The organism is Pseudoalteromonas arctica, assembly GCF_012927645.1.
GTDB classification, from domain to species: domain Bacteria; phylum Pseudomonadota; class Gammaproteobacteria; order Enterobacterales; family Alteromonadaceae; genus Pseudoalteromonas; species Pseudoalteromonas arctica_A.
This window is the reverse complement of the sequence record NZ_JABBMT010000007.1, coordinates 1-55,188: the sequence shown is the minus strand read 5'-3', so window position 1 is coordinate 55,188 and position 55,188 is coordinate 1. Positions and strand designations below refer to the sequence as shown.

The 55,188-nt window shown below is 42.5% G+C and carries 68 protein-coding genes and 1 pseudogene (1 of these 69 only partly in view); 51 read left to right on the top strand and 18 right to left on the bottom strand.

Annotated elements, in window-relative coordinates; genetic code table 11:
• A protein-coding gene (gene fadE, locus HHO47_RS06475; protein WP_169019560.1) for an acyl-CoA dehydrogenase FadE crosses the window boundary here: on the bottom strand, positions 1-1,880 show its 5' portion. It extends 577 nt beyond the left edge of the window; 1,880 of the gene's 2,457 nt are visible here — the first part of the coding sequence; it begins with the start codon at positions 1,878-1,880; its stop codon lies off the left edge, out of view.
• 493 nt (positions 1,881-2,373) lie between these two features.
• Here fadE and HHO47_RS06470 point away from each other — a divergent pair, with 493 nt between their 5' ends.
• The 4 genes from HHO47_RS06470 to HHO47_RS06460 all read left to right on the top strand — a co-directional run bounded on the left by HHO47_RS06470 (position 2,374) and on the right by HHO47_RS06460 (position 5,616).
• On the top strand, positions 2,374-3,612 hold the full coding sequence (locus HHO47_RS06470) for a tyrosine-type recombinase/integrase (RefSeq protein ID WP_169019559.1): 1,239 nt from the start codon (positions 2,374-2,376) through the stop codon (positions 3,610-3,612).
• A gap of 241 nt (positions 3,613-3,853) precedes the next feature.
• Complete coding sequence (locus tag HHO47_RS06465; protein ID WP_169019558.1) at positions 3,854-4,174, top strand: hypothetical protein; 321 nt, start codon at positions 3,854-3,856, stop codon at positions 4,172-4,174.
• A 56-nt stretch (positions 4,175-4,230) separates the two neighbouring features.
• Positions 4,231-4,356, top strand: coding sequence for a hypothetical protein (locus HHO47_RS19545; protein WP_272452446.1), 126 nt, complete (start codon positions 4,231-4,233; stop codon positions 4,354-4,356).
• 135 nt (positions 4,357-4,491) lie between these two features.
• Complete coding sequence (locus HHO47_RS06460) at positions 4,492-5,616, top strand: hypothetical protein (RefSeq protein ID WP_169019557.1); 1,125 nt, start codon at positions 4,492-4,494, stop codon at positions 5,614-5,616.
• Positions 5,617-5,654: 38 nt separating this feature from the next.
• Here HHO47_RS06460 and HHO47_RS06455 read toward each other — a convergent pair whose 3' ends face one another.
• A complete protein-coding gene (locus HHO47_RS06455; protein ID WP_169019556.1) occupies positions 5,655-6,422 on the bottom strand; it encodes a toll/interleukin-1 receptor domain-containing protein in 768 nt (255 codons plus the stop codon).
• Positions 6,423-6,501: 79 nt separating this feature from the next.
• Complete coding sequence (locus HHO47_RS06450; RefSeq protein WP_169019555.1) at positions 6,502-7,122, bottom strand: LexA family protein; 621 nt, start codon at positions 7,120-7,122, stop codon at positions 6,502-6,504.
• Between the two features lie 180 nt (positions 7,123-7,302).
• On the opposite strand from HHO47_RS06450, the gene HHO47_RS06445 reads away from it, so the two are divergent.
• The 13 genes from HHO47_RS06445 (at position 7,303) to HHO47_RS06385 (ending at position 14,318) form a co-directional block, all read left to right on the top strand.
• Entirely contained in the window at positions 7,303-7,521 is a 219-nt protein-coding gene (locus tag HHO47_RS06445) for a YdaS family helix-turn-helix protein (RefSeq protein ID WP_169019554.1), read from the top strand.
• Positions 7,518-7,790 carry a helix-turn-helix transcriptional regulator gene (locus tag HHO47_RS06440; RefSeq protein WP_169019553.1) on the top strand — a complete coding sequence of 91 codons (273 nt, stop codon included), beginning with the start codon at positions 7,518-7,520 and terminating at the stop codon, positions 7,788-7,790. Before HHO47_RS06445 ends, HHO47_RS06440 begins: the two co-directional genes overlap by 4 nt.
• A gap of 10 nt (positions 7,791-7,800) precedes the next feature.
• A complete protein-coding gene (locus HHO47_RS06435) occupies positions 7,801-8,091 on the top strand; it encodes a hypothetical protein (RefSeq protein ID WP_169019552.1) in 291 nt (96 codons plus the stop codon).
• Positions 8,092-8,105: 14 nt separating this feature from the next.
• On the top strand, positions 8,106-8,351 hold the full coding sequence (locus HHO47_RS06430) for a hypothetical protein (RefSeq protein ID WP_169019551.1): 246 nt from the start codon (positions 8,106-8,108) through the stop codon (positions 8,349-8,351).
• 2 nt (positions 8,352-8,353) lie between these two features.
• Entirely contained in the window at positions 8,354-8,758 is a 405-nt protein-coding gene (locus HHO47_RS06425) for a hypothetical protein (protein WP_169019550.1), read from the top strand.
• A gap of 9 nt (positions 8,759-8,767) precedes the next feature.
• Positions 8,768-9,355 (top strand): SAM-dependent methyltransferase, encoded by a 588-nt coding sequence (locus HHO47_RS06420; protein WP_169019549.1) that lies wholly within the window; start codon positions 8,768-8,770, stop codon positions 9,353-9,355.
• A gap of 19 nt (positions 9,356-9,374) precedes the next feature.
• Positions 9,375-9,656: a hypothetical protein gene (locus HHO47_RS06415; RefSeq protein ID WP_169019548.1), complete on the top strand. Its 282-nt coding sequence runs from the start codon at positions 9,375-9,377 to the stop codon at positions 9,654-9,656.
• A gap of 3 nt (positions 9,657-9,659) precedes the next feature.
• Positions 9,660-12,251: a replication endonuclease gene (locus tag HHO47_RS06410; protein ID WP_169019547.1), complete on the top strand. Its 2,592-nt coding sequence runs from the start codon at positions 9,660-9,662 to the stop codon at positions 12,249-12,251.
• A 10-nt stretch (positions 12,252-12,261) separates the two neighbouring features.
• Positions 12,262-12,549, top strand: a complete 288-nt coding sequence (locus tag HHO47_RS06405) for a hypothetical protein (RefSeq protein ID WP_169019546.1) — start codon at positions 12,262-12,264, stop codon at positions 12,547-12,549.
• Complete coding sequence (locus HHO47_RS06400) at positions 12,546-12,806, top strand: hypothetical protein (protein WP_169019545.1); 261 nt, start codon at positions 12,546-12,548, stop codon at positions 12,804-12,806. The genes HHO47_RS06405 and HHO47_RS06400 overlap by 4 nt, the downstream gene beginning before the upstream one ends.
• Positions 12,807-12,808: 2 nt before the next feature.
• Positions 12,809-13,138 carry a hypothetical protein gene (locus HHO47_RS06395; RefSeq protein WP_169019544.1) on the top strand — a complete coding sequence of 110 codons (330 nt, stop codon included), beginning with the start codon at positions 12,809-12,811 and terminating at the stop codon, positions 13,136-13,138.
• A gap of 10 nt (positions 13,139-13,148) precedes the next feature.
• Positions 13,149-13,424 carry a hypothetical protein gene (locus HHO47_RS06390; protein ID WP_169019543.1) on the top strand — a complete coding sequence of 92 codons (276 nt, stop codon included), beginning with the start codon at positions 13,149-13,151 and terminating at the stop codon, positions 13,422-13,424.
• Positions 13,425-13,634: 210 nt separating this feature from the next.
• Positions 13,635-14,318 carry a DNA adenine methylase gene (locus HHO47_RS06385; protein WP_169019542.1) on the top strand — a complete coding sequence of 228 codons (684 nt, stop codon included), beginning with the start codon at positions 13,635-13,637 and terminating at the stop codon, positions 14,316-14,318.
• A gap of 125 nt (positions 14,319-14,443) precedes the next feature.
• Here HHO47_RS06385 and HHO47_RS06380 read toward each other — a convergent pair whose 3' ends face one another.
• The gene (locus HHO47_RS06380; protein ID WP_169019541.1) at positions 14,444-14,689 is read right to left on the bottom strand and encodes an ogr/Delta-like zinc finger family protein; all 246 of its coding nucleotides are present in this window, start codon (positions 14,687-14,689) and stop codon (positions 14,444-14,446) included.
• A 343-nt stretch (positions 14,690-15,032) separates the two neighbouring features.
• Here HHO47_RS06380 and HHO47_RS06375 point away from each other — a divergent pair, with 343 nt between their 5' ends.
• A complete protein-coding gene (locus HHO47_RS06375; protein ID WP_169019540.1) occupies positions 15,033-15,284 on the top strand; it encodes a hypothetical protein in 252 nt (83 codons plus the stop codon).
• Positions 15,285-15,338: 54 nt separating this feature from the next.
• Complete coding sequence (locus HHO47_RS06370) at positions 15,339-15,683, top strand: hypothetical protein (protein ID WP_169019539.1); 345 nt, start codon at positions 15,339-15,341, stop codon at positions 15,681-15,683.
• Positions 15,684-15,701: 18 nt separating this feature from the next.
• Here the strand turns inward: HHO47_RS06370 and HHO47_RS06365 are convergent, their stop codons facing one another.
• From HHO47_RS06365 to HHO47_RS06350, 4 genes are read right to left on the bottom strand one after another with little or no spacing between them, the layout of a single operon-like run.
• On the bottom strand, positions 15,702-16,157 hold the full coding sequence (locus tag HHO47_RS06365; RefSeq protein WP_169019538.1) for a hypothetical protein: 456 nt from the start codon (positions 16,155-16,157) through the stop codon (positions 15,702-15,704).
• Entirely contained in the window at positions 16,157-16,483 is a 327-nt protein-coding gene (locus HHO47_RS06360) for a phage holin family protein (RefSeq protein WP_169019537.1), read from the bottom strand. Before HHO47_RS06360 ends, HHO47_RS06365 begins: the two co-directional genes overlap by 1 nt.
• A complete protein-coding gene (locus HHO47_RS06355) occupies positions 16,480-17,547 on the bottom strand; it encodes a phage portal protein (RefSeq protein WP_169019536.1) in 1,068 nt (355 codons plus the stop codon). The genes HHO47_RS06360 and HHO47_RS06355 overlap by 4 nt, the downstream gene beginning before the upstream one ends.
• Positions 17,547-19,316, bottom strand: a complete 1,770-nt coding sequence (locus HHO47_RS06350) for a terminase large subunit domain-containing protein (RefSeq protein ID WP_169019535.1) — start codon at positions 19,314-19,316, stop codon at positions 17,547-17,549. The genes HHO47_RS06355 and HHO47_RS06350 overlap by 1 nt, the downstream gene beginning before the upstream one ends.
• A gap of 204 nt (positions 19,317-19,520) precedes the next feature.
• Between HHO47_RS06350 and HHO47_RS06345 the strand changes: the two genes are divergently transcribed.
• The 23 genes from HHO47_RS06345 to HHO47_RS06240 all read left to right on the top strand — a co-directional run bounded on the left by HHO47_RS06345 (position 19,521) and on the right by HHO47_RS06240 (position 38,180).
• Positions 19,521-20,402 carry a GPO family capsid scaffolding protein gene (locus tag HHO47_RS06345; protein ID WP_169019534.1) on the top strand — a complete coding sequence of 294 codons (882 nt, stop codon included), beginning with the start codon at positions 19,521-19,523 and terminating at the stop codon, positions 20,400-20,402.
• Between the two features lie 42 nt (positions 20,403-20,444).
• Positions 20,445-21,482, top strand: a complete 1,038-nt coding sequence (locus tag HHO47_RS06340; RefSeq protein ID WP_169019533.1) for a phage major capsid protein, P2 family — start codon at positions 20,445-20,447, stop codon at positions 21,480-21,482.
• A 75-nt stretch (positions 21,483-21,557) separates the two neighbouring features.
• Entirely contained in the window at positions 21,558-22,301 is a 744-nt protein-coding gene (gene gpM, locus HHO47_RS06335; RefSeq protein ID WP_169019532.1) for a phage terminase small subunit, read from the top strand.
• Between the two features lie 108 nt (positions 22,302-22,409).
• The gene (locus HHO47_RS06330) at positions 22,410-22,847 is read left to right on the top strand and encodes a head completion/stabilization protein (protein ID WP_169019531.1); all 438 of its coding nucleotides are present in this window, start codon (positions 22,410-22,412) and stop codon (positions 22,845-22,847) included.
• Positions 22,844-23,314: a phage tail protein gene (locus tag HHO47_RS06325; RefSeq protein WP_169019530.1), complete on the top strand. Its 471-nt coding sequence runs from the start codon at positions 22,844-22,846 to the stop codon at positions 23,312-23,314. Before HHO47_RS06330 ends, HHO47_RS06325 begins: the two co-directional genes overlap by 4 nt.
• Complete coding sequence (locus HHO47_RS06320) at positions 23,307-23,939, top strand: phage virion morphogenesis protein (protein WP_169019529.1); 633 nt, start codon at positions 23,307-23,309, stop codon at positions 23,937-23,939. The genes HHO47_RS06325 and HHO47_RS06320 overlap by 8 nt, the downstream gene beginning before the upstream one ends.
• A gap of 22 nt (positions 23,940-23,961) precedes the next feature.
• A complete protein-coding gene (locus HHO47_RS06315) occupies positions 23,962-25,062 on the top strand; it encodes a DUF2586 domain-containing protein (protein ID WP_169019528.1) in 1,101 nt (366 codons plus the stop codon).
• A gap of 10 nt (positions 25,063-25,072) precedes the next feature.
• Entirely contained in the window at positions 25,073-25,522 is a 450-nt protein-coding gene (locus tag HHO47_RS06310; RefSeq protein ID WP_169019527.1) for a phage protein, read from the top strand.
• Positions 25,522-26,154, top strand: a complete 633-nt coding sequence (locus HHO47_RS06305; RefSeq protein ID WP_169019526.1) for a hypothetical protein — start codon at positions 25,522-25,524, stop codon at positions 26,152-26,154. Before HHO47_RS06310 ends, HHO47_RS06305 begins: the two co-directional genes overlap by 1 nt.
• The gene (locus HHO47_RS06300) at positions 26,144-26,431 is read left to right on the top strand and encodes a putative phage tail assembly chaperone (protein WP_169019525.1); all 288 of its coding nucleotides are present in this window, start codon (positions 26,144-26,146) and stop codon (positions 26,429-26,431) included. Before HHO47_RS06305 ends, HHO47_RS06300 begins: the two co-directional genes overlap by 11 nt.
• Complete coding sequence (locus tag HHO47_RS19740; RefSeq protein ID WP_404698972.1) at positions 26,407-26,598, top strand: DUF6890 family protein; 192 nt, start codon at positions 26,407-26,409, stop codon at positions 26,596-26,598. Before HHO47_RS06300 ends, HHO47_RS19740 begins: the two co-directional genes overlap by 25 nt.
• 3 nt (positions 26,599-26,601) lie before the next feature.
• Positions 26,602-30,078 (top strand): phage tail tape measure protein, encoded by a 3,477-nt coding sequence (locus HHO47_RS06295; protein WP_169019524.1) that lies wholly within the window; start codon positions 26,602-26,604, stop codon positions 30,076-30,078.
• Complete coding sequence (locus tag HHO47_RS06290; RefSeq protein WP_169019523.1) at positions 30,078-30,407, top strand: DUF2590 family protein; 330 nt, start codon at positions 30,078-30,080, stop codon at positions 30,405-30,407. The genes HHO47_RS06295 and HHO47_RS06290 overlap by 1 nt, the downstream gene beginning before the upstream one ends.
• The gene (locus HHO47_RS06285; protein WP_169019522.1) at positions 30,397-31,545 is read left to right on the top strand and encodes a baseplate J/gp47 family protein; all 1,149 of its coding nucleotides are present in this window, start codon (positions 30,397-30,399) and stop codon (positions 31,543-31,545) included. The genes HHO47_RS06290 and HHO47_RS06285 overlap by 11 nt, the downstream gene beginning before the upstream one ends.
• On the top strand, positions 31,538-32,341 hold the full coding sequence (locus tag HHO47_RS06280; RefSeq protein ID WP_169019521.1) for a hypothetical protein: 804 nt from the start codon (positions 31,538-31,540) through the stop codon (positions 32,339-32,341). Before HHO47_RS06285 ends, HHO47_RS06280 begins: the two co-directional genes overlap by 8 nt.
• The gene (locus HHO47_RS06275) at positions 32,338-32,913 is read left to right on the top strand and encodes a phage tail protein (protein WP_169019520.1); all 576 of its coding nucleotides are present in this window, start codon (positions 32,338-32,340) and stop codon (positions 32,911-32,913) included. Before HHO47_RS06280 ends, HHO47_RS06275 begins: the two co-directional genes overlap by 4 nt.
• Positions 32,913-34,163, top strand: a complete 1,251-nt coding sequence (locus HHO47_RS06270; RefSeq protein ID WP_169019631.1) for an SUMF1/EgtB/PvdO family nonheme iron enzyme — start codon at positions 32,913-32,915, stop codon at positions 34,161-34,163. The genes HHO47_RS06275 and HHO47_RS06270 overlap by 1 nt, the downstream gene beginning before the upstream one ends.
• A 73-nt stretch (positions 34,164-34,236) precedes the next feature.
• Positions 34,237-34,512: a hypothetical protein gene (locus HHO47_RS06265; protein ID WP_169019519.1), complete on the top strand. Its 276-nt coding sequence runs from the start codon at positions 34,237-34,239 to the stop codon at positions 34,510-34,512.
• A complete protein-coding gene (locus HHO47_RS06260; protein ID WP_211183631.1) occupies positions 34,505-35,134 on the top strand; it encodes a hypothetical protein in 630 nt (209 codons plus the stop codon). The genes HHO47_RS06265 and HHO47_RS06260 overlap by 8 nt, the downstream gene beginning before the upstream one ends.
• Positions 35,131-35,616, top strand: coding sequence for a hypothetical protein (locus HHO47_RS06255; protein ID WP_169019518.1), 486 nt, complete (start codon positions 35,131-35,133; stop codon positions 35,614-35,616). The genes HHO47_RS06260 and HHO47_RS06255 overlap by 4 nt, the downstream gene beginning before the upstream one ends.
• Complete coding sequence (locus HHO47_RS06250; protein ID WP_169019517.1) at positions 35,613-36,317, top strand: hypothetical protein; 705 nt, start codon at positions 35,613-35,615, stop codon at positions 36,315-36,317. Before HHO47_RS06255 ends, HHO47_RS06250 begins: the two co-directional genes overlap by 4 nt.
• Positions 36,290-37,243, top strand: coding sequence for a hypothetical protein (locus tag HHO47_RS06245; RefSeq protein WP_169019516.1), 954 nt, complete (start codon positions 36,290-36,292; stop codon positions 37,241-37,243). Before HHO47_RS06250 ends, HHO47_RS06245 begins: the two co-directional genes overlap by 28 nt.
• Positions 37,244-37,415: 172 nt before the next feature.
• Positions 37,416-38,180, top strand: coding sequence for a class II glutamine amidotransferase (locus tag HHO47_RS06240; RefSeq protein WP_169019515.1), 765 nt, complete (start codon positions 37,416-37,418; stop codon positions 38,178-38,180).
• 126 nt (positions 38,181-38,306) lie between these two features.
• Here HHO47_RS06240 and HHO47_RS06235 read toward each other — a convergent pair whose 3' ends face one another.
• The 5 genes from HHO47_RS06235 to cmoA form a co-directional block, all read right to left on the bottom strand.
• Positions 38,307-39,104 (bottom strand): DUF3108 domain-containing protein, encoded by a 798-nt coding sequence (locus tag HHO47_RS06235; RefSeq protein WP_432651930.1) that lies wholly within the window; start codon positions 39,102-39,104, stop codon positions 38,307-38,309.
• On the bottom strand, positions 39,058-39,705 hold the full coding sequence (gene purN, locus HHO47_RS06230) for a phosphoribosylglycinamide formyltransferase (protein WP_169019514.1): 648 nt from the start codon (positions 39,703-39,705) through the stop codon (positions 39,058-39,060). Before purN ends, HHO47_RS06235 begins: the two co-directional genes overlap by 47 nt.
• The gene (gene purM / locus HHO47_RS06225) at positions 39,705-40,757 is read right to left on the bottom strand and encodes a phosphoribosylformylglycinamidine cyclo-ligase (protein ID WP_169019513.1); all 1,053 of its coding nucleotides are present in this window, start codon (positions 40,755-40,757) and stop codon (positions 39,705-39,707) included. Before purM ends, purN begins: the two co-directional genes overlap by 1 nt.
• A gap of 199 nt (positions 40,758-40,956) precedes the next feature.
• The gene (gene cmoB, locus HHO47_RS06220) at positions 40,957-41,925 is read right to left on the bottom strand and encodes a tRNA 5-methoxyuridine(34)/uridine 5-oxyacetic acid(34) synthase CmoB (protein WP_169019512.1); all 969 of its coding nucleotides are present in this window, start codon (positions 41,923-41,925) and stop codon (positions 40,957-40,959) included.
• A 20-nt stretch (positions 41,926-41,945) separates the two neighbouring features.
• Positions 41,946-42,671 carry a carboxy-S-adenosyl-L-methionine synthase CmoA gene (cmoA, locus tag HHO47_RS06215; RefSeq protein WP_169019511.1) on the bottom strand — a complete coding sequence of 242 codons (726 nt, stop codon included), beginning with the start codon at positions 42,669-42,671 and terminating at the stop codon, positions 41,946-41,948.
• A gap of 115 nt (positions 42,672-42,786) precedes the next feature.
• On the opposite strand from cmoA, the gene HHO47_RS06210 reads away from it, so the two are divergent.
• Positions 42,787-43,473, top strand: coding sequence for a DUF3334 family protein (locus HHO47_RS06210; RefSeq protein ID WP_169019510.1), 687 nt, complete (start codon positions 42,787-42,789; stop codon positions 43,471-43,473).
• A gap of 104 nt (positions 43,474-43,577) precedes the next feature.
• Here HHO47_RS06210 and HHO47_RS06205 read toward each other — a convergent pair whose 3' ends face one another.
• Positions 43,578-44,834 (bottom strand): adenylosuccinate synthase, encoded by a 1,257-nt coding sequence (locus HHO47_RS06205; protein ID WP_169019509.1) that lies wholly within the window; start codon positions 44,832-44,834, stop codon positions 43,578-43,580.
• A 122-nt stretch (positions 44,835-44,956) separates the two neighbouring features.
• Between HHO47_RS06205 and HHO47_RS06200 the strand changes: the two genes are divergently transcribed.
• A complete protein-coding gene (locus tag HHO47_RS06200) occupies positions 44,957-45,850 on the top strand; it encodes a LysR family transcriptional regulator (RefSeq protein ID WP_169019508.1) in 894 nt (297 codons plus the stop codon).
• A 48-nt stretch (positions 45,851-45,898) separates the two neighbouring features.
• Here the strand turns inward: HHO47_RS06200 and HHO47_RS06195 are convergent, their stop codons facing one another.
• Positions 45,899-46,396, bottom strand: a complete 498-nt coding sequence (locus HHO47_RS06195; protein WP_169019507.1) for a M48 metallopeptidase family protein — start codon at positions 46,394-46,396, stop codon at positions 45,899-45,901.
• 4 nt (positions 46,397-46,400) lie between these two features.
• A complete protein-coding gene (locus HHO47_RS06190; RefSeq protein ID WP_169019506.1) occupies positions 46,401-47,249 on the bottom strand; it encodes a DUF72 domain-containing protein in 849 nt (282 codons plus the stop codon).
• 203 nt (positions 47,250-47,452) lie between these two features.
• Here HHO47_RS06190 and aspS point away from each other — a divergent pair, with 203 nt between their 5' ends.
• The 3 genes from aspS to HHO47_RS06175 all read left to right on the top strand — a co-directional run bounded on the left by aspS (position 47,453) and on the right by HHO47_RS06175 (position 50,141).
• On the top strand, positions 47,453-49,231 hold the full coding sequence (gene aspS, locus HHO47_RS06185; protein WP_169019505.1) for an aspartate--tRNA ligase: 1,779 nt from the start codon (positions 47,453-47,455) through the stop codon (positions 49,229-49,231).
• Between the two features lie 110 nt (positions 49,232-49,341).
• Complete coding sequence (locus HHO47_RS06180; protein WP_169019504.1) at positions 49,342-49,551, top strand: hypothetical protein; 210 nt, start codon at positions 49,342-49,344, stop codon at positions 49,549-49,551.
• Entirely contained in the window at positions 49,551-50,141 is a 591-nt protein-coding gene (locus HHO47_RS06175; RefSeq protein WP_169019503.1) for a pentapeptide repeat-containing protein, read from the top strand. The genes HHO47_RS06180 and HHO47_RS06175 overlap by 1 nt, the downstream gene beginning before the upstream one ends.
• Before the next feature lie 38 nt (positions 50,142-50,179).
• On the opposite strand, the gene HHO47_RS06170 is transcribed toward HHO47_RS06175, so the two are convergent.
• Positions 50,180-50,503, bottom strand: coding sequence for a hypothetical protein (locus HHO47_RS06170; RefSeq protein ID WP_169019502.1), 324 nt, complete (start codon positions 50,501-50,503; stop codon positions 50,180-50,182).
• A gap of 176 nt (positions 50,504-50,679) precedes the next feature.
• Between HHO47_RS06170 and HHO47_RS06165 the strand changes: the two genes are divergently transcribed.
• From HHO47_RS06165 to HHO47_RS06150, 4 genes are all read left to right on the top strand, one after another.
• On the top strand, positions 50,680-51,438 hold the full coding sequence (locus HHO47_RS06165) for an alpha/beta hydrolase (RefSeq protein WP_169019501.1): 759 nt from the start codon (positions 50,680-50,682) through the stop codon (positions 51,436-51,438).
• A gap of 152 nt (positions 51,439-51,590) precedes the next feature.
• Positions 51,591-51,812 carry a hypothetical protein gene (locus HHO47_RS06160; RefSeq protein WP_169019500.1) on the top strand — a complete coding sequence of 74 codons (222 nt, stop codon included), beginning with the start codon at positions 51,591-51,593 and terminating at the stop codon, positions 51,810-51,812.
• Positions 51,813-52,377: 565 nt separating this feature from the next.
• Positions 52,378-52,983: a DUF6795 domain-containing protein gene (locus HHO47_RS06155; protein WP_169019499.1), complete on the top strand. Its 606-nt coding sequence runs from the start codon at positions 52,378-52,380 to the stop codon at positions 52,981-52,983.
• 33 nt (positions 52,984-53,016) lie between these two features.
• Positions 53,017-54,162 carry a lipase family protein gene (locus HHO47_RS06150; RefSeq protein ID WP_169019498.1) on the top strand — a complete coding sequence of 382 codons (1,146 nt, stop codon included), beginning with the start codon at positions 53,017-53,019 and terminating at the stop codon, positions 54,160-54,162.
• A 57-nt stretch (positions 54,163-54,219) separates the two neighbouring features.
• On the opposite strand, the pseudogene HHO47_RS06145 reads toward HHO47_RS06150, so the two are convergent.
• Positions 54,220-55,062 (bottom strand): annotated as a pseudogene (locus HHO47_RS06145) (bifunctional alpha/beta hydrolase/OsmC family protein); the annotation flags it as partial.
• Positions 55,063-55,188 lie beyond the last annotated feature (126 nt).

The following is a 55,188-nucleotide window of genomic DNA, read 5'->3' as shown; positions in this document are numbered from 1 at the left end:
GCAGACACTAAATATAGGTAACTTAGTAAATCACCTAACCGTGCTGAAATACGTTCTTTACGTTTTAATGAACCACCAAATACCGCCATGCTGATGTCCGACATCAATGCCAATGATGCACTAAAGCGCGATGCAATTCGATAAAACTCAGCAGTTTCGTCTTTATAAGGCGTGCTGGTAAAACGAGCGCCAGTAAATGCTAACCACTTAGTACGTACTAGGTTAGATATGGTAAAGCCAATGTGGCCCATTAAGGCTTTATCGAATACTGCTAGCGCTTCTTCACGCTCTTCAATATCGCAGGCACCTAATTCAGTTAATACGAATGGATGACAACGGATCGCACCTTGACCATAAATAATCATATTACGGGTTAAGATATTTGCGCCTTCAACAGTAATGGCAATCGGCGCACCTTGATAGCCACGACCTAAGTAGTTATTTGGCCCAAGCATGATGCCTTTACCACCGTGAATATCCATCGCATGGATAGTCGAATCACGCATTTGCTCTGTTAAGTGGTATTTAATAATCGCTGATACTACCGATGGCTTTTCGCCTAAATCCACAGCACCTGTTGACATACTTACCGCTGCATCGGAGCTGTAAGCGTAACCGGCAAGTTTTGCAAGCGACTCTTCAACCCCTTCCATTTGACCAATTGGTAAACGGAACTGACGACGAATACGGCTGTATGAGCCACTTGCAAGAGCGATGGTTTTAATACCGCCTACTGAGTTTGATGGTAGCGTGATTGCACGACCAACCGATAAACACTCAACCAGCATACGCCAGCCTTGGCCAGCCATTTCAGGACCACCAATAATGTAATCAAGCGGTACGAAAATGTCTTTACCACGAGTAGGACCATTCTGAAATGGTACGTTTAGTGGGAAATGACGACGACCAATTTCAACACCTGGCATGTCTGTAGGAATAAGTGCACAAGTAATACCTGGTTCTTTAACATCGCTTAGTAGACCATCTGGATCTTGTAGTTTAAATGCCAGACCAAGTACCGTTGCCACGGGGGCAAGTGTAATGTAACGTTTGTTCCACGTTAGGCTAAGACCAATGACTTCTTTGCCTTCCCACATACCTTTACATACCACACCATAATCTGGAATGGCGCTGGCATCAGAGCCTGCTTCTGGTGAAGTTAAGGCAAAGCATGGGATCTCTTGACCACTAGCAAGACGTGGTAAGTAATGATCTTTTTGTTCTTTTGTACCATAGTGTTGTAACAATTCGCCCGGACCTAATGAGTTAGGTACACCCACAATTGACGAAAGCAGGGTAGATTTACTGGTTAACTTTTGCAGTACACACGATTGTGCAAAGGCAGAAAATTGCAGGCCGCCATATTCTTTTTTAATGATCATGGCAAAGAATTTATTATCTTTTAGGTATTGCCAAACATCTTGTGGTAAATCGGTTAACTCATGAGTTGCCTCCCAGTCGTCCAACATACTACATACCACCTCAACTGGACCATCAATAAAGGCTTGCTCTTCGATTGTCAATTTAGGCATTGGGTATTGGTGTAATTTGTTCCAATCAGGACGGCCGCAAAAAAGATCGGCTTCCCACCACGTAGTACCTGCATCAATAGCTGATTTTTCAGTGTCAGACATGGTAGGGGTTACTTTTTTAAACGCAGCAAAGATTGGTTTTATAATGTATTGCTGGCGAATGCCAGTAACAGACAGCGGTACAGCGATGATTAAAAATATCAACCAGCTAATTGCACCAAAAGCACCCGCAAAGGTACCAATAACAAGTGTTGCGATGGAAACGCCTAGGGCAGTATTCCAGCTCGCTCTATGGTAACTCGCGATGCTAAGCAACACGATTAAACCAAGTGTAAATATGAGAGTCATGTATTCAATCCTTAATAGAGGTCAGACCACCTTTGGTTAGAGTAGCGCTAGAGCGAATAATTATCAAGTGGCTTAGTGAAAATTTCAGAGGTTGCAAATCATACGCTGTATACCTCAGCATACGGATAAGTGAGTGATTCGTCAGTTTGATTTATTTGAGAAAAAATTAAGTCGTGTATTTAGCTGTTTTCTTGCTTGCCTTGCCCTTACTTATGTTTAACAATGCGGCTAAGTTGCAGATTTACTGCTTTTTAAAAAGCAGTATTTTAAAAGTATAAAAATTTTTTAAAGGTTAATTTATTTTATGTGTGAGTTGCTTGGCATGTCCGTTTTTTAGATTTCATTTAGTATTAACTTGTCGTAACTCATCATAAACCCCCGTATTTGCTAGTCTAAAGCTGTTCATTCTGTCTTATTCTGTTATTGTTATCGCATACTAAACTGTGACCAAAACTGTGACCAATGTGGTGGTCACAGTTTCAAACGGCATTATATGAACTTTACAGACAAATCAATTAAGGCACTTAAAGCCAAAGATAAACGCTATGTATTAACCGAGTCAGGTAACTACGGGGAAGGGCGCTTGCAAATACGCGTTAGCGAAACTGGCGCTAAAACGTTTCGCGTGCAATATCATTTAAACGACAAACGTAAAGTAATTGGCCTTGGCAATTACCCCGTAGTCGATCTTAAAACAGCGCGTAGTAAACATGCTGAAATATCAGTATTGCTAAGCAACAATATTGATCCCCAAGAACACCAATTAAAAACCCAAAAGGCAGAGTTCGCATCATCAGCAAAGCGTACAATGTTAGAAATGCTTGATGACTTTAATGTATTCATAAGTACTCGCTGGGCAGAGTCAACAATAGGCCGAACTGAAAAACTAATAAAAAGAAACATCACCCCATTTATAGCAACCGACCTAATGCCCGATGAGTTTACTATTGATATGGCCCGCGACATTATTTACCGCGTATACAACCGTGGAGCAAAAGAGCAATCGCGCCTGGTTCGTAGTACATTAATGAGCATTTTAAAATTCGCCATAGATTTTGATAACTCACCAGAGCAATATAAAAAGCCTAACCTTTACGACATTAAAACTAATTTCATTAGAGACATTAATTTTGAAACGCCAAAAAATAAAGGCGAGCGTTGGTTAAGTGAAGCCGAACTTAAAAAAGTTTGGAATGCTGACGACCTACCTTATTACACCCAACAATATATAAAGCTGGCCTTGTTACTCGGTGGCCAACGGGTAAACGAGGTTTACGGCTCTTACGTAAGTGACTTTGATTTAGAGAATAAAACATTTACCATTCCCGCAAATCGTATCAAAGTAAAACAGCGTGGCGATCACATAGTGCCATTGTGCGATACCGCAATACCAATTATACAAGAGCTAATGCAACAAGCCGGTAAAGCAGGGCAAATGTTCCCGCATCGAGACAACCCAACAGCCACCGCCCACGTATCTACAATAAGAATGGCAATATTACGTTGGTGTGAAAAGAATGAAGTGCCGCCATTTAACCCGCGCGACCTACGCCGAACCTGTAAAACCCTCATGGGTAAAGCGGGTATTGATAAAATAAACCGCGACATACTCCAACAACACAACAAATTTGACGTATCAAGCGTGCACTACGATAGGTACGACTACATGAAAGAAAAACACCAAAGTATAGAAGTATGGGAACAGTTTTTGCTTGATAATATAGGTAAATAAGGATTAATATCCTGTTCATAACCTGTGACTATAATTACTTTATGTAAAGTTATTTTATAATATATTTTTACAAAACTATTGCTAGTAACGAAAGCTTGTGAGACTGTATTATCCGAATAAGACTAGATAAACAACAAAAAGTGAACAATAATTACATTGTACGATTGCTTACCAATAGCGCTGCATGTATAATTGCGCGCTCAAAATAAAAACAAACTTTACAGCATTGGAAAGCAGTTAAATGGATGATGAAATACAGAAATTGTATCAATTGGTTTTTAAGGTAGCCAAGCACTTTTTAGAGCAGTTCGAATTATTTTCAATTCAAGAATTAGCTGAGCACAATGAGCCAACTTATGAAGAAGTTGCCAAACGTGCGAAAAGACTAGCAGAAATTATCTCAGTATTTGCAGAACACGGAGATTGGAACAATGAAAGAGTTGTTCTTAACGCAAAACAAGCCGCTTTATATATGGAAAAGATGGCCCTAGCAATCTCCGAGAATAAAAATGAAGACTTAGCCCAAGCCGCTCAATGTCTTCAGAAAATGGATTTTATTTAATTAAACTATATACAACTTTAATGGAAAGTTGTTATTTCACTACAATGGAGAAGCTTATGAAACTAAATGATCTCGAAATGAAAAAGCTATTAAATGAAGCTTTTGAGTGTGCAAACACAATTGAGAAGTTACTTTCTTCTGTTGATGCAAAATTAGCTGCAAAGTCTAATAAAGCTGCATAGTAGTAAAGAAAGAATATAAAAGCCCGCATTTAGCGGGCTTTTTTAATGTCTGCAATATAATGCCTGTATAAATCCCCAGCTTGTTAAAAACTGAACGCTAACTTAATCTATGTTCTTCAATGAAAAGGGAAGATCATGGACGCAGAACAACAAATTCAAAACGCAATTGATACCAAACAAAAAATAAACGTAATCTACAACGGTGGTAGCATGAGCGGCCAGTCTCGTGTTTTAGGGCCAATAAGTATTAAAGGCAACAAAGTAAGAGCCAAGTGCTATACCACCAACGCTTTAAAAACATTCCTAATGGAACGAATACAAGTCATGGATGAAAATGGCGAACTAACAAAAGATAGATCGTCAGAGGTTAGCCAGCCGCCAAAGGTAGAACCACAGCAAACGTTACTAGACATAAAAAATGCGATAGAACTTCATTTTCCTCATGAACAATGGTTAATTGAATTGACCGAAAGTACAAAAGACCTTTCAATTTACGCACGGTTTAAAAATGGCAACCCCAAAAAACTGCCAGAACTACAAGTCTGTTTTGAAGAATACAGAACAGAGCTAGAAATTGATGAACTAACAGGTGATTATAAAGAAGTCACAATAAAGCGTACTAAAAACTGGGTAGTTCGTCACAAGAAAAAGAAATCAGCCATATCTTATAGCTACCTTAATACCGCCGCTGATCGTTTGTTTACGTGGTGCAAAGAGTTACTGGGCAACCAGAATATAGAATTTAAATTCTTAGAAAGCGCAACCTTAAAGCATTTAAAAACAATGTGGCCAACCGGAGATAAAACCAAAATAAAAAGGGAGTTAGCCGCTTACCCTAGTGTTTATTACAACTCAGCACTAAGCCAAGGAATGTTAAATAACGAGCACTGGTATTTTAGTGTGCCTTACACGTTCAGAGATGCGCTTGATATAAAATATGAGCAGCGAATAAAAGACAAAGAAGGCTCAATGGTTTGGACTCAAGGGCCAATTTTAAAATTCAAGATGGGTGATAATTTCTCTGCCAAAAATAATAACATTACACTCCAAGTACAGTTTGGTGATCAGATGGGCTGGGACAGAGATAAAAGCGAAATGTATCTAGGCAGTATAGTGTTTGACTTGTTTGAACTCATAGATAAAAAATACAATTACAAACAGCGCTACCAATGTAATCAAATGGAGCTTTTAGAGCTGCTAATCAATGGGAATAGTTTAGACAGATTAACTAAGATTTCACGTTCAGCAATAAATATATAAATTAAGCCCGCATTTAGCGGGCTTTAATCACATTCACTTTATTCAGTAACCCATCCCTGTTCAACTGCATGTAATTTAGCTTTATCGGTTAATTGGAAGGTTTCGATGGTAACACCTATTTGGTAATTCAGCATTCGTTGTATGTATTCACTCTCAACTAAGTCATCAATATAAATTTCAGCAAATATTTTTGAGCTACCAAGTAGACGCTGAAGGTCATCAAAGTGAAAACGGGTAGTTCCTTGATTATAAAAAGTTACCATCTCTTTTAGCAGCTCCATTTTCTTGTCTGTTACACTTTCTGCAGGTTTCTCGATTACTGATTCAAATGGGTTATTACCAACAGGTGGTTCTTTAAATAAAGGAGCTTGATGAATTTCACGTAAAAGGTTGTCAAATTGTAATTCATATTCATCTTCACGAGAAAAATTGATATGCAAACGGGTTTGTAAAAATGTTGGTACGTTATGAGTGCCGTTTTGACGAATCAGAGGAATGACTTTATTGTTATCAATATTAGTCATATATTCCGCAGTCATAATCATTTTTTCATATCCAACCCCGCCTAAGCCGCTGTTAGCTTTAGTGACATAGTTGTCAGTACATACCATGATAATACGGTCAGACTCAGCGACGCTTCTTTCCATGAATCCGCCCAGGTCATCACCAAGGCCTACACGAAATTGATCTAAAACTGCATCGACACCAGAATTACGTAAACGTTGCGCCAACTCTAGAACCCATTTTTTATGTGCCTGCGTGTCATGGGAATAAGAAATAAATACTTTAGGGACATTAGCACTCATGATATTTCCTTATAAATGTTTTTATTAAATAGTTTTTAATTTTGAATATAGTTTATTAATAAACTCTTACTACTTTTACTTAAAACGACTTACCTGCAAAAACCACTTTACCCACTAACGTGCAGTTGCCATTAATCGGTATTAGTTGATCAGGCCAGCTAGGGTTGGCGGCTTTTAGGAATTTGTGGCCGCTTTCGATTATTAACTGTTTGAAGGTGGCTTGGTTGTCATCATCTAAACGTGCGACTACGTAGGAACCGTGGATGCAGTCAGCTTCAGGATCTACAAAAATCAAATCACCATCATAAAATTTAGGTTCCATACTCACGCCTTGTACTTTTAGTGCAAAGGTTTGATCACTGCACTTAACTGGGCATAAATACCGTTCGGCATCAAATTCACGTATTTCATTAATGTCTGACCATGCGCCTGCTTGCACCCAGCTGATTAATGGCACAGCCGCTTTAAGTGTTGGGCCCGGTGCAACGTTGCTATTTGTGTTGTCACTAATGCCAAAACGTAAAAACTCAGGAGTGCATTGGAGTGCAGTGGCTAATGCTTCAATGTCACGTGGGTTTTTTGTATCGCCTTTTTCTAATCTTTGTATCGCTGTTTGTGCGATACCTACCAAATCCCCAAGCTGATATTGGGTAAGTCCCAGTTCTTTGCGGCGAATCTTAACTCTTTCTGCAATGCTCATGTTAATTCCTTTTATTTATTTTATAACTTTAAGTGATAATTATAATGCGATTATCAGGGTTTCTGATACCTCCGTCAAATAAGCAAAACTTATATTTTAATAACATAATGTTTTAATTTGCGTTGACAATAACTTTTTTAGATCATAGGATAAGTAAAACTTATATTTTAAGAGGTGTTTATGTCTGCCATTGAAAAAGCAGTTTGCCTAATTGGTGGGCAAACAAAATTAGCTAAGATTTTGGGTACAACCCAAACAGCGGTTTTTTATTGGGTTAACCGCCATTGCCAAGCCCCAGCGAAATACATTCCGCGTATTTCTGAACTAACAAACGGCGAAGTATCGGTAGACGAGTTACTCGCCGATCACCAAAAAACAAACAAGGACGATGCAGCATGAGCCAATTAAACGCAGCCGATCACTACCGCCGCAATGTACGTGGCGAAGTTATCACCATTAACGACCGCTACTTACGCCCAGCCGATGTGGCTGAAAAGTGCGGTATTCACCGTTCGTCTATCTACCGCTTAATGGAACGTGGCGAGTTTCCTAAATCGCACAAAGCATCAAGCGGCCGCGTTGTTTGGGTTGAGGAAGATATTGAAGAGTGGATGCGCCTTGGCGCTGAGAAGTTCCACGAGTTCTACGGCCAACAACAAGCAAACTAGGAGTAATTTTATGACTACTGAAAATACAGCATGTAACTGTTTTACCGATAATTTAGAGCGCGTTAAAAATCATTTAATTGCGCAGGGAACAATACCTGAAGGCGCTAAAGATGTTGAATTTAAATGGCGTGATCAGACTTTTTCTCTAAGCGGCGGTGATAGAGCGCCTGTTAATCCAAGAGTTGAGTTTGAATTTAGGGCGCCAAAAAAGGGCGGTGGACACGCTAAAAATTTGCGCAAAGATAATGTAAGCATTTATGCAAACTACTGCTGTTACTGCGGTAGAAAGTACGGAAAATAACTAGGAGCAAGGCAATGCACCAGTACACTGAATTTTGTAGAAAAACACTGTTTAAACACAAAACACTTGCTGAGCAAGCTAGGTATTTGCTGGGCTGTAAAATTACAACCAGAAAAGCAGTGCAGGGTTTAGAGCCATGCTTGCAAGCGGTTGTAAGTGACTTTCAATTACCCGTGTATAGCCAAGGCGATGAAAAACAAACAATTCAAAAAGCGGTGCTTTGGTTAAAAGAACACGCAAGCACTGAGCAGGAGATATAACCATGGCAAATGCACTCGTTAAACAAACCAATAGCGCACAATCCTCACCATTAAAAGCGGTTGAAGGTCGCCACATACCAAAAGGGCTTGCTGAAATAAAGGCGCTAATGAGCGATAGAACACGCACACCAGGTTACGTGTTTAATGCTGTTTTAAATGACCAGCAAAGAAAAATAGTGTGTATTGCTGCGGGGCTAAAGCAGCGTCATGTAGAAATGAGTTTTTATAAATTTAATATCCAAGAGCGTGATGCAGTGCGCAAAGGCATTTTAGCATTGCAAAATATTGTGGCTGCTTTTACTGACGCAAACGTGTTAGCTCGCGAAAACTTCGAAAGAACCCCGCCCAAGTTTGATGTTGTTCCGCAATTGGTTGAACAGTCAAAAACAGATGCGCAAGCAAATTAAGGATTGATCATGAGCTCAACTAATCGCGGAACCCAGCGCAATGCAGATGATTACTACGTAACACCGCATTGGCTAATTGAAGATTTTTTAGCAGCATTTGCTGAAAATAATATTTTGGTTTGTTCACCAGATGAAAACCCAAGAGTACTAGATCCGAGCGCTGGCGGTTGTGATAAATACCCAATGAGCTATCCAACCGTTTTAGAAGAACACGGCTTTAATGTTACTAGCTGGGATATTCGTGCTGACTCACGCGCTGATGTAATTAACTTTGATTTTTTAGGAACTGTGGTGTTAAACCATCATTACGACATGATCATCACAAACCCACCATTTAAATTAGCGGAAGAATTTACCGAACATGCATTAAGCATGGTTCGTGACGGCGGTTTAGTCATTATGCTGCAACGCCTTAATTGGTTAGGTAGCCAGAAACGCAAACCCATGTGGCAAAAACTGCCATTAGCAGCTGTTTATGTTCACAGCAAACGCCCGGGCTTTGACCCTGAAAAACCAAGCAAAACCGATTCTACAGAATACGCCCACTTTGTATTTTGCAAAGGCTACCCATTAGCCGCTGAACTTTTCGTAATTTAACCCCAAAGGAATACTAAAAATGACCACTATCAAAGACCAAGATCACTCTAAAAATCAGCAATTACTACGCAATATCGTTTTACATGCTGTAGACCAAGCCAATTTTACTATTAAAAATTTAGCCAAGCGCCCAACGGTTGCCATGCTGATGGAATGCGAAAACTGCTTAACTGACTTTATGCCAGTGGTGCAAATGATTGCCGTTGATCATATTGAATACGCGCCAGTGTACGACCAAATGGCAACAGCACTTGATGCCGCGCAAATTCACGGCGAACCAGTGTTAATCGAGCTTAATTAATAGATGGCTTACCCTAAACCGCTCGATCTTGACGCCCTTAACCTATCGACCATAGCTAAGGGCTTAATTTCGTCTATCAATGATATTGACGACTTTAATTACCTTGCTAGCAACTTGGAAAAAGTACCTGTGTCGCTGCAAAGTCGCCTGGCCCGTAAATACATTGATCGTTACACCGAGAAAAAAGCGGGGAGTCAGTTCCGCGCTAATACATGGATGCGCCGTACTATTACGCGTTTAAAGCCACGTTTTGGTGTGCTACTCAGTATTACTCACAATATGCCATTGCCATGGCATATTCTAAGTAGTATTGAAAAAACCAAAAAACATGCAGGCACCCTTGCATTAGAGTGCGTTGAAAAAGCACTAGATGTAAGCGAACAAAACCAGCATTTACCGTATGAAAAAATAGTACGCCTTACCTACGAAGGTGTTGCAGCCTATGCCAAACAGTTTGGTGTAAATGTTCCGTTTTACGACATGCGTGAAGATGACTTACCGCCAGCGTGCTTTGAAATTGCCTTGCTTAAAATGCAATGCGACAAGTGGTGGGCTCGCCAGTTAAAAACCCTGCGTAAACAGTTTTTAGAGCTGCTTGAAATTGCCACCGGCCAAGTGGGTAAAGACCTTTACTACGATAAAAAAAGCAAAAAGCCTAAACGCCGTGGTATTAGCCCGTATTCGTCAAAGCAAGCGCAGCGTGAGTTTAGCTTTGCTCAAGCCAGTGGCCGTCAGTTTTTAGAAATGATGGAATTACAAAGCAGTGACGGCGATGTAATTGACCTGATTGAAGCCGTAAAAAGCGGCATGGCAAACCCTGCTAACCGCCGTAACGAATTAATGCTCCGCATTCGTGAGACTGAAGAACTAGCCGACGAAATGGGTTATGTTGCCATGTTTTACACCATTACATGCCCGGCACGTTTTCATGCCAATGCAAGTACGTGGGATGGTTCAACCCCTAAAGATGCACAAAATTATTTAACTACAACATGGGCGCGTGCTCGGTCTAAGCTTAATCGCCGCGGCCTTAAATACTTTGGTGTGCGCGTAGTTGAGCCACACGCCGACGGTTGCCCGCATTGGCACATGATGCTATTCATGCCAAAAAACAAGCTGCAAGAAATCAACGCTATTTTGCGTTGGTACTTTATCCAAGAAGACAAAACCGAGCTTTACGATCGTTATGGCCCAGAGCTTACCCGCGCCAAAGTATTCAACAAATTTGTAGATATAAACACCCACGGCACGCACATAAAAACCGTTGAGGCCTGTGTTAAATATCGCGCTAATACTGAGAAAGCCCACTTATTTAAACTGTACAAACAAAAGCGCAGCGAGTGGGGCTTTGCTAAAAAGAAAGCCAACGAAGTCGCTATACAGCGCAACAAAGAAGAAGCCGAAAAAGCCAAAGCCGAGAAAAGAGAACCTAAAAAGTTTAAGGCGAAAAACCACAAAGCGCCTAGCAAATTTTACCGCACATTCAGCCCACGTTTTGACGCTGTAAAGCTCGACAAAAGCAAGGGTAGTGCGGCCGCGTACATCGCTAAATACATCAGTAAAAATATTGATGGTTATATGCTGACCGATCACGTAGACGCTGACACAGGCGAAAACCTGCAAGAGCAAGCCAACCCCGTTTTAGCGTGGGCGAGTACGTGGAATATTAGGCAATTTCAGTTCCAAGGTTCGCCAAGCGTCACCGTTTACCGAGAATTGCGACGCATGCGCACCGCTGTAAAAGACGAAGTAATAGAGCCTATTCGCCATGCTGCCGATACCGCCAACTGGAAAGACTACGTAAAACTACAGGGCGGCATGTGTATTGGCCGCGCCGCTAACTTTAAATCAATGTACGAAGATACGCCCATGGGTAACGACTACGCCGAAGTAGTACGCCGCATTAAAGGTGTTGTGACCAACATTGATTACAAAGCCGTGCTTACACGTTTGTTTAACAACGTGCATAACGTAACGGATGCAACCAGCTTAAAAACGCGCCTTATCGAATGGACCAGACAACTCAAGGGCACAGCCGAAAAACTCGCAGCTAAGGCTAGCACCAACGTCGGCGCAGCCGACCTATCTTGGTCTAGTGGTAATAACTGTACGCCTATAGCCGTGGGCTCTAGCGCGGAGTTAATACTCGATATGGTGGGGTGTGATGAAAAACAGATCACAGAGGTTAAAAAGGATCTAAATAGCGGCAAGAGGATCGCCAGAGACGGGCAAATTTACCAAATTAAAAACGGTCAACTTCATGTTTTAGACGAAACCGCACAAATAAAACACAACAAGCACCTCGCTATTGAATACCGAGCAAAAACACTCGCCCAAAAATCGGCAAGCTGGCACGTAACAGATGATCACTGGCAGCAAGCGCGTGAACTTGTGGACCTTGCTTATCAATACGCCCAGCTAGACGGGCGCGAAACCCTTAATGCAACGCGCAATGAACTCGGCGAGTTCCATTACGGCGAGAATAAAAAAGGCCTGATCACCATTGGCGATTGGGACTTAGCAATTTTAGTAAACAACGGCAGCGCATCAGCAATCAGCGATAACGACTGGTGGGCACTGGATTTAATGGCGTAGGAGCAACGATATGAGCAAATTAACTGATCACGACATTTCATTGATTATTGAGTTACGAAAAACACTAAGCATCAATGTAATTGCTGACAAGTTTGATGTGAGCGAAGCAACAATAAGATACCACTTGAGCGCATCAAATCAGCATAAAAAGCAGAGCTTAGAAATTTTAAACGCAGTTAAATCGGATATAGCAAAAGGCATTAAAACAAGCGCTGCATGTAAAAAAAACAATATATCGACCATCAGATATCAGCAGCTAAATAAAAGCTTAAACACACGCCGTGGGGTAGCAATATGATTCAAATTTCAAAAGTCGGTATGCCAATGGCCTGCATTAGTTGCCAAGCGTTTTGCCCAAAGGGTTATGCAGAGGATCAGCACAGCCCGTTTATTAGTAGGTTTGGTTTGCCAAAGCCAAGAACCCAATACGGCCAGTGCGGTAAAACCAATAACAGCGTATTCGCAACCGAAATTTGCACCGGCTACCAGCAAGAACCAAACGCCAACGTATTTGCAGTAACTAACAGACCACAACCAAAACAACAGGAGCAATGATCATGAGCTGCACATGCACATGTAACGCAAAAAACGTATACACAGCCCGCAAAGGCAAAGTGTACAAAAGCGATTTTATTAAAGAAACACTACAAGGCTATCGGGTTAAAAATGGGATTAAAGTTTACGAGCACGTTGTATGTAAACAAAAGTTGCGCACCGGTTGGCAATTTGAATGCCAAAAGCCGTTTTACACAGAGTGTTCATTCTTAAATGAACATGAAGCAATTGAATATGCTAATAAGCAGATTCTATGCATGGAGACTTACTACAAGGCAGAGTTGCAAAAAATCACTGCGCTAAAGGCTCAAATTTCAAACCGAACAGCATAAAGGTGACATTATGAATACTCACTCAGCAGCAGAAAAAATGCTATCAACAGGGCTCTTTTACAACGACCTATTACTAGGCCGTGAGTTTGGTTGCTCAGCAAAACACGGTGCCCGTTGCATTAAAAACATATGCGCCGACCCCCGTTACCAAGTAGTGATAGAGCAAAACCCAATTAAACGGGTAAAAGTAACCGCCATCGATGGCCGAACAATGACTATTGATAAATTACAAAACACCGCGTTGTTATTTAAACGACCAAGTTTATTAATTGGGGCGCAAGCATGAAGCCAACAGTAAAACGCCGCAACTGGATTTATCATTCAGTTGTTAAACCAAAGAAAGAATCAGATTAGCTGCAGCACAGCCATTTTTAACTATGAAGTACTATCACTCGAGTACAGACAAATTTAACTATGCCACCTGGTCGCATAGTTAAATTTAACTGTGTTGGCCACAATAGATAAATTTAGCTATGCCAGCTGCTAAGGAATACAAATGACAAATAAATCAGAACACGAAAGCTATTTAGGCGCCAAAGGTGGTAGCGGTGTTTATCAAGCAATTATTAATGTAATGGCTCCGCATGAATTTTACGGCGAACTATTCTTAGGTACTGGTGTTGTATTCAAAAAGAAAGCGCCGGCTAAATATAACGTGGTGATTGATAAGTCACAAACCATGCTAGACAAATTTAACTATGTGGTACCAGAAAACAAAATTTGCGGCTGTGCCATAGAGTACTTAGAAAACTTTAAGCCATTTTGCAAAACACAGCTTTATCTTGATCCGCCATACATGCCAGAAACCCGAACCAGTAACGCCCGTTATGAACACGAAATGACAGAGGCCGATCACCAGCGTTTACTAACAGCAGCAAAACAGCAAAACCCAGATGACGTTAAAATTATAATATCGGGTTACGCCAACTCACTTTATAACGAAATGCTAAAAGATTGGTGGCGCAAAGACTTTCAAGCCATGACACGCGGCGGCGTTCGTACTGAAACAATATGGCTTAACTACCAACCAGGTGACGTGCATTATCATACCTATGCGGGTGATAATTTTACCGATCGTCAGCGTATACAGCGAAAAGCCCAGCGCTGGGCAAATAACTATAAAGCGTTACCACCAGGCGAACGGCAAACAATCATGGCCGCGCTATTGAGTATTGAATAATATTTGCCAAACCCTAAAAGTGGTACTAACTTTAAAAGTGACTATTTTATAGTTAAAAACTTCAAATCCTAAAAAAGGCTGACATCGGATGTCGGCCTTTTTTATGCCTGAAATTTAACGGGGAATTACAGCCCAATTAATTCGAGCTGTTGTTCGCGTGGTAGGTTTTTAATCAGTGCAGCGGCAAGTTGTGCGGTAGATTTGCAAGGCGGGTTTAAGTAGTGATCAAACGATTGGGTAATACGGAACGTAGCCCCGCACTCTTTGGTGTTAGTACACGAGCAATATAAATTAACCACATGGGCGCTTTGCTTTTCACGTGATGTGATCGTCGCTTTAGCTTCGCAATTTGGACAAGTAACCCGCGCCATAATAACCACCAATCGTTAATAAAATACACTGTCATTATATACAGTGGTTGCGCGTATGCCAAATAACCATTTACCTATTAGCTGAGAACCAAAGAGCTCCAAAATTCACTCCTCCTCGCCTTCCGCTTTCGTGCAAAAAATGCGTCAAATTGACAACCGCAGTGACACACTATTAATCACCAGCACGCCCAGTAAAAGGATCTGTGAGAGATTTTAAAAAGATCGCATTGTCAAAAAGTGACAATGTTTGACAATAAAGTGACAACAAAAAGATCAAATAGCTGGCGATTTACCTAATATTGAAATATCATTAATTTATTATCAGTTAAGTGATAAATTAATTATGAAATATTTGCATAAAGGCTCACAAAGCCAAGAGCGGTTAGATGCACTTTTATCGTTTGGTAAAAGTACCAGTGAAGATATAAAAGCGGCACTCAGTGATTACTTAGTTCGTGGCATTAGCAAAACCAATGCAGCAACGCTTAATGGTGTGCAAGGACCAAATTTAACAAGGGCACTTAAGCGTCTTGAAGTTGTTGCAGGTAAAATTGAAGAGGTTAAAGAGCTAGATTGGTCTAGTAGACTTGGTTAATTAAAAAAGCTACCTTGTTGTGCCTATTACTTTGCATTAGAAAAGGATTGAGCAATGTTAGATTTTATTAAGCACGTTTTAAATGAAGCAGGTTTAGATGAGCAGGCTGAGCCAACTAGAACATCGGTTATGACATATCACTTTAGGTCCAGAGATGAAGATATTCACGTTAATTTTAATTTAATCATAGATGATATTTATTTAGAGTTAACAGAAGAAGATGAAGAGGCATTTCGTGAATTTAGAAGCAAGCAAATATTTAATGAAAAGCTAGAGAATCTTGAGTCGAGTATAAATAAGGCGGTTAAATTATATATGGCAAAAGCAGAATTAACCAAAGGAAACCAGCAGGGCTCAACATTCAGATTAACAATTGATTTGAAACTAGAAGAAGTTTAAACACCAAAGCGCTAGCTCCTAACTAGCGCTTTTATTCCCTTTGTTCTTGCTCCCCCAAAATGCTCTAAACAATCGCATCAACCCAAGCGTTGAAACCGCAATACCTACAATTACAAATTCAAAGTACCAGGGCGCGCCGTTGTAACCCATTGCTTGCCAACCTTTTTGCATATATGGCTGCATTGCGGGGATAAAGTGACACACAAACAAACCCAAAAAGAATAGAATGATCACTTCATCCATAATGGTTTTGTCGCGGTTCTTCAGCACCAGCAAGTCATAATCAGCGTCGTTTTGCTCGGCTTGCATGCAGCGCCTTGCTTTGGCTTCAAACTGGGCAATTTTAAAATTGTTTTCAGCCCGTGCTACATCGGCGGCCATTTCAGCCGCAATGCGTTTACGCTCAACATAGCCGCCGGTTAAATCGGCTATTGGGTCTGTGATGAACGATAATACTGATTTAATCCATCCCATTATTTAACCCTCATTAGTAATTTAATAAACGCCTTTGGGTCTTTGCTTATAGTTGCAATAAGTTTGTCGAACCCTTCAAGCAAATGCGGGGCAGCGTAAGCCGTCACCCCAATAACCCCAGTTTTTAAACTTTCGTCAAAGCCGCGCCACTCGCAAAACATAGCGGCAAGGTAGGCTGCAAATATCGCAATGAGTACACTCATAAAATAATGAAAAAACGTAAACTGCCGTTTGCTCAAGTACATTTGGATTGCGGCTGCTAAAAAACTCAACATAAGTAATTGCCCCCATTGTTTAATAAATTCAATTATGTTTAACCAGCTCATGCGCTTTCCTTAGGTGCTGGGTTTAGATCTGAATACTCAGGCTCTTTAAATTCAATATGCTGTGCAGTAGGCAAGTAGTTGTTGATCCCTTTAACATCTAATTGAAGGGGCACAACTTCGTTGTTGTAATACGCGCGGGTGATTTTGTCTAAATCACCAAAACCCGCGCTGTCGCCAGATGATTGACCGCTAAGTGCTTCTTGTGCCCGATGCATACTGAGCATGTCGTTAAGGGTAATTTTTTTAATACGCTCAAATTCGTCTTTAGTTGATATGTCGCCAACGGGCGTTATCTTTATCGACTTTTCAGCATCGGCCTTATTACTGCGAAAATTAAAAAACAAACTTCTAAAATTACCCACGCCTTTGCTATCGCGTATGGCATTCTTTAGTGCTGTTTCATCGGCATCACTTAAGTTCGGGTCGGCCATTGAGAATATAAAGCCCATGTGCGCACCGTTCTTGTAATAGCGGCGTCTAAATAATGTGGCATCCTCATTGAGTAAGGCCGATTGAATGCCGCCGTAATATTGCGGTATGCCGTAAATGCCTTGGGCGGGGTCGTACTCTTTTACGTGTATTACTTCACCGGCATTAAAATATATTGGCTGATTGCTGCGGTTACTTAATTGTGCATACACACCGCGGGTATCGGTATAACGCATGGTGAGTGCAGGCAAGTGGCGCAGTTTAATGACTTGCCCAAATGCGTTTTTAATAATCTGCAAATAAGCGTTACCGCTCCACAGCAAATCAAAAGCAAACTTACTAAGGGCTTGATGGCTCAATAGCGGGTTAGGTTTATACCACTTTAAGATCATGTTGCGCTTAAAGTAGAGTATTGGCCCATGCTGGGCATTTACACGCAGCAGCTTTACCAAACCTTGCAAACTAATGGGCGGTGCATAAATGCCGTTGCTGTCACTAAATACACCAATGTAATCAGTTAGCCGGTTATCTAAACAGGGCTCAGGATCGCCAAAGCTAAAAGTATCTGTTACGGCTGTTCGTTGATTGTAGTTCGGCAATTGGCCGTTACTCACTTGTAATCGTGGTTTACTCATTAAGCTGCAATTCCTACAGATGTTTGACGGCTGTGGGCATTGCCGTCCAGTGGTTCAAATTTCATAGCGTGCATAATTGCCCACGCAATATCGGCATGGCCTGTGGTCGCGGTGCGGTTTGTGGCATAGGTTATTTGATCGCCAACCACTTTACGGCGAATATTAATAAACGAGCTGGCAATATTTACCGCGTCCTGGTCAAACTCAAAACGGCGGTTTTTAATTACGTTAATGGCCTTAATAACCAGTTGGTTTTTAATAATTGGGTTGTAGTGTATGGGTTCAGCGTTAGGGTAAAATTTAGTGATCATTTCCCATACGCCGTAACCAATGCCCGTAGTATCAACACCAATGTGCTGCACGTTGTATTTTTCGGTGAGTAGTTTTATCTCTGCGGCCATGGCTTCAAAGTCATTCCCGCTTAAATCAATGGCCTCAAGTAGCCTAAACTTTTCGCCAGGTTTCATAGGGGCACTTAAAACAACAACACTGGCTTTATCACCAAAGCGGGCAGGGTCAAACCCAATGACCACAGGTTTTAATGCAAACGGGCGCTCGCACTCTAAATCAAAGTCATCCCATTTGGTTGAGTCACCAACACAGGCCATGATTTGTTTAAGGTTAAACGCGCTGTGGGCATCATCAATAAACTTACACATAAACAAGTTATTAAACTCATCCGTGCTGTATTCGTTTTCAAGTACGCTAATATCAATGCGGTCAAAGCCTGAATTCACCACATCGTGCACGGTGAGCATTTGGCGCCAAATACCATCGTCACACAGCATCCCGTTTTTAAGCGTTTTATGGCTAACATCAATCGCAAATTCAGGATCGTTACAAGCTTTAGTTTTACGATACCATTTACCATTCCAGTGATCATACGCTTCGTGGCTGGTAACACTTGGCGTACTAAAATACGTAACACGCAAATGTTTATGCGTCATCATAGCCTGTGCTAAACCGCGCAAATTTTTATAATTAGGTATCCAAAAAACTTCATCTATATATAAGTCGCCGGATTCTGATTGTGCAGTACGTGCATTAGTTGACTTAAATATCAGCTTAACCGTTTTTCCGCCGGCTAAATTAAGCACCATCGGCGAGCCGGTTAATTCAATATTAAAATGCTCACGGCACAGCGCCACAATATTTGCTTTAAATACTTCGGCTTGGTCACGGCTCGCGGATATAAATATTTTATTGCGGCCATTTACCACGGCATCGTAAAAGGCTTCAAACGCAAAATAGAAGGTTGCGCCAATTTGGCGGGGTTTTAATATAAATCGGGCGCGGTGGTCTTGGTTATCAAACCAATGTTTTTGGTGCGGGTAAAGTAGTTTGTCTTTAAGCTCGTTGAGCATTTCAAGCGTAATGCCTGAGCAATCGTTCTTCTTTTTCTTCTTCGATTTTTTATTACTGCCGCCACTATTATTGCTCCCCGTATCATTATTGGCACGTTGTTTAGGGGCAGGGGCAAGTTTGCTTTTATTAAGCGCACATAATTGGCGGGTGCAAAAATCTAACTCTTTGTAGTCGGCATCGGTTTTATCGTCTTTATCGGCCAGTACATTAATGCGTTTGCTAAACGCCATTTCGGCATTATAGCTTGGGCACATATCCTCCCACTTACCAGCTTCAGCCCAACGGCGAACGCTACGCGCACTTGGCATGTCGTCAAGCTCGGCTATTTCATCAACCGTGTAGCCCTCAACAACATACAAGTCTTGTGCTTTTTTGCGTATCTCTGGTCCGTAGTTCGCCTTCATATTGCACCGCTTTTATTAATCCATAGCGGCAGTGTATTCGTTATAAAACGCTTAATCTGTCAGTCAAAAACCTAACCATTCCTAAAAGTTAAATATAGGAATTTCAAAAAGTTAAACCGTTGGAAAGGATGTAAAAGAGGGTGCAAACTGCAAACTACTTTAAAGCAAAACGCTTAACTTAAACACATTTAAAAAGGGTTGTTTATGCCAGGTCAACTACGTACAAAACCGCTATCAATCGCCGCCGTTGGCATGACCGTTGATGGCCGTGAAATATCAGAGCAAGACGTAGCCGACATAGTAGAAACCTACAACCCGCGCAAATACGGCGCCCGCATTAATATTGATCACGAATTTAATTGGTCTGGCTGGGCTGCTAAAAACTTACATAACGTAGATATTCCCGGCATGTTGGGCGATGTAGTAAGTGTTGAAGCCTATGAAAACGAAGAAGGCGTTGTGTGCTTATACGCCGTACTTGCCCCCAATCAAGGGTTTGTTGAGCTGAACAAAGCAGACCAAGCGGTTTACTTTAGTATCGAAATTAGCCGCGACTTTATGGGCACGGGCAAAACCTACCTAACCGGCTTAGCAGTGACCGACTACCCAGCAAGCTGCTACACCGACCGAATCCATTTCAGTAGTAAGAGCAAGCCAGACGACAAGGACGTCGCCTTATTAACCGTTGATTTAGGGTCATGTGAGCCAATCGACACACCACCTAAAAAACCCTTTTTTAAACGACTATTCGCAAAGGAAGACCCCGACATGAAACCAGAAGAATTAGCCACAGCATTAAAAGATGCACTCGGCACACCGCTTGCCGAATTCGGCCAAAAGCTCGACGGCGTGATCACTAAGCTTGATTCATTCTCAACCACCAAAGTGGAAGACGAAGAAACGCCGCCAGAAGGCGAACAAAGCACAGAGCTAAGCCAAGTTAAAGAAGAGTTATCTTCAACTAAGCAGATGCTAACTGAGCTAACCGACAAGTTTGAAAAAGCATTAAAAATACCTGCGGGTGGCACAACCGACGCTGACGAAGAACCCGAAGGCGAAGAAGGCAAATACAGCAAATTGCTGTAAGTGCATCACCTTAACATTACTTAGCAAAACGCAGGAAAGCAGATGAAGACTAGAACAAGAGATTTATTCGTCGCCATCATGGCAGGCATGGCCGTTAATTACGGCGTTACCTCTATGAGTGAGCAATTCAATGTAGAGCCAACAGTAGAGCAGCGTTTATACGACGCCGTTTACGAGTCAGCTGAATTTTTACAGATGATCAACACCGCACCGGTTGATGACCTAGTTGGTCAATCGGTGATCATGAGTGTAGACGGTGGTATTACAGGCCGTGCAGGCGTAGAAACCGACGACACCAAAGAGCGTAAAACCCGCGATGTATCAAAGCTCGCTAAGCGTGAATACCGCTGTTACCCGGTTGAATGTGACATTCATATCACATGGGTAAAAATGGATCAGTGGTCTAAGTTCCCTGATTTTCATAATCGCTATCGTAACCACGTTCGCCAAGCAATCGCACTCGACATTATTAAAATTGGTTGGAATGGTACACACGTAGCCGATACAACTGACATTACAGCCTACCCAATGATGAACGATGTAAACATTGGTTGGTTGCAGTTGATCCGCCGCGATGCACCAGAGCGTGCAATTAGCGAAGGTGCAACCGCTGGCGAAATTCGCATTGGTGCCGGTGGCGATTACGAAAACTTAGACCAAGCGGTGCACGATGCATTGCAGGGTATTCCAGAGCATAAGCGTGCAAACATGGTAGCTATTATTGGCGACGAGTTATTAGCGCACGACAAAAATAAACTGTATGCAAAACAAGCCCATACACCAAGCGAAAAAACCAAGATTGAATTGCAGCAGGTGATTGATACCTACGGCGGTTTGATGACTTACAAGATCCCGTTTTTCCCCGCTCGCGGCATTTTAGTCACCAGTTTTGACAACTTAAGTCACTACGTACAAACGGGCTCAACGCGTACCAGTGTAGAAAACAACGCCAAAAAGAAACGTGTTGAAGATTACCTATCACGTAACGATTGCTACTACGTCGAAGACCTTGAAAAAGCAATGTACTTTGAGTCTGCAAACATCAAGTTACCAAACAGCGCAGGCGACGCCTGGGTATAAGTAACATTCCCAATTAGCCGCCCTTTCCCTAGTTTCGGGGCGGCTTTTTTTAACCAAATTAAAGAGTGTTTTTAAATGAGCTTAGTCAAAAAATCATTAGCCAAAGCAGTTAGCAGTGTACCAAGTAGCACTGAAAAGCAAGCGCCAACGGCAGCGGCAACAGCCACTCAAGCCAACGCGCCAGCAAACAACACCGAGCAAAACGAGTACCCGTTTTTTGCAGCGGCAATCGAATCTGACTTAGCTCAACTAAAAACATTTACTGATATTGCAGATAAAGCGACATACAAATCAGAAGCGCTACAGCGTAACGATTACCTAGGCTACATCAACCGCTATCGCTTAAGCGGCCAAAACCACCACAACAAAGTACTAGCATGGGTGTTTATTTGGCTAGTTGATTTAAAGCGCTGGGATGCAGTGTTAGAGCTATTGCCATTAATCATTGAGCAAAAGCAACCACTGCCAACCGTGTTTAATACCAAGCATTGGCCTGCGTTCGTTATCGACCAACTCTACGACGATGCAAATTACTACCTTGCTGAGTCAAAGCAGCAAGGCCTGCACGACATTGGCTTTACGCTGCATCGCTTAATTAATGTAGTTAAAAACCAAGATTGGGCAGGGCTTGAAGTGGTCGGCGGCAAGCTTTACGCCATAGCCGCAAAAGTAAACAAAGCACAGCTCAACTTAGGCAACGCCCTTTACTTTGCCGAAATGGCCCAAGCCATTAACGACAAAGCAGGCGTTAAAACCATGCTCAAAGAATTACAAAAAATGATTAAACCAGCGGAGTCAGACCAGCAAACCGCTGACTAGCTCCAACGCCAGCGGGCAACTTAGCACAACGTTAGCATTACTTGCTTAACGCGCGTGACTAAGTGGCGCCCGCACCCAATTTAATGTGTGTATTTTTACAGGTGCAATATGAACTTAAGCGGTATGCCACAAGCAGATTTACAAAGCATCAATGTTGATGTGCCAGGCAATGGCTATTACCCAGTGCTTAGCACCGCATATTTTATTGAGCACTACGCAATAGCCCAAGAGTATGCCAGCAAAAGTGCGATGCTTGTTGAAAAACTAAAACGCGCACAGGACGAAATTAACCAAGAACTAGCCAGCGCAGTGCTCACCAATGGCGAGCCATTAGACGCACAGCAAGTTATTTTTTATCACGATGCGGTTTACAGCAAAGCCAAAGCTAATTTACTGGTATCAAAGCTAGGCAGCACGCATCGCGACAGCGCCACAGCACAAAGCCAAACCGCCATTGATAATTATGAACACTGGCAACACCAAAGCATAAACGCATTGCGATTACTGCAATCGCTCAGCCCTAACTTATCGGTAGCGCTGTTATGAGCCAAAGCAAAATAGCAATGCTTAAACAGCATTTAGCAACTGCCGAATATCAAGGCCGTAACCTCGCGCTACGCACCCAGTTCGACAGCTGGATAGAAGGTGGTCGCATAGAGCCAAGTAGCAAAACGGTCAATGGCAACGGCTTATTAGCTGCGCGTTTTTATTACTCAGGGGTTATTAGCATAAACCCTTGTGCAGCACCGGCAGCATTGATCTGTGCGTTTGCATCGTTTTGGTTGCAAAACAATGGGGGTCGTTTTGATAGCACTGACATTGAATTTAGTGCCGACGTAAACGACGACAACAGCAACGAAGTAGAGCTAACGATTAACCAGCTTTGTGAAGACATAGAGCTAATACACACACCAAACGGCCCATTTGAATTAAACGGTAGTCGTTATGATTTTGGTGAACAAAGCCTGTGGATAGCTGAAGCGTTCACACTGCATGGTGAAGTAAGTGCTTAACGTCAAGTTTGACGAAGGGCAAAGCAAAGAACAATTAGCGTTTTTACAGCTCAAGCCAAATAAACGCAGCAACTTAATGCGTGGATTGATCAGAAGTGCAAACCGAAGCAGTAAAGGGCGAATAACCCAGCAAAAGGATTTAACTGGCAGAACGTGGAAGGGCAGAGCAAACGGCAAAAAAAAGAAAATGCTCACCAAGTTAAGGCGCCGAATGAAAGTACGTTACGGGCCAAATGACGCCAGTGTTTATTTTAACAATACGAGAACCGGCAAAATAGCCAGGGCGCAGCAAGAAGGGATAAGCATTACAGGGCAAGCACCTAAAAAAAATGGTGAGCAGCGTAAGGAAGGTTTAGCAACACGAAACCAAGCCCGTGCATTAATAGCCGAGGGCTACAAAATACCACGCGGTAAAGGAAAAGGTGCAAAACGCGCAAGTATTAAATGGATAACAGAGCACTTAAGTAAAAATCAAGCAGGGTTTTTACTACGCGAATTAAAGGGCAGCTCAAGCAAGAGCACATGGCAAATTGACTTGCCAGCCCGCTCCTTTTTGGGGCAAACCGTTGCTGAACAAAAACAGCAGCAAAGTTTTATTTTAAACAAAGCTATGCAAGTGGCGTAGCGCAAAGCAAAAAGGAACGACCATGGCACAAGGTAAAGTATCCGTTGCCGCCATTCAAACAGGCAGTGGCGCTACAAAACAAGTGGAACGCAGCGTATTGTTTTTAGGCCAAGCGCCCGAAAACAATGGCAGCATTTTACCAATCAATGCACAAAGTGATTTTGATGATCTGTTTGGCGCCGCCGACTCACCATTAAAAACTCAAGTAAAAGCATGGCAACGCAACGGCGACGATTTAGTTAGCGGCTACGCTATCCCGCATGGCGTGGGTGACGACGTAATGGCACTCATTGATCAAGCAATGGACCAAGACGTTAGCCCAGAAATCATCGTTATTTGTACGCCCGTAACAGGCAAGGCCGAAATTGAAAGCTACCAAGCAAAAGCGCTTGAGATTTTATCAAGCCTTGCGCGCCGCGTTCGTTTTTTACTTGCAGCTCCTGGTTTAACGCCAGAGCAAAACTGGCCTGATTTAGTTACCGCATTACAGCCATTAAACGATGGCGTAGTGGGTGACCGCGTTGCCGTTATCCCGCTTTTATTTGGTGACGAACTAGGCGCAGTTACAGGGCGTTTATGTAAAAGTGCAGTCACTATTGCTGACAGCCCAATGCGCGTATTGACTGGTGCAATGTCGCTCATGCCTTTGCCAGCAGATGCCGCAGGCAACCCGTTAACCAACTCAACCACCGCCGCGCTCGACGCACTGCGTTTTAGTTGCACCCAGTTTTACCCTGATTTTGACGGCGTTTATTTTGGTGACGTAAACATGCTAGATGCTGAGGGCGGTGATTTTCAGCAAATTGAAACAGGCCGCATTGTTGATAAAGCAGCGCGAGCAGTTCGCATTATTGCAATTCAGCAAATTAAAAACCGCCGCTTAAATAACAGCACCAGCGGTATTGAATTTGGCAAGCGTGTAATGGGTAAACCCCTTCGTGATATGAGCAAGTCCATCAACATTGGCGCCGACAAGTTCCCGGGCTTAATTGATGCGCCAAAAGACGACAGCATCAACCTTACCTTTATGGACGCGCGTACATTGCAAGTCGTGCTTAAAGTAAAACCAATTGATTCCCCGAGCACCATTATTGTTGGGATCATGTTAGACGACGCAGAATAGGAGCGCGAACATGCAAAAAGTATTAGGCGGCAAGGACTTCGACATATTCATTGGTAACTCAATGGTCCATGTCATGGAAGCCACAGTAAAAATTACCGACGGCCGCACGGTAAAAAAAGTGCGCGGCATTCCCAAAGGCTTTATTGATGGCCCAGTTGAAGGCGAAGTAACCCTGAAACTTGATCACGAAAACTGGTTGATCGTGCAAGCGCAAGCAGAAAAAGCAGGCAGCTGGAAAGGCATTGAGCCGTTCGACGTGGCATTTAATGCCGAGGTAGCAGCAGGCAAAAAGAACATTGAAGCCTTTGGTTGTTTACCGCAATTAGAAGAGCTTTTAAACATCAAAGCAGATGGCGGCGAAGAAGACACCACTTCAATTAAGTGTCCGATCACCAGCCCTGATTTTGTCAAAATTAACGGCGTGCCATACCTAACTGCTGACGAAGTGAGAGACCTGTAATGACTAAAGCCATTCGAAATTTAACCGCTGCAACACTACTTAACACCATGCAAGCGTGTGGGCATAAGGTGTTTGAAGGTGAATTAAACCTAAACATTATAGGTATTCGCCATGCAAACACCCGTGCTAATACGTTCAATGATGCTATTTGTGTGCTGTATCAACAGGGTGGCGAATGGCAGTTAACGCAGTACAAAGCCACAACCGATGCAGGCCATTACTGGCGCAAACACCCAATGAACCTAGACGGCACAGCGGTACTAATTGCAGGCCAGCACAAAAGTTTGTGGACGTTGGGTTATCACCAGGGCAAATACCGTGCCCTTGTACAACATAAACCCGTTGTTGTTCTACGCGACAACAACCACGACACCGAGTTAGACACGGACGTCACACCCCAAGCAGTACTACAACAAGGTTACTTTGGCATTAACTGCCACCGCGCCAACAGCAAGGTCACATCAACGCAAGTTGATAAATGGTCAGCCGGTTGCCAGGTGTTTGCAAGCCCAAATGACTTTGATGAATTTATTGCTTTGTGTGAGCAATCAGCAGCCAAGTATGGCCCTTATTTTACCTACACACTGCTAGAGCAAGCAGATATTAAAGAGAGTATTGATCATGGCGTTTGAGAAACACATCACATTAGAAACCCCCGTTGGCGAAATTACATTTAACGTCAATGGCGCTGACTACAACAAATACATTAACTCGACTCAGCCGAACAACAAGGTGCAGCCGGCGACTAACTTTTTATTAAACACAGTGGTTGAAGCCGACGCTAAAAAGCTCAAAGAGCTGGTACAGCAACCGGGTGCCGCGCTGTTTTTAGTGGGGGCCATTGTTGAAGAATACCAACCCGAGTTTAATTTTACGGTAAAAAAATCGAAAGCCGAGCCAAGCAAATAGGCAAAAGCAGGCTTGATCAGTTACTGGCATACCACGCTAAATATTTTGGCAATCTACCAGTAACTGACGAGAGCTTGGCACAGGCGCTTTACCTTGAAACATCACAGCAAGAAAACTTTGTAACCGCCGTAAATAACGGCATTTGCACAGCATTAGGCGGCGAGTAATTAATGGCAACACTCAGCAAATTAGACAAGCTTACTTATTCAATCGGCATCATTGACAAAGTCACTGGGCCGGTTAATAAGGTCATGGCTAAAATTAATCAGCTGAGCCAGCAAACCGCCGCCGCTCAAGAACAAATGATGCGCGGCGCAGCCACAGCCGTCGGTGGTGGTTACGCCCTTGCAAAATCACTTGCGCCGGCAATTGATCACGTTGCCGCATTAGGAGAAGTGCAATCGCTCGGCGTTGCCGACGACGCATTGCAAAAACTAACCAAAACATCATACGAATTTGGCTTTCAGTTCGGCGGTAACTCTGCCGAGTTTGTGCGCAGTGCATACGATATTCAATCAGCCATTGCCGGACTAACGGGTGATGAGCTATCCGAGTTTACTAAAACATCAAATATATTAGCTGTAGCGACCAAGGCGGATGCGGCCACCATCACCAGTTATATGGGCACCATGTATGGCATCTTTGAAAAAACCGCTAATAAGATGGGCAAAGCGAATTGGGTAAACCAAATAGCAGGGCAAACCGCCACCGCCGTACAGCTATACAAAACCACCGGTGCAGAAATGCAAGCCGCGTTTTCAAACCTTGGGGCGACCGCGACAAACATTGGCTTAAGCTCGGCTCAACAATTCGCGTTAGTGGGCGAACTGCAACTGGTTGCTAAATCAGGATCAGTGGCTGGTACACAAGCGGCTTCATTATTACAAGGGATTGGTAAAGCGCAAGATGCATTAGGCATAAAATTAACCGCTGATAACGGCGACATGCTCGCGATTGATGTGGTGCTAGGGCGTATTAATAACCGCTTATCCTCACTGGGTTCTGTAGCGCGTGGCGATGTACTGACTCAAATATTTGGTAAACAAGGTGCAAAAGCCGTTGATGTACTCAGCACTAAAGTAGACAAATTAAAAGACGGCATCACCGTTTTTGAAAACGTGCAAGATAACTCCAAAGCCTTGGAAATGGCAAACATCATTGCCAGCCCATGGGATCGTTTAGGCGGTTCATTTAATGCTGCGGCCACCGCAATGGGTAACCGCTTATTGCCTGTGGTTGAGCCGTTCGTTGAAATGCTCGCCGCCGGCTTTGCGGGCATTGTGTCACTGACTGAGAGATTCCCAGTTTTATCCAGCGCCCTTGCAACCTTAATTGTTGGTGTAGTGGGGGTGGTCACGGTATTTGGGTTGTTAAACTTTTCTATGGGGTTACTTAAATTTTCAGGTCTTACATTAGCGCCTGTTTTAGGTGGGCTAAAATACGCAACGGGGCTTTATACAAAAGCGAACACAGCGCTATTTTTATCACTCAACACAACCACTAAAGCAACCCAAGGGGCAACACTTGCTAATAAAATTTATACGGCTGTCATGGCGCGAGCAACGTTAGCGCAAAGCAGGTTTAATACCACAGCTGCCTTTACTGGTGGCTATATTCCTGCAATTGGCGCTTACGCAAAAGGAGCGGTTGCGAGTATAAGTAAGTTCGCTATGGGGCTATTTAACGTCACCCGAATAATGCATTTTTTAAACGTTGCACTACTTGCCAACCCGATTGGAATAATAATTGGCTTAGTGGTTTTGCTTGCCGCACTTATCTATAAATTTTGGCAACCCATCAAGGCCTTTATGAGTGGTTTTTGGGATGGTTTTGTACACAGTTTTTCACCAGTCATTGAGGTGTTTAGCGAGCTAGGTGCAGCATTTTCACCTATTATTAACGCAGTTAAAAGCGTGTTCAGTTGGTTTGCATCTTTATTTACACCAGTAGAGCAATCAAGTCAGGCATTAGAGGGTGTTACATCTGCCGGTGAAGTTTTCGGATTAGTGTTTGGCGCCGCATTAAACTTAATACTGTTTCCAATCAAAGCAGTTATTTGGTTTATAACTAAGCTTGTTAATGGCATCACGTGGATAGCGAGCGCGATTAGCGATATGTGGAGCGCGGTTAAAACACCACTTAGCAGTTTTTTTGACTTTATTAAAACCGTATTTGGTTACTCGCCAATGGGTATGATGATGAAAGGCTACGGCAAAGCGTTCGACTGGTTAAGTGAAAAGGTAGGTGGTTTAAAAGGTATTGCCGATTCAATAAAAGGCTTCTTTGGTTTTGGTGATGATGAAACAGAAATAAAAGCAACAAAAGTAACGCAAGCCGCGCAACCAAAAACAATGGGTATGCAAAACGCAGATCAAGCATACAGCCGCGACTACGGCCAAGGCGTGATCAGCAAGGCAAACGCGCCAGCCGAGCAAGCCAGCTCGCAATACATAGCACCAAATAGCCCTGTAAATTATGCAGCACCTAAAGTTGCAACGCTTACAGAAACTGAAAATGTGCGCGTGATCAGCAAGGCAAACGCGCCAGCCGAGCAAGCCAGCCCGCAATACATAGCGCCAAATAGCCCTGTAAATTATGCAGCGCCTAAAGTTACAACTCTTACAGAAACTGAAAATGTGCGCGTGGTGGCAGCGGCAAACCAAGCAGCAAACGATCCTGTTTATTCAGCTCAACCAAAAGCAATGACCGAGCGTGAAGCCGCAAACGATGCCTTTAAATTTACTATTCAGCGCTTGCCAGCTGTACCAACCGACACCACCGCACCGTTAAATTTACAGGCGCAAGCACGTAGCCAAACGTTAATAAATAACGCATTCCCAAGCGTTAAAAATAACGCAGTAACCACAAATGCTAGCGGTGGTGCAAACTCAACTAGTGCAACAACGGCCAACATAAATAACAGTGCTATTAACTCAGCATTCCAAAACAGCACAGCCAACAGTTTTACTAATGCGGCTAATTCGCCTTTACAGCCGTTGCCAACGACTAAAACAGATCAGGCAATTACCAACACAGAAAACAGCAGTGTCATTAATTCGGCCTTAGGGTTACAGGGTAATAGCGCCGTCAATAAAATGAACTACACACTAGCGCCAACAAACCAAGCTACCAATAGCTATGCTGCAGCAAATGACATAACAGCTAATGCGGTTAACAAAACCGCATCGCGCACAGCCACAAATAACTATGTTGGACATAGCGAACAATCAACACCGTTCGCCCCACAATCAGCGCTACAAAATACCGTTAACAGCACAGCTAACAATTTTACTAACGCGGCCAATTTGCCCGTATTTAGTAGCACACAAGTACAGCTATCAGGCGTTAACCAAACGGTTTCACCTTTACAGCCGTTGCCAACGGCTAAAACAGATCAGGCAATTACCAACGTAGCCAATGCCGGTGCGTACAAAGTGGATCAACTAAGTACTGAGCAACAACAGCAAAGCAATAGCTATAAAGCCAAAGTGCAAAAGTCTGCGTTTTTACAAAACCTAACGAGCAATACAGATAACAGCAGTTCTAGCGACAGCGACAATCGTAAAAGTGTGCACATTGACAGCTTAACGATTAAGTCAGATGACGTAGCGCAAAGCTTTGAACAAATGATGGAGTTAGCCGGCTAATGAATTTTGATATATCGCTGCATATAGATTTAGAAATACAAGATAACGACTTTGTACTCAACGACTCGTTAAGCCCAAGCACATTAAAAAAGGCTGATGTTATCGCGCAGGATATTAAGCACCGAATTTTAGAAAGCGGGCTATTAACTAAGCTTGTTGGCCTGCGTAATAAAAACGGTATAGCACCTATTTTAACTGAGCTTGAATTACTCACAGAGCAAGACAATCGCATTAAGCCAGGCACTATAAAAGTGTACAGAAATGACGACGGTACATTAAGCATCACCGCGCAAACGCGCCAATACGGAGGCCTACAAAGTGGAATTTAAAACCTTAATGCAAAAAGCAGGCTTGCCAATGGACGAGCAAACGGCGCAAATGCAGTGGCAAGCACAGCTGAAAGAGCAAAATATCCAAGTTGCTAACAACTCACCGTTTGGCCCGTTCTGGCGAACCGTTGAAGCGCTGATCACTAAGCCCGTTGTACAGCTATTTAACTGGATAGCGACGCAGCTAATGCCTGACTTATTTATTATGACTGCCAGCCGAACTGCACTCATTGAGCGTCACGGCCCTGGGCGTAATGTATTTATTCAAGCCGGTGTAAAAGCACAAGGCATACTCACGTTTACGAGACTCAATACCGAAGGTGAAAGCTCGGTTGTTGCCGGCACACAAGTTGTGACTGATGTGCTAGGGGATAAAACGTACACACTCATATTGTTGCAAGATGTTTATTTTAGCGACGGCCAAAGCACTGCGTATGCGCAAGCTGAAGCTACAGAAACAGGCGTTGCGTTTAACTTACCCGCTCATGCTTATCGCTACTTTACAGAACAACAAGACGGGATCACAGTAACCAACAACGATGATTGGTTAATTAAGCCAGGTTCCGACGATGAAAGCACCGAGCATTACCGCCTGCGCATCCGTAACGTGTTTGGCACCGCTGCGCGCTGGCATATTAACGCCGTGTATAAACAAATTATTGCCAGCTTTGCAGTACCAATAGACAACATAGAAATACAAAATGATGCACCACGCGGGCCAGGTACTGCCAATGCCTATATTTATTTAGATGTGGGTCCCGTGCCAACAGCACTATTGAGCGCGATTAACCAGCATATTCGCAGTGCTGGCCACCATGGTTTAGGTGACGACTTTATGGTTTACGCCATGGCAAACACTGGCTTTAATGTTACCGCTACCTATAAATTACACCCACAAAGCGACAGTATTCAAAGCGAGCTAACAACATTTATACAAGCCGCATTCAGGCAAAACGCAGCGTATGCACCCACACGCGTAGCGCATCAAACGGTGTTCAGCATTAGCCAATTAATAGCAGAATGCCACGAGCAATTTAGCGAGCTTAAATCAATTAAATTTGATATTGACGACATAACCGCCGCGAACTGGCTGCCGGTACTTACATCATTAACCGTTAATGAGGTGGCAAATGGCTAATGAAATCGCCACCTGGTTAAACAAAGGCTACGCCGAAAAACTCGTAAAAGCGGCAACCGGTTACTGGGAGCAATCACGTGACTACGTTATGTGGGCTGTAAACCAAAAAGACGAATCGAAAAACGAAGAGCCCGTATTAGGTTTTTTAGCGTGGGAGCGTTTAACAAACCGCTTAGATGACGAACCAATCGAGCTATACCGCAAGCGCGTGCAGCATGCATTGGTAAATACAATAGATGCCGGTGAAATTGCCTCAGTTAAAAGTATTTTTGAGCGCCTTGGGTTAGAAGTACTTAACGTGCGTGAACGCATAAGCGGACGAGACTGGGACATTATCGCCATTGATATGACCGACTCAACACTCGCAGGCAATAGCAATTTAATCCCAGAGCTAATACAGCTCTACGGCCGTACATGCCGCCGTTATGAATTAACCGTGCATAACAAAGCTGATGTATCGCTAAGCTTGGGGCTAACGCATGTGCAATGGGATAGCTGCCACATTGATCACCCACTGCATTTAGCCGCACAAAATAAAGCCGCGCAGCAATACAGCCATGGTTTTATTGACTTGCAAAATGAAAGTAGCCACGCGCCACTGCATGCAATAACGCACAACGTAAAGCACACACTGCCTACTGAGTTGCTATATCAATTTTTAGGGCTCGATAACTTAGTGAGTAACACCGCACATCAAGCAATAAACACCGATGTACAGCATGTTATTGCGGCACATCACCACTATGGATTTTTAAGTAAAGAGGGCGGTGTCAGTATCGCCAAGGAGATACTATGAGCGAAGCCATCACCGGCATTATGACCAACGCCGGTAAAAACTACATCACCACACGCGCGCTAGAAAACAAAGGGCTCGATGTAAAAGAGCTGGTATTAGCAAACATACCAAACCTAAACGAGCACGCTGAGCGCAACCCAAATGAGCAAATGCCGAGCTCGTTAAGAATAACGCATCGTCGCAATATTGATGTGTCTGGCTATGTTGACGCAAACACCGTTGCATGGGCTGTAGTGCTAGAGCAAGACATCGGCGACTTTGACTACAACTGGATAGGCCTAGTAACAAAAGACGGCACATTATTAGCCGTCGATTACTTGCCATTACAGCGCAAACGCCAAGGTGTAAATAACGTACACAACCGATCGTTTGTGCTTAAGTTTGCAGCAGCGGCGGCACTGGCTCGCATTACCATCCCTGCGCAATCATGGATGTTTGATTACAGCCCGCAAATTGATGCACTAAACGCGCTATCACTAACAACAGCAACTGCGCAGGTAAACAACATGTACCGCACGTTGCGTAACTTTTTCTTAATGTCAGATTTTACAGTATTTACTAAGGAACTATGATGAGCATTGAACAAATCAACGAAATCGTAACAGCGGCAGACCGTGTGGTTACAGCGGTAGAAAACAAAGCAGCCGAGATAGACTCAAAAACAGCTGCGCTAGCCAGCGACTACAACAGTAAAAAAGCCGCACTTGATCAGCAAGTCGCAGCAAACTCAGCGCAACTCGCAATCGTTGCATCAGACGGCTACCGCAAAGCAATCGAAGACGCGTCAGGTGGCCGTAATACTGTAGTAATCGACGAGCAAGGCAACCCAAATGTCATGGTGCGCGTCCAGCGTTTTAATTACGAAGACATCAACCAAGCAATTCTTGATCGCCTTGGCGTTGACTTAATGCTAGGCACAGGTACACCAACCATGTTCCAGCGTAACGGCGAGCAAATGGGTGAGGTACTCATTGCAAAATACCTAGCATCATCAGGCGCTAATGGCGGCTGTTCGGTAATTGGTGGTGTGCAGCCACGTACATCAGTTGATTACGATGTAGCAAAAGCGCTGTGTAACAAGAAGGGCGCAGGCTGGCACATGATGAGCATTCACGAGTGGGCTGCAATAGCGCTATGGTCACTAGCCAATGACACCGTACCACGCGGCAATACAAACTATGCCCGCAGCCACGAAAACAAATTAGAAACAGCCCGTAGTAGCGATAATGGCATACCGGGAGATGCGTCAGGGCTTGCAAGAACCGACACCGGTAAAGGCCCTGCAACATGGTCGCACGACCACACAGAATGGGGCATTCAAGATCTTGTTGGCAACGTGTGGGAGTGGCTAGACCAAATGATGCTTAGCGAAGGCCAAGTAATCACTACGCTAGATAACAACCCAGAAATCGTAGAGGAAAACTGGATCAAGCATTCAGCTTATTTTGATTCACCAGTCGCAAACACAGAAGGCACCGACAGTGCTGGATCTCCAGTACTTAACAGCGCAATTACAAACCGTAACGGCCCAATCGGCGAAGATAGTAACGACAACCCATATTTAACAAACAGTCACTTTGCAGCAATTACAAAATCAGAAACGTATCAAAAGGTTGAGATATTGCGCCGTTTGCTAATTGAATCCGAATCAACAACCACTGTGTCGGGTGCAATCTACTGCCGAAATTATGGCAATCGCTTCCCGCGACGTGGCGGCAACTGGTACGGTGGCTCGCTCGCTGGCTTGGGCGCGCTCAACCTCCGCAGTGGCCGTTCGAGTACGCCCAGTGATCTCGGTTTTCGTCCCGCTTTCTTTGCGTAATTGGTTATTGAAATTTGAACCCGCGTAGGCGCGATTTTATATCGCGCTTACCAATAATTTAAAAGGTAAAACTATGTTTACATATATTTACAAAGGCGCAAGCCATAGCAATACAAGCGCTGAGTACATGCAAAACTTAGGCATGGACCAAGAACAAATTGACTCAGTATTAAATCAGCAGCAGTTTGAGCTAAGCCAAAATGTTGAAAAGCGTCAAGCGGCTTACAAAGCCGAGTCAGACCCATTATTTATGGAATCGCAATACGACGGCACACCTGAGTCACATCAAAAGTGGCAAGACAAAGTAGCAGAAATTAAAGCTCGCTACCCACTTTCTGAAAATGCATAACCTAGCGCTTTGTTATCATCAAACTGCCGCCCCTTGCTCAATGCAAGTGGGCGCGCAGTTGCTTGCGTCTGCCATTAAAGATGACTCGCGCACAGATAAACCAGCAAGCTATGGCGGTTTATTGTTATCGGTGAGTGCAACCGATCCCGCAACGCTAGCCAGTAAGTTGGAATCAATAAACGAATACTGCCCAATCCCTGAGTTTATCGCCTGCGCCCAGTATGCCAAAAGCCAAAGTACATTAGAGCAAACCCAGCTCGAAACGTATGGCGGCCAAAGCATAGAGTGGCAAATAAACACCCTGCAGAATTTATTGCCTCTACGCGAGCAGCTAATAGCTGACGAACTCGCAACAGTAAATAACAGCGGCAAGCAATTAATTACCACGATTGATGATGCACTAACCCAAACAGCAGAGCTAAAAACAGCCCGCGACGAGCGACTAAATCAAGCGCAATTCACTGCTCAAAGTAGCGGGGTAGATGTGCAATTAATTACAGCTGGCACAGCAAAGCAGCTAGCCGACTCAGTGGCTAACAAAGGCAATGATCATAGCCACTGGGCAATGTGTTTATTTATTGGCGAGCAGGGCGAACTTAATCAAATTAAAGAGGTGTTATGAGCTTAGCAATCGGCGGCTGGAACATACCGGGGTTTGAAACCCGTGTTGATGCATCGGTAAAACTCGCCGGTGGTGACATGTCGGGGTTTGGTAGCTTTGCGTTGAGTAGTGATCAGGGTGTTAAGCCAGGTTTAATAACTGTAAAAACAAAAATACCCATGCTAGATGAAAGCGAGCTAGCAGCCCTTATCGCAAAATCAAAAGCGCTAGACGAAAACGGCGCCCGTGTTGTTTACACAATTACCAATGCATTAGCTGAGGCATATAAAATTCGTAAAGCAAAGTTTGATGGTGAAGTAAAAGCCACCGAGCTTGAAGAAAAACGCGCATGGCAAGTAACATTTAAGCTCGTTGAGGTGCAATCAGTCTCAGAACGCGAGCAACAGCAGCTAGACGAACAAGCAACCGAAAGCGCAGAGCCACAAGCAACAACCAGTAACGACGATGTGCAAAACAAATTCAACGAGGTCGAAGGGCCATGAGCACCCGCCTCTCTAACACGCTAACGATTGGCGGCAACACAGTAACCAATATTGTTAGCAAAACCGTACAGCTAGACATTGCCAGCACAGGCCGCGCAAAATTTGAAGTGGTCGCAGAGCAAGAGCCAAGCGGCTTGGTTGAGCTTCACCTAGGTTACACGTTAGATAATATGATCCCGTATTTTCTTGGCGTCATAGAGTCAAAACACCAAGCCAATGGCCGCTGGTATTTAACATGCCGTGAATTACTAGGAGCGTTAAGTTTTCCCGCGCCGGTGGCTGTTCGTCATCCAACCATAAAAGCGGTGCTTGATGAGCTAACAAAACTCGGTGTTGAGTTCGTAACGCCAGAAAACGCCGAATATTTAAATAAAATAACACCCGCGTTTTATCACAGCGGCACAGGCATTGAGGCGCTAAGGCAAATAGGCAAAGTATGGGGCATTAATGATTTTATTTTTCAACAACGCCCAGACGGCAAAATATTTGTCGGCAGTTGGCACGACTCCCGCTGGCCGCTCGCAGCAATAAACGACTTTCCAGAGCACACAATAACAGCTAAAAGCTCAACCACTGGCGAGCTAATCGCTATCCCAAAGCTACGCCCGGGTATAAAATTAAATGGGCGGTACATTACCGAAGTAACCTTAATCAACGACAGGATGCACATACGATGGTCAAACAAGCCATTAAACGCTTAATACAGCGCTACTTCCCAGAACTAAACGAGCGTAAACACCTGCCACAGTTAGCGCGTATAGAAAAAATATATGACTTACCAAGTGACGACGCAGCCATCAGCACCCCATTCAGGCCGCTAAAAGCCGCCGACGTACAGCTATTAAATCCGATAACAGGCGAGCCATTAGCCGTGCCCGTATTTCAGCAAGTCACACTCGGCACAGGACAATCATCCGATCATGGTTTATTAAACGAACCCATGCCAGGAATGCACTGTTTAATACAATATATCGACGGCCTAAACAGCCATCCTGTGATCACCAGCTTATTACCATGGCAAAGCTTAGTGCCAGAACACAAACGCACAGACGTAACCTTGCAACAAGATAACCGTAGCAAACTACAAGGGCGCGACGGCAATTGGCACCTAACCACAGATGGCGATATAACCCAAACTAGTGACACGAGCAAAACAACAGCACGCAAAAGCGAACAAAACTACCACGAACGCACCTGCAGCATAGACACTCACGACGTTACAAAAATAGATGGCAACCAAATCACCGAAGTAATGGGCGCCTTAAAAACAGTGGTGGGTGAAAAAGCATTAATCGTCGCTTTAGAAGGGCTATTACTCGGCAGTAAAAAGCAGGTCGATATTGAAGCCACCGAAAACATGAGCCTAACCACACTCAAAACCCTACACGCCAAAGCCACTGAACTTGCAAAGGTCGAAGGTGCAACGGTGTGGCTTGGGGATAGTTCAGTAAACGTGGCTCAAGTACTCCTTGATTTAATTACCCTAGTAAAAGACATAAACCAAAGCCTAGAAACCCACGGCCATAAAGACCAAGGCGCAGGGCCACCAATTACACAAGGCGAATTTACAGGCCATAAATCAACAGCCAGCAGCCTAAAAAGCACATTAGAGCCAATCGTAGAATAATGTAATGCTTGCCAACCCGCTTACCGTGTTTAACAATGCCCGTATTGAATTTAAAAAAAATAATTGAAATTTAGCGTTACAGAAACCAAACTGCGACCAAAACTGTGACCAATAGCAATAAGGTATTTCAATTTTTATTTTATATATATGATTTTAAAGGTTAATTTATTTTATGTGTGAATTGCTTGGCATGTCGGCGAATGTGCCGACAGATATTTGTTTTAGTTTTTCAGGCTTACTAGAGCGCGGTGGCAACACGGGTCCACATAAAGATGGCTGGGGTATTACTTTTTATGAAGGGAAGGGGTGTCGTACTTTTAAAGATCCTGAGCCTAGCTGTCAGTCTGAGATTGCTAAATTAGTTAAAGCGTACCCAATTAAAAGTGTCTCGGTGATTAGCCATATTCGCCAAGGTAATCGTGGCCGTGTCTGCCTTGAAAATACGCATCCGTTTACCCGTGAGTTGTGGGGCAGAGAGATCACTTACGCACACAATGGGCAGCTTTCTAATTATCATGATTTAAAGCCTGAATATTATCGACCTGTTGGTAGCACTGATAGTGAACTGGCGTTTTGTTGGTTACTCGATAAAATTCGTGAAAAATACCCAAAGCGCCCAGCAAATATGGCGTCGGTGTTTCGTTATGCGGCAAAGCTTGCACACACATTACGTGATAAAGGCGTATTTAATATGTTATTAACCGATGGCGTGTTTGTGTTAGCGTATTGTACTAATAATTTGCATTGGATCACCCGCCGTGCGCCATTTGGTAAAGCTACCTTGATTGATGCTGACATGGTGGTAGATTTTCAACAAGAAACTACGCCAAATGATGTGGTAACGGTGATCGCTACTCGACCACTGACCCACGATGAGCGTTGGCAAAAAATGGAACCAGGTGAGTTTACGTTGTTTAAAATGGGGGAATTAATTTAGGTTGGGTAGAGTATAACGAAACCCAACGGGCAGTTTTAACGTATTGATTTATTAATAACTCATAAACTGAAAAGCCCAAGTTATGATCGTCATACTTGAGCCTTTCATTTTATGTAGGAAACAAATTTACTCTGGGGCTGTTTCGCTTTTTACAGCTTCTGGAACAGCAACAGGGCTGGTGACGGTGAAAGACTTCATTTGCACTTCAAATTGTTCTACCCCTTTTTCGCCCTTCCACATTCTGACGAGCATGTAATCCATTTCAGGCGCAAACCAAGCAAGGGCTTGACGTTTATCGTTATCATATAAACGTTTTACTTTAATTGCTTCGATATTACCTATAGGCAGTGAAATCATTTCTGTGCCAACAACTTCAAAATTATAGTCGCGGCAGTTGCCTTTCTTATCAACAAGTGGATATGAAAAGCTCGTTTTACCCATTTTTAACTCTTCACGTACTTGTACTTGATATGAAATTGAGTCTTGAAACTGCTCAGACCATTCACATTCTATTGGATATTTACTTTCACTACTATTAACGAGCTTTTTAGTGCTATCAAATTGTAGTGTGTATTCTTTATCAGGGCCCGTGCCTGTACGGATCATACTGTAGCTAACAGGTGTGATTTTTTTGTCGCTGAAGGTAAAGTTTGATGTTTCTTTGCGTGAATCTGAGAAGATCATCCACTCAATATCACTGTGGTAGCTAACTTGGTAGCTGTTATCGGCGAGTTTTTTTAGTGTACGTACGCCTTGACCATGGTTTTCGCCTTTTCGCAAAATATCATAGTTAGCTTCAAATTGAGTAAGTTCACCAGCAATTAAACTAGTAGGAAGTAATAAAGTGCCCGCACACAATAGCAAGGCACTTAGTTTTTTATTCTGGGTAGTGCGCGCCGTGTGCAGGAAGTTGTTTTTTGTCAAGAACTGCATAATCTGCTTCCATAGTAAGTCGTTGTTCACTGAACCACTTGACCACCAAAGGGTAAATTATATGCTCTTGCGCATGCACGCGTTTTGCTAATGTGTCAGCTGTATCATCTGCCAGCACGGGTACTTTGGCTTGAAGAATGACAGGACCACCGTCTAATTCTTCAGTAACAAAATGCACACTTACGCCATGAATGTCATCTTTTGCATCAATTGCTCTTTGGTGGGTATTCAGCCCCTGGTACTTAGGCAACAAAGAAGGATGAATGTTCAACATTTTTCCTTTAAATTTTTGCACTAAGTTAGGAGTAAGAATACGCATAAACCCAGCTAATACAACTAGATTTGGTACAAAAGAATCAATAACGTTCATTAACTGGGCATCGTAGGCTTCGCGCGAGTCAAAATCTTTATGGCTAAGCACTGCTGTTGCAATGCCTGCTTGCTTTGCTCGCTCAAGGCCATAAGCATCTGCTTTATTACTAATAACAGCCGCTATGTTTGCATTTATCTCGCCGTTATTACAGGCGTCAATGATGGCTTGTAAATTAGAGCCACTACCTGAAATTAAGACTACTAGACGAGCAGGGGCCATTAATCACGGCCGCCTAGGATTTCTACTTGCTCTTCGTCAGCTTTTGCATTATGGATCTCACCAAGATGCCAAGCGTTTTCGCCAAGGTCTTTTAAAATCGTTAAGCTTTGCTCAAGTTTGTTAGCAGGCACAACCAATACCATACCTACACCACAGTTAAATGTGCGGTACATTTCGTGGGTGGTGATGTTACCGTTTTCTTGTAACCAATTGAAAATACCAGGCCACTGCCAGCTATCACCTTTAACTACTGCTTTTGCAGATTCAGGTAATACGCGTGGGATGTTTTCCCAAAAGCCGCCACCAGTAATATGCGAAAGAGCATGTACATCTACTTGCTTGAATAGCTCAAGTAATGGTTTAACGTAAATACGTGTTGGTTCCAGTAGAGTTTCGCCTAATGTTTTGCCTTCAAACTCTGCACTTGTATCAGCATTTGATACTTCAAGTACTTTACGAATTAAAGAGAAACCATTTGAATGCGGGCCGCTTGATGCAAGTGCGATTAGTTGATCACCCGCAGCTACTTTTGTGCCGTCAATGATATTGGCTTTTTCAACTACGCCAGTACAAAAACCAGCCATGTCGTAATCTTCACCTTCGTACATACCCGGCATTTCAGCAGTTTCGCCACCGATTAACGCACAGCCTGAGAGCTCACAGCCTTTACCAATGCCTGTTACTACGTCTGCGGCAGTATCAACATCAAGCTTGCCGGTTGCATAATAATCTAGGAAAAATAATGGCTCAGCACCTTGAACGATAAGGTCATTTACACACATTGCAACTAAATCGATACCTACAGTATCGTGTTTTTTAAGGTCGATAGCTAAGCGCAGCTTAGTACCAACACCATCAGTGCCTGCAACAAGTACTGGTTGCTTATAACCAGCTGGGATTTCGCAAAGTGCGCCAAAGCCACCAATTCCGCCCATAACTTCAGGACGACGGGTTTTTTTAACTACGCCTTTAATACGCTCAACTAGTGCGTTACCGGCATCGATATCTACGCCCGCGTCTTTATAACTTAGAGACTGTTTTTGTTCGCTCACAGGATTTCCTCAAAAAAGTTGCATGGTTTTGCATGTGTATGCTTAGAAACGTGCGTATTTTACAACAATTGCAAGGTCGCGGCTAGTTCAAATATAATTTTAACATTATTGACAAGGACACTTGTCCGCATCATGAATAATAGGCTTAGGTAATAAGTGCTAGGTAGTTCCTAGCACCTAAAACTTAGTCCCTTTTGTATTAAGCCTTTGCAGTCAGGATCGCACGCAAGGGGGCTGGGTAGCCTTCAATTGTTTTACTTGTATCGTTTGGATCTAAAAAGTCGATAAGCGATTCGTTTTCCATCCAATCGGATTTACGTTGTTCTTCAAGTGTGGTGATTGCACAGTCTTTTATTTGCACGTCTTTAAAACCAACACGTTCCATCCAGAGTTTTAACGCGGCGGTGCTTGGAATAAACCACACGTTGCGCATTTTCGCATAACGGTCTGTCGGCACGAGTACTGTGCTTTCATCGCCTTCAATGACTAAGGTTTCAAGTATTAATTCACCACCTGGGCGAAGTTGCGCTTTTAATTGCGCTAAAAAGTCGATAGGTGAGCGGCGATGATAAAGTACCCCCATCGAAAACACCGTATCAAAGGCTTTTAACTCAGGCAGGGCTTCAACACCAAGCGGTAATAAATGCACGTTTTCATCTGGGTTAAAGTGCTTGATGGCTTGAAACTGACATAAAAATAAATCAGACGGATCAATACCCACCACAAACTCAGCGCCTTCACCGCGCATCCGCCATAAGTGATAGCCAGAGCCACAGCCGATGTCTAAAACCGTGCGGCCTTTTAGTGGCTCAATATGCGGTAATAAACGATCCCACTTCCAATCGCTGCGCCATTCAGTATCAATTTCAATACCGTGTAGGCTAAAAGGGCCTTTACGCCACGGCATCATGCGTTTTAATAAGTGAATGGTTTGCTTTTGCTCGCCGTCGGTCATTTCGCCTGGGGCACCAATTTCAACTTTGTCGATAATATTGACGTGTTTGGTCGCCACTTCAGGCAAGTTTTTTAACACTTTCTGCCATTTCGGTAAATCACCATGACTGGCCTCTAATTGCCAGTGTTTTAATTGGCTCGGTAGCGTTTCCAGCCAGTGACTTAGCGGACTTTGTGCGATTGCGGCGTAAAATTGATTAAACCATTGAGACATTGAATTACTCTTTATAGTTGTTACTTGATTGCTACCAGTGAGCAAAAATTAAAACATTGATACCACACTTGGGTTTGACTAAAGCCAATATCGGTAAGTCGAGAAAGGTGAGCATTTAAAGTATCTGGGCGCATTACATTCTCAATGGCGGTACGTTTTTGGCTAATTTCTAATTCAGAATAACCATTGTGGCGTTTAAAATCGTGGTGTAAATCAATCAGCAAATTATCACACTGCTCGTTTTCGCCTTTGACTTTTTCACTTAGCAGTAATACACCACCAGGTTTTAAGTTAGCGTAAATTTTTTCAAGCACGGCGTGACGTTGTGCGGGCGGTATAAACTGAAGAGTAAAGTTCATCGCCACTACCGAAGCATTCTCAATATTAAGCTCGTTAATATCACCAAGCGTCACCGTAACGGGGACTTCTGAGCGAAAGCCGTGTAAATGTAATTTACAGCGCTCTACCATGGCTTGTGAATTATCAACGGCAATAATATGGCAATTATCAGTGCGGATATTACGGCGCATGCTTAATGTTACTGCACCAAGGGAGCAGCCTAAATCATACAGGTTTGAATTACTTTGCGCGTATTCACCGGCCAATTTCCCCATCGTACTAACAATGGTGGCATAACCCGGTACTGAGCGCTGGATCATATCGGGGAAAACTTCTACTACATGTTGGTCAAAGCTAAAGTCTTTAACCGCTTGCTCAGTGGCATAAATGCTGTCTTTTATGTTCACACAAACAGTCTCTTGAAAAATAATAGAGCTATTTTAGCATTTTATGCTGGATAGTCAGTGATAATTTCAGTAGCTTGGCTAGAATAATGAATAACAAGTAAGAAAAGAGAAGTTTATGAGCAAAAGTAAAGTGATCAGCACAGATGATATATTGGCAACCCTTTGTCATTCTGTAACAAGTGTATTGTCATCTGCAAGTGGTAATAGCATTAGCTACTCAGCAATGGTACAAAAAATAACCCGCACCTGTATGCGTCCTGATATCGGTTGTTTTGTATTATTTGATGGCGGATTTACCGGATTGGTAATTACTAATTTCACCTCGCAAGCGGCAATGGAAATTTATCACGATTATATGCGCAGTATGGGGATGCCTGAAGACGAGATTGCGCACAGTCATTTATCTGACGATGTATCAAATGTACTCGGTGAATTGATGAACCAGATTGTGGGTGATTTTACTTCAAAGGTACGCGAGCAGTTACATACTTCAATTACTCAAAATCAACCTAAGATGATGGCTATCAACAAGCAGGTGCAAATATCTGTTGATACCACGATGGATAGACCACAAGCGCGGCGCGTGACATTTACCACCAGTAAACAAAATATCTTTTATTTAGAATTAGCAATGGATAAAACAGAGTTCATTAAGCTACACGATTTTGATATTGCTGAAGCTATTGACCCAGATGACATCATTGAAAACGAAGCAAAGCATAAAGCAGAAAAACAAAAAGCTGCTGATGATGCAAAAGCGAGTGATGCAGATGATGATTTTATGGCCGAGCTTGGGCTTTAAACAACTCTGATCGAGCGGCGAGTTAAAACGGTCTATTGGGTTTCGTAATGAAACCCAATATTTTCGTGCGCAATTGAACGATTAAAAAACGCTATGCTATAAATCTAGCGAATAATCATTTGCTCACGCTCAGGGCCTACAGATACCATACTCACAGGTACGCCCATCAGTGCTTCGATGCGTTCAACATAGTGCTGAGCGGCAGCAGGCAGGCTGTCGAAGGTACGACAACCGGTAATATCTTCATCCCACGCTGGCATGCTTTCATAGATTGGCGTTAAAGCTGCTGTTTGTGGCCAAATAGGGTTTTCGCTGTGATCGCCTGCATAACCAACGCAGATTTTTAAATCTTTCATGCCAGATAGGCAATCAATTTTGGTTAAAGCGATTTCAGTAGCTGCTTGTAATTCAACACCGTTACGGGTGGCAACTGCATCAAAATAACCCATGTCACGTGGGCGGCCAGTCACTGCGCCATATTCGTTCGCGCTTTCACGAAAACTGTCTTGCTCTGCCATGGCGGTAACGAGTGTACCTGTACCGACAGATGAACTAAATGATTTAGCCACAGCGATAACACGCTCAGGGTGCAAAGCTGGCAGCCCGCTGCCAATTCCTGCATAGGCGGCAGTAACGTTTGATGATGTAGTATACGGGTATTCGCCGTAAACTAAATCGCGGCCTGCGCCTAGTTGCGCTTCAAACAATAAGTTGGCATCTTGCTTTTGCAGGGCTTTTAAAGGCTCTGTGACATTACAAATAAATTTACGCCAAGGGGCGGTGACGTCTAATAGCCAGTGAGTTATTTGTTCTGCTGTTTGTGAATAATCACAACTTGGGTAAAGGGCTTTTAGCTGTGGCATTTTCCAATCAAGCATAAATTGAATGCGCTCTAATAAAACCTCAGGTTGATTTAGCCAACCAACTAAAATGCCTTTTTTCATTACGCGATCGCCGTATGCAGGTGCAATTCCTTGACGAGTCGAGCCGTAAGCGGCATCGCCTAAGCGCACTTCCTCGAGGGTATCTTCAAGGGCGTGTAATGGTAAGCATAACGTTGCACGATCAGAAATACATAATTTTACATTAACACCTGCGGCGTTAACTTCGGCTATTTCTTCGCTTAATGCCGCAGGGCTTATCACCATGCCAGGGCCTAGTACTGCAATACAATCAGGATTAAAAATACCGCTTGGTAATTGGTGTAGTTTAAACTTGCCAAAGTCATTCACAACAGTATGTCCGGCGTTGTTACCACCTTGAAAGCGAATGCTCGCAGATGCGTTCTCAGCTAGAAAATCGACGATACGGCCTTTGCCTTCATCACCCCAGTTTGCACCTACAACAACAATTGACGGCATAATTTAATCTCCAAATTGATTGAACGAATATGGTATGCGGTCTATTAAAATAAGAGAAATTAATTATAATTATTATCTTGATAAGAATTTCATATTGATTTCACGCCATTAAGGTCATAAAGATGCTAGATATTCACTGGTTAAAAACTTTTGTCACATTGGCTGAGTTAAAGCACTTTGGTAAAACAGCCAATGCGCTGCATATGACACAGCCAAATGTTAGCTTGCATATTAAGCAGTTAGAAAAAACGACACGGGTTAAACTGATAGAACGTAATCCTTTTAGTTTGACCCAAGCAGGTTTACGGCTATTAGAGTCTGGACAAAAAACCTTATGGGAATTACAGGTTTGCCAATCTGACTTAAATGCGATTAATGATCTCAGCCAAGGCACACTGACAATTGCCGCCAGTGATATAATTTCTCGTTTATTGTTGATTGAGCCTTTTCAGCTTTTTAAGCGCCAGTTTCCTGGCATTGACTTTACTTTGCTCAATACAACGTCTTCGCAAGCGTCAGCATTGGTTAAAAGTGCTGAAGCTGATTTAGGGTTTGTGATTGCCCAAAAAGAAAGTGAGCCGCTGCATTTTACGCAATTACAGCAGATAAAATGGTGTGCATTAGGTAATCATTTAAAGTTATGGCAGCAGGCCAAAAACGATAACAATGTTACACTGACTGAGCCGCCAACATTAATCTTACTCGGCCATGATACGCGAACCCGAGACTTGCTCGATAGTGCCTTGCCATCTTTAAACTTACCAAATTATCGGGTGATGGAAGTGGGCAGTGTGGATGCGCAAATTGATTGGGCTGAAGCGGGATTTGGTGTTGCTATCGTGCCTGAGTTTTCACTGCGCAGTAAAGCAAATTTAACCACCACCGTCACCGCCTTACCACAGTTTCCAACTACCAGTTTAGGTTACATTGTGCGGCAAAATCAGGTGCTTTCAAAAGCAACAAAGCAATTACTACATTGGGTCAATGAAGAGATCTCACGTACTCATCTTGCATAGTATTTATATGTTAACTGTACGGCTATGTACTTTGTGATTCAGTTATTTTTATGTGTAAAGGTTTTTACCTTCAGCTACTAGTACACAAAAAATCCGTAAATCTAATTCGAGTTGATGGTAGCTTGGTTCCATGTGGCAGCACAGGGCGTAAAAACTTTTGTTGTGATCTTTTTCTTTAAAGTGTGCAAGTTCGTGCACCACTAATGCTTTCAATAATGGCTCTGGTGCGCGCAGTAAATCGCTGTTGATCGCTAAGTCATGCTTGCGGGTTTTACCTTGCATACGATACGTATGAGTACCGAGCGCATTAGTGACCATATCGCCTTGTTTTTTAAACGCGGCGCGGCCAAACGGCGGGGCGCTTTTTAAATAGCGCTTTTTAAGCTCAGTGGCGTATGCGTATAACGACTTGTCACTGGTAATATTATGGGAGCTGGGGTATTTTTTAGTTAAATACGCGCCGTGTTTGTTGTTATTAATGAGCTGCATCACTTGCGTTACAATTTGCTCTGGATAGCCGCTAAAATAGTGGGAGTAGTCTTTCATAAATTTAAAATAAGCTCGATTGAGTGGCTTCTTGTTCACCTATAAAAGGCGATAAAACGCGGTGGTTATAATTTAAATCTTGGCAAAACTCGCGTGCTAATAATGGTGCTTGGCGGTTATCTGCAGTATGAAAAAATACATACGGGTGCTTACCCTCATCAAGCCATTGTTTTACTTTTTTAAGCCACGGTTGGTAATAGCTTTTATAGTCGTGTTCTAAATCGGCAATCACAAAACGGGCCATAGGTTGATTGCCTGTTGCAATGGCATGCACGGGTAAATGGGGCTTTTTTTGTTGGGCATCGATGAGTGCTTCAGTGTTCGGCTTAACTGCAAATAATGCGCGGGTGTCCATTGCGATACGGTTGACATTGTTTGCTATTAATAGCTGATTAAAGGCAATTTCGGCTGCGCCTTTTTTAAAAAAATCGGGGTGGCGAACTTCAACGCCATAGTTTAAACCTGTCGGGAGCTTGGCAATAAACTGTGCTAATAACGGCAGTTGTTTGGGGCTAAAACTACTCGGTAGCTGCAACATGATCTGCCCAGCATGAGGCAATATTGGTTCGAATAAATTAAACCATGCAGTGAGTTCGTCATCGATATGAGTAAGCTTTAATTCATGACTAAAGCGGCGATGGAATTTAAACGTAAATTTAAAGTCACTATTAACAGCATCACGCCAGCGATTTAATGATTCAACACTAGGATCGGCATAAAAGCTGGTATTGCCTTCGACTGAATTAAACACCTGTGCGTATTCGTGCAACATATCGGCATTTTTGCAGTGACTTGATAATAAATTGCCTTTCCACGCGGTACTTGACCACTGTGGACACCCTAAATACAACATAAAACGGTTAACTGATTGTGTGTTTTGGTTAGTATATCAAATCTATAAATTGAAAGCATAGCCACTACTGCCGAGCTCGCATTTTCAAGTAACTTGGGTATAATGCTCCACCTAAAATGATTTATAAATAGTGGCTTATTCTCCCCCCAAAACAGCAATTTTTAGGGGAAGCGGCTATTGGTCTTTACACTGACAGGAAAACTATGCGCTCTATATACTGCGGACAACTAAATAAAACACACGTAGATCAAGAAGTTGAATTATGTGGTTGGATCAATAAACGACGTGACCTTGGTGGACTTATCTTTGTCGATTTACGCGATAGAGAAGGTTTAGTACAAGTTGTATTCGATCCTGAAGTTGAAGGCTTAATGGATACCGCGAATACATTACGTCAAGAATTTTGCGTACAATTAAAAGGTGTAGTTCGCGCACGCCCAGAGAGTCAAATAAACAAAGATATGGCAACGGGTGAAGTTGAAATTTTAGGCACAGGCCTTACTATCATCAACCGTTCAGAGCCGTTACCACTTGATTTTAACCAAGTAAACTCTGAAGAGCGTCGCTTAAAATACCGTTACTTAGACCTTCGTCGTTTAGAAATGAGTGACCGTATTAAACTACGCGCTAAAGCAAGTAGCTTTGTGCGTCGCTTCCTTGACGAAAATAACTTTTTAGACATCGAAACGCCAGTACTTACAAAAGCTACCCCAGAAGGAGCGCGCGATTACTTAGTACCGAGCCGTGTTCACAAAGGCAGCTTTTACGCATTACCGCAGTCTCCGCAGTTGTTTAAGCAATTGTTGATGATGTCGGGTTTTGACCGTTACTACCAAATTGTTAAATGTTTCCGTGATGAAGATTTACGTGCCGATCGCCAACCAGAATTTACCCAAATAGATATAGAGACCTCGTTCATGAGCTCTGATCAAGTACGTGGTATGACTGAAAAAATGATCCGCGAAATGTGGCAACAGTTGCTAGATGTCGATTTAGGCGAGTTTCCAATCATGCCTTACGCTGAGGCAATGAGCTTGTATGGTTCTGATAAGCCAGATTTACGTAACCCAATGAAACTGATTGACGTTGCTGATTTAGTAAAAGACGTTGAATTTAAAGTATTCTCAGGTCCTGCAAATGATGAAAAAGGCCGTGTTGCGGTATTAACTGTACCAGGTGGCGCAGCACTTTCTCGTAAGCAGCTTGATGATTACACTAAGTTCATCGGCATTTACGGCGCTAAAGGCATGGCGTGGATGAAAGTAAACGACCACACTGCAGGCGCTGAAGGCGTACAATCACCAATCGCTAAATTCTTAAATGAAGACGTTATCAACGAACTACTTGCGCGCACTAATGCACAAACTGGCGACATCATTTTATTTGGTGCTGATAAACGCAACACAGTAAATGAAGCAATGGGCGCGCTACGTATTAAGATTGGGCTTGATTTAGAAATCACTAATCTAAATAGCTGGGCACCACTTTGGGTTGTTGACTTCCCAATGTTTGAAGAAGACGACGAAGGTACATTGCATGCTGTTCATCACCCATTTACAGCACCAAAAGATGTCAATGCAAGCGAACTTGAAGCAAACCCAGCAGCGGCTATTTCAGATGCATACGATATGGTACTAAATGGCTACGAAGTAGGTGGTGGTTCGGTACGTATTCATAATACAGATATGCAAGAAGCAGCGTTTAGAATCCTAGGTATTGATGCACAAGAGCAGCAAGACAAGTTTGGTTTCTTACTTGAAGCGTTAAAATACGGTACGCCACCACATGCTGGTTTAGCGTTCGGTTTAGACCGTTTAGCAATGCTACTGTGTGGTACTGATAATATTCGTGACGTAATTGCTTTCCCTAAAACAACACAGGCATCGTGCTTATTAACCGATGCGCCTAGCAAAGCTAACAGTGATTCGCTGACAGAGCTTGCTATTAGTGTTGTTGAAAAAGCTGAAAAACCAGCTGAATAAGTTATAACACCGTGCTTAATTGCACCGACTTTAAAAACCCTTAGATCTATACCTAAGGGTTTTTTTTATGATTTACTTTAAGTTCAAATGATTAGTAATAAGGAAATAAAATGTCTTTTAATGCGACCCTTTTAGGTCTTATCGTTCTCGTTTTAATACCGATATTTGGGATAGTTAGTTATTTCTTAGGGAAGCGTAAAACAACAACTCCTATAATAGTTGGTATTATTGGTGGTTTTTTAGGTTTGGTGCCGATACTTGGCCTTATTTTTATTGCTGTATTAGCTTTAAAGAGTGATTTACCTAAAGAAGCTGTTTGATGTTTTCACAAAACGATTATTATGAGCACGAATTCTTCAAGGTTAAAGCAACAGCACAGCGTTTTAGTGACATTGAATTTGAACAATGCCAATTTATTGAGTGCGACTTCAGTCACAGTCAATTCAGTAACTGTCGTTTTATCGATTGTGAGTTTATTAATTGCAATTTGTGTGATTTAAGTTGGAACTACAGCTCATTAGAAGAGGTGAGTTTTAAAGGCTGCAAACTCAATAGCATTGTTTGGGGACAAGTCAACTGGCCGCAACTAGCATTAACTGCGCCTGTTAGTTTTAAAGACTGCGAGCTTAGCCATAGCTCATTTTTCGAGTTGTCATTAAAAGCGTTAACAATGACGGACTGCTTTGCAAAAGATGTTGATTTTAGACATGCCAACTTAGGGAAAAGTCAGTTTATAGGCACAGATTTTAGAGACAGTGTATTTCATCAAACCAATTTAAGTAACGCTAATTTTGTGGGTGCCACACAGTTTAATATTGATATAAAAAATAATGACGTCAGTGGTGCTAAATTTGAGCGGTTTGAAGCGTTAAATTTACTCAGTGGACTTGATATTGAGCTGGTGGATTAAAGCTGTGTGATTACACAGCTTTGAAAAATGAGCAATTATTAACAGGCTGGGCCGTTTTTATTGCGTGCGCTGGCAAGTGCGCGGGCAATTTTAAGCAGTGCTGGGCTAATATCATCAGCGCCATCTTTAATTAGCTTAGTCACATCGCCAGATGAGTATAAGCTATCGCGAGGTGATTTAATGCCAAGCTCACGCACAAAATCTTTAGTCTTGCCAGTGCTGCCTGTTTCGATAAATTTGAAAATAATACGCTCGTTATTATTTCTCGGCTCTGCTTCTAGCGTTTTGATTTCATCTTTATACGCTTCAATTCTGCTTTGTAAAATATCGATACGCTGTTCGATGCTGTTGTATGATTTCATGGATAGGTTCTTTTCTAAATAGACGTTAGGACAATACGACTATTATCGCATAAATTTATAATAATTATTTTTTTCTTTAAAACTCTTCTACTGTTCTAGGTACCTCGTTTTATTGCAATTAATATTTAAAGGCTTAAAGTACTTTATAATTTAAATAAAATAAGTCGAGCAAATTAATGCCACCACCTTTTAAGTACCTTGTGAGCTTCTTTTTTCTCATAGTCAGTGTAGCCGCCAGTTCTGCAACAAACAGCGAAATGATTGTTGATAAAGCGCGTGACCGCGCGATCCCGATAAATATTTCATTACCAGCATATAACGAGCATTGTAGCCAACAAACAAAATGCCCTGTGGTATTTATTAATGCCGGATATGGTATTGCGCATACTGACTATCAGTTTGCGGCTGATATATTTACAGCTAAGGGCTATTTAACCATTAGCGTAGCTCATGAATTAGCAAGCGATCCTGCGCTCAACCGCACGCCACCTTACATGGCCACTCGTATGGAAAACTGGCATCGTGGTGTGGTCACTCTTAAATTTTTAGTGACCGAGTTGAGCCCTCGCTACCCAGAGTATGATTTTACGCGGTTAACGTTATTTGGCCATTCTAATGGCGGTGATATAGCCGCGCTTTACGCGGCGATTTATCCTAAACAAGTGAGTCAAATTATCACGCTTGATCATCGGCGTATGTTGTTACCTCGCAATAAAAACATTCGGGTTTTAACGTTGCGTGGCAGTGATTACCCTGCGGATAATCAGGTATTACTCAATGAAGATGAATTAGCACAGTACCCGGTTACGCAGATTTCGATAGAGAACTCACGCCATAATGATATGTATGATGGCGGACCTAAATGGTTAGTAGAGCGGATGAGTAAAGAGATTGAGTTGTTTATTGATAGAAAGGTTATAAAGCTAGCTAAATAAAGATTTCATTTTAATAACTGTATTTAGCTTGTGAACTGTGATTATTAAATGATTTAACTAAAGACTTGAATTCGCCTTATCGTGCTTGGGTTATATAGGTAGTAAGCGCCAAAGGAAGGTATAAATGTGTTAAAAAGTAAAGCCACTTTCTAATGTCGTCATTCATCCTAGTTTTAGGCTTCATCGTATTTTTTATGTGTTTATTCTTTGGAGAATCAAGCAATTTTGGATTTTTTAAAAGTTATGATGTTGAGTTCTCGTCTGAAGTTAAAGGGCGAATAACGAATGAAGGAAAAGCATTGTCAGGTGTTGAAGTAATGCGAAAGCTATATTATGTAGGATATGAAAAAGTCCAGTCAGAGGGTACGCATTAACTAATATCGATGGAGAATTTCTTTTGACCTGTTTGTTATTCAATTTAAGGCGTGAGGGAATCTCTTTGGAAAGGGTTATCTAGTTACTCAGGAAATTTCTATTGAGCAAGGCTTAAAAGATGAAGCTAATGAGATATATAATTGGCTCTCGGCGCTGAGTCGAGGCTGGAAAAGCGTGCATCCAGTAAGCAACTATTGTTGAATCTACATGCTGATTTACAGAATGAAAAGATTCAATATGATCTTGATATTAGTCACTATGATGGTCCTCTAAATGAGCCTATAATTCTATTTTTAATTTTTGAAAAGCGTTCCCTAAATAACTTACCTACAGATTAAAGTAATCGCGGATACATGCTCGAAATTAAGGCGTGGTTTTTTTCAAACAATAATCTATTATTTAAGCTTAAATTCAATTATAGATAATTTATATAGTTAGTGAAATTAATGCATTTATTATGGGTGAATTTAATCTTTATTTGTTAAATAATTTAGCCAAGGGCTTGAATTCGCTTTATTGTGCTTGTATTGTTATAGATACTAAACGCCAAAGGAAGGTATAAATGTGTTAAAAAGTAAAGCCACTTTCTCATTTCGTCATTCTTCCTACCTTTTAGGCTTCATCGTATTTTTTTTATGTGTTTATTCTTCGGAGAATCAAGCAATGTTTGGGTTTTTTAAAAGTTATGATGTTGAATTATCGCCTAAAGTTAAAGGGCGAATAACGAATGAAGGAAAAGCATTGTCAGGTGTTGAAGTAATGCGAAAGCTATATTATGAAGGATATGAAAAAAGTCCAGTCACAGATTATGCATTAACTAATACCCATGGAGAATTTTCTTTTGATCAGTCTGTTATACAATCTAAAGCACCTGGGAATATTTTTGGACAGGATTATCTCATCAGGCAAGAAATTACTATCAAGAAAGACGTAAAAGACGTAAGAAATGAATCTGATGATGGATATTATTGGCTTTGGGTAATGAGTAAAGGCTGGAAAAGTGTACCTCCAGTTAATAATTTACTATTGAATCTACATGCTGATTTACAGAATGAAGAAATTCAATATGATTTAGATATTAGTCAGTATGGTGGGTCTCAATACCAGCCTATGATTACTATTTGTGATTTTGATGAGAATACCATCAATAGTTTATTATCTCCGGATTAAACTGCTTACAATTAATTTTAAGGAAGAAACTTAATGACCGAACTATCACCTAAACTAGCTGTACAATTAGCACTATTTGCTTATGATTCTATTGATAAAAAGACCAGATTAGTAGTGCCAAAAATTATAAAAAATGAATTTCATTTTAAATCGGAAAACTTGGCTGAAGGTTCTTCAGGTGGTTTTTTTTTGCGTCAAACAACGGGCTTTTTATTCATTGGTAGAGGTCATAGCCAAACTCATAAAGGTGATCATGTTATTACTATACGGGGTACTGATACTTTAGCAGATGCTTTGACTGATGCTACTTGTACAGCTACTACAGGATACACTGGTAGCAGTGTACATAAGGGTTTTCAGACAACTGTAGCTTCTTTTATTGACAGTATCGACCAGTATATGAGTAAGCCTGAAGTGCTTAGTAGTAAAGGTATTATTCATTGTGTTGGACACAGTTTAGGTGGTTCTTTAGCAACATTAGTAGCCGATTATATCAAGTCTAAATACGGTAAAATAGTTTATTTATATACGTTCGGTGCTCCACGCCCTGGGAAGAAGGATTTTTCTATACAATGTGGTGGACGTATTGATAAAGTTTTTCGCTGTGTTCATGGCGCCGACCCTGTGCCAAAAGTTCCAGTATGGCCTTTTTGCCATATAGTCACTACAGAGCCTGAATATGTTTCGTATCGTGCACAGGGTATTGATACTGCTGCACATTCGTTGCTTAACTCTCCAGGATACACTAAGACAGTGACAGCCACTGATTGGGATGATGTCTATAGCCAAGTACCAAGTTCTGTATATCAAAGAGTGGTTTTAAATTATAACAATCGTTTACAAACAACCTATTCTACACATTGGGCTGATAAAATAGCAGCAGCTTTAATGACTGTAATGATCGATGGTGGTTTTGCGGGAATCGTTGCATCACTTCAATACTCTGCTTCATGCGTTATCACCGTTTACGATATTATGGCAGAAGCGGTAGTTAAAGTTTCAAGTATGGTCGGTCTTGAAGAACAAGTCAGAGGCTTACTGGGTTGTATGCTTGTTTTTGCTGGAAAGTTTATTGAAGTCCCGCTGAAGCTGACGAAAGCGTTTATCAAGTGGGTCTTTAATGTATGTATTAATAGGCTACTTTCATCTGCTCGTGATGCAATGAAAAGAATTTCTTAAGTTATATATAGATGCCATAGCGCAACTTTTATTACGCTATGGCAGCTGAATTTCTTGTTAATCAACCAGCTCACTTACAATCAGTGGGTTGTTATGCAGGGTTTTATGCACAGGGCATTTGTCGGCAATTTCTAATAGGCGCTGGCGCTGAGCGTCACTCAAATCGCCTAATAAGGTGATTTTACGGGTGATGGCTTCGAGTTTGTCGGTTTGCTCGCAGTTATCGCAATCGGCGTGATAATCACGGGTGTGGTCCAGTTCTACCTTTACGTGTTCAAGTGGCAAGTTTTTACGACTTGCATACATACGTAAAGTCATCGCGGTGCATGTACCAAGTCCTGCCAGTAAGTGATGATAAGGGTCTGGGCCTAAATTATTACCGCCAACACTTAGTGGTTCATCAGCCAGCCAAGTATGATCCTTAGTACTTACATGCTGAGTAAAGACATGATCTTTTTCTTCAACTAATACATTACCGCTGCTAAGTTTGGCACTATATTGGTTTTTATCAAAATTCACATAACGTTTTGCCCATGATGCTATAACGTCTGCTGCGTAGTCTGCATCGTCTTTGTTAGTGAGTAAGTGGTCGGCGTTATCTAGGCTAATAAAGCTTTTTGGATGTTTAGCAGCGGCGTAAATTTTTTCAGCTTCAGAGATATTTACTGTGGCGTCGATTGGTGAGTGCATAACTAATAAAGCACGTTTTAATTTACTAATATGACTGCGGTCGTAATTGGCAATATCGTCTACAAACTGTTTTTTAATAGTAAATTCTCGCCCTGCTAAATTTACCTTTGCTTCGCCCTCACTATTAATCTCATCTAGATGAGCGGCAAAGTTATGCGCTACATGTTGCGCATCTGATGGTGCGCCAATGGTGGTAATGGCTTGTACTTCGTAAGCGTATAGCTAACGACACCTAGCCTTGCTTAATATTCCAAGGTAGCAGTGGCTCAAGGTTATCTGGCTGCTCAGCAAGGTGCTGTAAGCAAGTAGTGATATAGTCATGCACCACAAGGTCAT

Excerpts from the sequence above, each read along its gene's own strand:
- HHO47_RS06175 (WP_169019503.1), top strand. The coding sequence starts at position 49,551 with ATGTTTTCACAAAACGATTATTATGAGCACGAATTCTTCAAGGTTAAA.
- HHO47_RS06150 (WP_169019498.1), top strand. The coding sequence starts at position 53,017 with ATGACCGAACTATCACCTAAACTAGCTGTACAATTAGCACTATTTGCT.
- HHO47_RS06370 (WP_169019539.1), top strand. The coding sequence starts at position 15,339 with ATGTTAGATTTTATTAAGCACGTTTTAAATGAAGCAGGTTTAGATGAG.
- HHO47_RS06430 (WP_169019551.1), top strand. The coding sequence starts at position 8,106 with ATGCACCAGTACACTGAATTTTGTAGAAAAACACTGTTTAAACACAAA.
- HHO47_RS06345 (WP_169019534.1), top strand. The coding sequence starts at position 19,521 with ATGCCAGGTCAACTACGTACAAAACCGCTATCAATCGCCGCCGTTGGC.
- HHO47_RS06165 (WP_169019501.1), top strand. The coding sequence starts at position 50,680 with ATGCCACCACCTTTTAAGTACCTTGTGAGCTTCTTTTTTCTCATAGTC.
- HHO47_RS06405 (WP_169019546.1), top strand. The coding sequence starts at position 12,262 with ATGAGCAAATTAACTGATCACGACATTTCATTGATTATTGAGTTACGA.
- HHO47_RS06365 (WP_169019538.1), bottom strand. The coding sequence starts at position 16,157 with ATGGGATGGATTAAATCAGTATTATCGTTCATCACAGACCCAATAGCC.
- HHO47_RS06310 (WP_169019527.1), top strand. The coding sequence starts at position 25,073 with ATGCAAAAAGTATTAGGCGGCAAGGACTTCGACATATTCATTGGTAAC.
- HHO47_RS06445 (WP_169019554.1), top strand. The coding sequence starts at position 7,303 with ATGTCTGCCATTGAAAAAGCAGTTTGCCTAATTGGTGGGCAAACAAAA.
- HHO47_RS06440 (WP_169019553.1), top strand. The coding sequence starts at position 7,518 with ATGAGCCAATTAAACGCAGCCGATCACTACCGCCGCAATGTACGTGGC.
- HHO47_RS06240 (WP_169019515.1), top strand. The coding sequence starts at position 37,416 with ATGTGTGAATTGCTTGGCATGTCGGCGAATGTGCCGACAGATATTTGT.
- HHO47_RS06190 (WP_169019506.1), bottom strand. The coding sequence starts at position 47,249 with ATGTTGTATTTAGGGTGTCCACAGTGGTCAAGTACCGCGTGGAAAGGC.
- HHO47_RS06390 (WP_169019543.1), top strand. The coding sequence starts at position 13,149 with ATGAATACTCACTCAGCAGCAGAAAAAATGCTATCAACAGGGCTCTTT.
- HHO47_RS06300 (WP_169019525.1), top strand. The coding sequence starts at position 26,144 with ATGGCGTTTGAGAAACACATCACATTAGAAACCCCCGTTGGCGAAATT.
- HHO47_RS06455 (WP_169019556.1), bottom strand. The coding sequence starts at position 6,422 with ATGAGTGCTAATGTCCCTAAAGTATTTATTTCTTATTCCCATGACACG.
- HHO47_RS19545 (WP_272452446.1), top strand. The coding sequence starts at position 4,231 with ATGAAACTAAATGATCTCGAAATGAAAAAGCTATTAAATGAAGCTTTT.
- HHO47_RS06200 (WP_169019508.1), top strand. The coding sequence starts at position 44,957 with ATGCTAGATATTCACTGGTTAAAAACTTTTGTCACATTGGCTGAGTTA.
- HHO47_RS06290 (WP_169019523.1), top strand. The coding sequence starts at position 30,078 with ATGAATTTTGATATATCGCTGCATATAGATTTAGAAATACAAGATAAC.
- HHO47_RS06295 (WP_169019524.1), top strand. The coding sequence starts at position 26,602 with ATGGCAACACTCAGCAAATTAGACAAGCTTACTTATTCAATCGGCATC.
- HHO47_RS06385 (WP_169019542.1), top strand. The coding sequence starts at position 13,635 with ATGACAAATAAATCAGAACACGAAAGCTATTTAGGCGCCAAAGGTGGT.
- HHO47_RS06450 (WP_169019555.1), bottom strand. The coding sequence starts at position 7,122 with ATGAGCATTGCAGAAAGAGTTAAGATTCGCCGCAAAGAACTGGGACTT.
- HHO47_RS06355 (WP_169019536.1), bottom strand. The coding sequence starts at position 17,547 with ATGAGTAAACCACGATTACAAGTGAGTAACGGCCAATTGCCGAACTAC.
- HHO47_RS06395 (WP_169019544.1), top strand. The coding sequence starts at position 12,809 with ATGAGCTGCACATGCACATGTAACGCAAAAAACGTATACACAGCCCGC.
- HHO47_RS06270 (WP_169019631.1), top strand. The coding sequence starts at position 32,913 with ATGAGCATTGAACAAATCAACGAAATCGTAACAGCGGCAGACCGTGTG.
- HHO47_RS06380 (WP_169019541.1), bottom strand. The coding sequence starts at position 14,689 with ATGGCGCGGGTTACTTGTCCAAATTGCGAAGCTAAAGCGACGATCACA.
- HHO47_RS06460 (WP_169019557.1), top strand. The coding sequence starts at position 4,492 with ATGGACGCAGAACAACAAATTCAAAACGCAATTGATACCAAACAAAAA.
- gpM (WP_169019532.1), top strand. The coding sequence starts at position 21,558 with ATGAGCTTAGTCAAAAAATCATTAGCCAAAGCAGTTAGCAGTGTACCA.
- HHO47_RS06205 (WP_169019509.1), bottom strand. The coding sequence starts at position 44,834 with ATGCCGTCAATTGTTGTTGTAGGTGCAAACTGGGGTGATGAAGGCAAA.
- HHO47_RS06195 (WP_169019507.1), bottom strand. The coding sequence starts at position 46,396 with ATGAAAGACTACTCCCACTATTTTAGCGGCTATCCAGAGCAAATTGTA.
- HHO47_RS06360 (WP_169019537.1), bottom strand. The coding sequence starts at position 16,483 with ATGAGCTGGTTAAACATAATTGAATTTATTAAACAATGGGGGCAATTA.
- HHO47_RS06400 (WP_169019545.1), top strand. The coding sequence starts at position 12,546 with ATGATTCAAATTTCAAAAGTCGGTATGCCAATGGCCTGCATTAGTTGC.
- HHO47_RS06350 (WP_169019535.1), bottom strand. The coding sequence starts at position 19,316 with ATGAAGGCGAACTACGGACCAGAGATACGCAAAAAAGCACAAGACTTG.
- HHO47_RS06245 (WP_169019516.1), top strand. The coding sequence starts at position 36,290 with ATGGTCAAACAAGCCATTAAACGCTTAATACAGCGCTACTTCCCAGAA.
- HHO47_RS06265 (WP_169019519.1), top strand. The coding sequence starts at position 34,237 with ATGTTTACATATATTTACAAAGGCGCAAGCCATAGCAATACAAGCGCT.
- HHO47_RS06275 (WP_169019520.1), top strand. The coding sequence starts at position 32,338 with ATGAGCGAAGCCATCACCGGCATTATGACCAACGCCGGTAAAAACTAC.
- HHO47_RS06425 (WP_169019550.1), top strand. The coding sequence starts at position 8,354 with ATGGCAAATGCACTCGTTAAACAAACCAATAGCGCACAATCCTCACCA.
- HHO47_RS06465 (WP_169019558.1), top strand. The coding sequence starts at position 3,854 with ATGGATGATGAAATACAGAAATTGTATCAATTGGTTTTTAAGGTAGCC.
- aspS (WP_169019505.1), top strand. The coding sequence starts at position 47,453 with ATGCGCTCTATATACTGCGGACAACTAAATAAAACACACGTAGATCAA.
- HHO47_RS06340 (WP_169019533.1), top strand. The coding sequence starts at position 20,445 with ATGAAGACTAGAACAAGAGATTTATTCGTCGCCATCATGGCAGGCATG.
- HHO47_RS06315 (WP_169019528.1), top strand. The coding sequence starts at position 23,962 with ATGGCACAAGGTAAAGTATCCGTTGCCGCCATTCAAACAGGCAGTGGC.
- HHO47_RS06280 (WP_169019521.1), top strand. The coding sequence starts at position 31,538 with ATGGCTAATGAAATCGCCACCTGGTTAAACAAAGGCTACGCCGAAAAA.
- HHO47_RS06180 (WP_169019504.1), top strand. The coding sequence starts at position 49,342 with ATGTCTTTTAATGCGACCCTTTTAGGTCTTATCGTTCTCGTTTTAATA.
- HHO47_RS06170 (WP_169019502.1), bottom strand. The coding sequence starts at position 50,503 with ATGAAATCATACAACAGCATCGAACAGCGTATCGATATTTTACAAAGC.
- HHO47_RS06375 (WP_169019540.1), top strand. The coding sequence starts at position 15,033 with ATGAAATATTTGCATAAAGGCTCACAAAGCCAAGAGCGGTTAGATGCA.
- HHO47_RS06435 (WP_169019552.1), top strand. The coding sequence starts at position 7,801 with ATGACTACTGAAAATACAGCATGTAACTGTTTTACCGATAATTTAGAG.
- HHO47_RS06325 (WP_169019530.1), top strand. The coding sequence starts at position 22,844 with ATGAGCCAAAGCAAAATAGCAATGCTTAAACAGCATTTAGCAACTGCC.
- HHO47_RS06470 (WP_169019559.1), top strand. The coding sequence starts at position 2,374 with ATGAACTTTACAGACAAATCAATTAAGGCACTTAAAGCCAAAGATAAA.
- HHO47_RS06330 (WP_169019531.1), top strand. The coding sequence starts at position 22,410 with ATGAACTTAAGCGGTATGCCACAAGCAGATTTACAAAGCATCAATGTT.
- HHO47_RS06415 (WP_169019548.1), top strand. The coding sequence starts at position 9,375 with ATGACCACTATCAAAGACCAAGATCACTCTAAAAATCAGCAATTACTA.
- HHO47_RS06420 (WP_169019549.1), top strand. The coding sequence starts at position 8,768 with ATGAGCTCAACTAATCGCGGAACCCAGCGCAATGCAGATGATTACTAC.
- HHO47_RS06410 (WP_169019547.1), top strand. The coding sequence starts at position 9,660 with ATGGCTTACCCTAAACCGCTCGATCTTGACGCCCTTAACCTATCGACC.
- cmoB (WP_169019512.1), bottom strand. The coding sequence starts at position 41,925 with ATGTCTCAATGGTTTAATCAATTTTACGCCGCAATCGCACAAAGTCCG.
- HHO47_RS06255 (WP_169019518.1), top strand. The coding sequence starts at position 35,131 with ATGAGCTTAGCAATCGGCGGCTGGAACATACCGGGGTTTGAAACCCGT.
- HHO47_RS06210 (WP_169019510.1), top strand. The coding sequence starts at position 42,787 with ATGAGCAAAAGTAAAGTGATCAGCACAGATGATATATTGGCAACCCTT.
- purN (WP_169019514.1), bottom strand. The coding sequence starts at position 39,705 with ATGGCCCCTGCTCGTCTAGTAGTCTTAATTTCAGGTAGTGGCTCTAAT.
- HHO47_RS06250 (WP_169019517.1), top strand. The coding sequence starts at position 35,613 with ATGAGCACCCGCCTCTCTAACACGCTAACGATTGGCGGCAACACAGTA.
- HHO47_RS06160 (WP_169019500.1), top strand. The coding sequence starts at position 51,591 with ATGTCGTCATTCATCCTAGTTTTAGGCTTCATCGTATTTTTTATGTGT.
- HHO47_RS06260 (WP_211183631.1), top strand. The coding sequence starts at position 34,505 with ATGCATAACCTAGCGCTTTGTTATCATCAAACTGCCGCCCCTTGCTCA.
- HHO47_RS06305 (WP_169019526.1), top strand. The coding sequence starts at position 25,522 with ATGACTAAAGCCATTCGAAATTTAACCGCTGCAACACTACTTAACACC.